Source organism: Lachnoanaerobaculum orale (genome assembly GCF_003862485.1).
Lineage (GTDB): Bacteria > Bacillota > Clostridia > Lachnospirales > Lachnospiraceae > Lachnoanaerobaculum > Lachnoanaerobaculum orale.
Genome location: NZ_RRCM01000001.1, coordinates 2,012,117 through 2,069,787 on the forward strand (window position 1 = coordinate 2,012,117; position 57,671 = coordinate 2,069,787).

Annotated in this window: 57 protein-coding genes, 2 tRNA genes and 1 pseudogene (1 of these 60 cut by a window edge); 2 read left to right on the forward strand and 58 right to left on the reverse strand. The window is 35.3% G+C overall.

The annotated features are described in order from the left end of the window. Positions 1 to 510 precede the first annotated feature (510 nt). The 48 genes from EHW90_RS09655 to EHW90_RS09885 all read right to left on the reverse strand — a co-directional run bounded on the left by EHW90_RS09655 (position 511) and on the right by EHW90_RS09885 (position 46,694). Positions 511 to 1,152: a D-sedoheptulose-7-phosphate isomerase gene (locus EHW90_RS09655; protein WP_124952533.1), complete on the reverse strand. Its 642-nt coding sequence runs from the start codon at positions 1,150 to 1,152 to the stop codon at positions 511 to 513. Between the two features lie 70 nt (positions 1,153 to 1,222). Beyond that, on the reverse strand, positions 1,223 to 1,831 hold the full coding sequence (locus tag EHW90_RS09660; RefSeq protein ID WP_124952534.1) for a PI-PLC domain-containing protein: 609 nt from the start codon (positions 1,829 to 1,831) through the stop codon (positions 1,223 to 1,225). Continuing rightward, positions 1,831 to 2,529 (reverse strand): glycosyltransferase family 2 protein, encoded by a 699-nt coding sequence (locus EHW90_RS09665; RefSeq protein WP_124952535.1) that lies wholly within the window; start codon positions 2,527 to 2,529, stop codon positions 1,831 to 1,833. Before EHW90_RS09665 ends, EHW90_RS09660 begins: the two co-directional genes overlap by 1 nt. A 12-nt stretch (positions 2,530 to 2,541) precedes the next feature. Further along, the gene (locus EHW90_RS09670; protein WP_124952536.1) at positions 2,542 to 2,919 is read right to left on the reverse strand and encodes a GtrA family protein; all 378 of its coding nucleotides are present in this window, start codon (positions 2,917 to 2,919) and stop codon (positions 2,542 to 2,544) included. Then, positions 2,916 to 3,611: an HAD family hydrolase gene (locus tag EHW90_RS09675; RefSeq protein ID WP_124952537.1), complete on the reverse strand. Its 696-nt coding sequence runs from the start codon at positions 3,609 to 3,611 to the stop codon at positions 2,916 to 2,918. The genes EHW90_RS09670 and EHW90_RS09675 overlap by 4 nt, the downstream gene beginning before the upstream one ends. A gap of 2 nt (positions 3,612 to 3,613) precedes the next feature. After that, entirely contained in the window at positions 3,614 to 5,719 is a 2,106-nt protein-coding gene (locus tag EHW90_RS09680; protein ID WP_124952538.1) for a uridine kinase, read from the reverse strand. Next, positions 5,700 to 6,515, reverse strand: a complete 816-nt coding sequence (locus tag EHW90_RS09685; protein ID WP_124952539.1) for a glycosyltransferase family protein — start codon at positions 6,513 to 6,515, stop codon at positions 5,700 to 5,702. The genes EHW90_RS09680 and EHW90_RS09685 overlap by 20 nt, the downstream gene beginning before the upstream one ends. Beyond that, positions 6,512 to 7,291: an NTP transferase domain-containing protein gene (locus EHW90_RS09690; protein ID WP_124952540.1), complete on the reverse strand. Its 780-nt coding sequence runs from the start codon at positions 7,289 to 7,291 to the stop codon at positions 6,512 to 6,514. Before EHW90_RS09690 ends, EHW90_RS09685 begins: the two co-directional genes overlap by 4 nt. An 8-nt stretch (positions 7,292 to 7,299) precedes the next feature. Beyond that, entirely contained in the window at positions 7,300 to 8,370 is a 1,071-nt protein-coding gene (locus EHW90_RS09695; protein ID WP_124952541.1) for a class II aldolase/adducin family protein, read from the reverse strand. After that, positions 8,367 to 11,405 (reverse strand): glycosyltransferase family protein, encoded by a 3,039-nt coding sequence (locus tag EHW90_RS09700; protein WP_124952542.1) that lies wholly within the window; start codon positions 11,403 to 11,405, stop codon positions 8,367 to 8,369. Before EHW90_RS09700 ends, EHW90_RS09695 begins: the two co-directional genes overlap by 4 nt. Positions 11,406 to 11,494: 89 nt before the next feature. Then, positions 11,495 to 12,508 carry a GHMP family kinase ATP-binding protein gene (locus EHW90_RS09705; RefSeq protein WP_124952543.1) on the reverse strand — a complete coding sequence of 338 codons (1,014 nt, stop codon included), beginning with the start codon at positions 12,506 to 12,508 and terminating at the stop codon, positions 11,495 to 11,497. 60 nt (positions 12,509 to 12,568) lie between these two features. Beyond that, a complete protein-coding gene (locus EHW90_RS09710) occupies positions 12,569 to 15,124 on the reverse strand; it encodes a glycosyltransferase (protein WP_124952544.1) in 2,556 nt (851 codons plus the stop codon). 9 nt (positions 15,125 to 15,133) lie between these two features. Continuing rightward, positions 15,134 to 16,114 carry a glycosyltransferase gene (locus tag EHW90_RS09715; RefSeq protein ID WP_124952545.1) on the reverse strand — a complete coding sequence of 327 codons (981 nt, stop codon included), beginning with the start codon at positions 16,112 to 16,114 and terminating at the stop codon, positions 15,134 to 15,136. Positions 16,115 to 16,127: 13 nt separating this feature from the next. Beyond that, positions 16,128 to 17,201, reverse strand: a complete 1,074-nt coding sequence (locus EHW90_RS09720) for a glycosyltransferase family 2 protein (RefSeq protein ID WP_124952546.1) — start codon at positions 17,199 to 17,201, stop codon at positions 16,128 to 16,130. Further along, positions 17,194 to 17,937, reverse strand: a complete 744-nt coding sequence (locus EHW90_RS09725; RefSeq protein ID WP_124952547.1) for an ABC transporter ATP-binding protein — start codon at positions 17,935 to 17,937, stop codon at positions 17,194 to 17,196. The genes EHW90_RS09720 and EHW90_RS09725 overlap by 8 nt, the downstream gene beginning before the upstream one ends. A 12-nt stretch (positions 17,938 to 17,949) precedes the next feature. After that, a complete protein-coding gene (locus EHW90_RS09730; protein WP_060930181.1) occupies positions 17,950 to 18,729 on the reverse strand; it encodes an ABC transporter permease in 780 nt (259 codons plus the stop codon). A 10-nt stretch (positions 18,730 to 18,739) separates the two neighbouring features. Continuing rightward, positions 18,740 to 20,413: an acyltransferase gene (locus tag EHW90_RS09735; protein WP_124952548.1), complete on the reverse strand. Its 1,674-nt coding sequence runs from the start codon at positions 20,411 to 20,413 to the stop codon at positions 18,740 to 18,742. A gap of 10 nt (positions 20,414 to 20,423) precedes the next feature. Next, positions 20,424 to 21,023, reverse strand: coding sequence for a D-sedoheptulose-7-phosphate isomerase (locus tag EHW90_RS09740; RefSeq protein WP_124952549.1), 600 nt, complete (start codon positions 21,021 to 21,023; stop codon positions 20,424 to 20,426). Positions 21,024 to 21,031: 8 nt separating this feature from the next. Continuing rightward, a complete protein-coding gene (locus EHW90_RS09745; RefSeq protein WP_124952550.1) occupies positions 21,032 to 21,976 on the reverse strand; it encodes an NAD-dependent epimerase/dehydratase family protein in 945 nt (314 codons plus the stop codon). Positions 21,977 to 21,986: 10 nt separating this feature from the next. Continuing rightward, positions 21,987 to 22,973 (reverse strand): GHMP family kinase ATP-binding protein, encoded by a 987-nt coding sequence (locus tag EHW90_RS09750; RefSeq protein WP_124952551.1) that lies wholly within the window; start codon positions 22,971 to 22,973, stop codon positions 21,987 to 21,989. A 120-nt stretch (positions 22,974 to 23,093) separates the two neighbouring features. Next, positions 23,094 to 23,939: a glycosyltransferase gene (locus EHW90_RS09755; protein WP_124952552.1), complete on the reverse strand. Its 846-nt coding sequence runs from the start codon at positions 23,937 to 23,939 to the stop codon at positions 23,094 to 23,096. Further along, complete coding sequence (locus tag EHW90_RS09760; RefSeq protein ID WP_124952553.1) at positions 23,926 to 25,107, reverse strand: MFS transporter; 1,182 nt, start codon at positions 25,105 to 25,107, stop codon at positions 23,926 to 23,928. The genes EHW90_RS09755 and EHW90_RS09760 overlap by 14 nt, the downstream gene beginning before the upstream one ends. After that, complete coding sequence (locus tag EHW90_RS09765) at positions 25,104 to 25,760, reverse strand: HAD family hydrolase (RefSeq protein ID WP_124952554.1); 657 nt, start codon at positions 25,758 to 25,760, stop codon at positions 25,104 to 25,106. The genes EHW90_RS09760 and EHW90_RS09765 overlap by 4 nt, the downstream gene beginning before the upstream one ends. Positions 25,761 to 25,856: 96 nt before the next feature. Continuing rightward, the gene (locus tag EHW90_RS09770) at positions 25,857 to 26,357 is read right to left on the reverse strand and encodes a DUF3368 domain-containing protein (protein ID WP_124952555.1); all 501 of its coding nucleotides are present in this window, start codon (positions 26,355 to 26,357) and stop codon (positions 25,857 to 25,859) included. A gap of 5 nt (positions 26,358 to 26,362) precedes the next feature. Then, positions 26,363 to 26,644 (reverse strand): hypothetical protein, encoded by a 282-nt coding sequence (locus EHW90_RS09775; protein WP_124952556.1) that lies wholly within the window; start codon positions 26,642 to 26,644, stop codon positions 26,363 to 26,365. Between the two features lie 66 nt (positions 26,645 to 26,710). Further along, positions 26,711 to 28,933, reverse strand: coding sequence for a DEAD/DEAH box helicase (locus EHW90_RS09780; RefSeq protein WP_124952557.1), 2,223 nt, complete (start codon positions 28,931 to 28,933; stop codon positions 26,711 to 26,713). After that, positions 28,930 to 30,258, reverse strand: coding sequence for an ATP-binding protein (locus tag EHW90_RS09785; RefSeq protein ID WP_124952558.1), 1,329 nt, complete (start codon positions 30,256 to 30,258; stop codon positions 28,930 to 28,932). Before EHW90_RS09785 ends, EHW90_RS09780 begins: the two co-directional genes overlap by 4 nt. Next, positions 30,255 to 31,805 (reverse strand): TerB N-terminal domain-containing protein, encoded by a 1,551-nt coding sequence (locus EHW90_RS09790; protein ID WP_124952559.1) that lies wholly within the window; start codon positions 31,803 to 31,805, stop codon positions 30,255 to 30,257. The genes EHW90_RS09785 and EHW90_RS09790 overlap by 4 nt, the downstream gene beginning before the upstream one ends. Positions 31,806 to 31,819: 14 nt before the next feature. After that, complete coding sequence (locus EHW90_RS09795; protein ID WP_124952560.1) at positions 31,820 to 32,482, reverse strand: 3'-5' exonuclease; 663 nt, start codon at positions 32,480 to 32,482, stop codon at positions 31,820 to 31,822. A gap of 184 nt (positions 32,483 to 32,666) precedes the next feature. After that, entirely contained in the window at positions 32,667 to 33,179 is a 513-nt protein-coding gene (locus tag EHW90_RS09800) for a hypothetical protein (protein WP_124952561.1), read from the reverse strand. A gap of 64 nt (positions 33,180 to 33,243) precedes the next feature. Further along, the gene (locus tag EHW90_RS09805; RefSeq protein WP_124952562.1) at positions 33,244 to 33,747 is read right to left on the reverse strand and encodes a hypothetical protein; all 504 of its coding nucleotides are present in this window, start codon (positions 33,745 to 33,747) and stop codon (positions 33,244 to 33,246) included. A gap of 195 nt (positions 33,748 to 33,942) precedes the next feature. Beyond that, positions 33,943 to 35,010 carry an FMN-binding protein gene (locus tag EHW90_RS09810; protein WP_124952563.1) on the reverse strand — a complete coding sequence of 356 codons (1,068 nt, stop codon included), beginning with the start codon at positions 35,008 to 35,010 and terminating at the stop codon, positions 33,943 to 33,945. Beyond that, on the reverse strand, positions 35,010 to 36,512 hold the full coding sequence (locus tag EHW90_RS09815; protein ID WP_124952564.1) for a hemoblobin-interacting domain-containing protein: 1,503 nt from the start codon (positions 36,510 to 36,512) through the stop codon (positions 35,010 to 35,012). Before EHW90_RS09815 ends, EHW90_RS09810 begins: the two co-directional genes overlap by 1 nt. A gap of 149 nt (positions 36,513 to 36,661) precedes the next feature. Further along, on the reverse strand, positions 36,662 to 37,231 hold the full coding sequence (locus tag EHW90_RS09820) for a Fic/DOC family protein (protein WP_124952565.1): 570 nt from the start codon (positions 37,229 to 37,231) through the stop codon (positions 36,662 to 36,664). 1 nt (position 37,232) lies between these two features. Next, positions 37,233 to 37,556, reverse strand: coding sequence for a type II toxin-antitoxin system RelB/DinJ family antitoxin (locus EHW90_RS09825; RefSeq protein WP_124952566.1), 324 nt, complete (start codon positions 37,554 to 37,556; stop codon positions 37,233 to 37,235). Positions 37,557 to 37,656: 100 nt separating this feature from the next. Beyond that, positions 37,657 to 38,103 carry an 8-oxo-dGTP diphosphatase gene (locus EHW90_RS09830; protein WP_124952567.1) on the reverse strand — a complete coding sequence of 149 codons (447 nt, stop codon included), beginning with the start codon at positions 38,101 to 38,103 and terminating at the stop codon, positions 37,657 to 37,659. Between the two features lie 38 nt (positions 38,104 to 38,141). Beyond that, positions 38,142 to 38,765, reverse strand: coding sequence for a radical SAM protein (locus tag EHW90_RS09835; RefSeq protein WP_124952568.1), 624 nt, complete (start codon positions 38,763 to 38,765; stop codon positions 38,142 to 38,144). Positions 38,766 to 38,773: 8 nt separating this feature from the next. Beyond that, positions 38,774 to 39,337, reverse strand: a complete 564-nt coding sequence (locus tag EHW90_RS13515) for a hypothetical protein (RefSeq protein WP_243113956.1) — start codon at positions 39,335 to 39,337, stop codon at positions 38,774 to 38,776. Further along, the gene (locus EHW90_RS13520; protein WP_243113957.1) at positions 39,301 to 39,714 is read right to left on the reverse strand and encodes a hypothetical protein; all 414 of its coding nucleotides are present in this window, start codon (positions 39,712 to 39,714) and stop codon (positions 39,301 to 39,303) included. The genes EHW90_RS13515 and EHW90_RS13520 overlap by 37 nt, the downstream gene beginning before the upstream one ends. Before the next feature lie 16 nt (positions 39,715 to 39,730). After that, the gene (locus EHW90_RS09845) at positions 39,731 to 40,516 is read right to left on the reverse strand and encodes an ATP-grasp domain-containing protein (protein ID WP_124952569.1); all 786 of its coding nucleotides are present in this window, start codon (positions 40,514 to 40,516) and stop codon (positions 39,731 to 39,733) included. An 8-nt stretch (positions 40,517 to 40,524) separates the two neighbouring features. Next, the gene (locus EHW90_RS09850) at positions 40,525 to 40,863 is read right to left on the reverse strand and encodes a hypothetical protein (RefSeq protein ID WP_243113958.1); all 339 of its coding nucleotides are present in this window, start codon (positions 40,861 to 40,863) and stop codon (positions 40,525 to 40,527) included. A gap of 114 nt (positions 40,864 to 40,977) precedes the next feature. Beyond that, the gene (locus tag EHW90_RS09855; protein WP_124952570.1) at positions 40,978 to 41,613 is read right to left on the reverse strand and encodes a metal-dependent hydrolase; all 636 of its coding nucleotides are present in this window, start codon (positions 41,611 to 41,613) and stop codon (positions 40,978 to 40,980) included. A 30-nt stretch (positions 41,614 to 41,643) separates the two neighbouring features. After that, a complete protein-coding gene (locus tag EHW90_RS09860; RefSeq protein WP_040457843.1) occupies positions 41,644 to 41,913 on the reverse strand; it encodes a TIGR04076 family protein in 270 nt (89 codons plus the stop codon). 13 nt (positions 41,914 to 41,926) lie between these two features. Further along, positions 41,927 to 42,772, reverse strand: coding sequence for a Cof-type HAD-IIB family hydrolase (locus EHW90_RS09865; protein ID WP_124952571.1), 846 nt, complete (start codon positions 42,770 to 42,772; stop codon positions 41,927 to 41,929). 8 nt (positions 42,773 to 42,780) lie between these two features. Next, positions 42,781 to 43,638, reverse strand: coding sequence for a YitT family protein (locus tag EHW90_RS09870; RefSeq protein WP_009444780.1), 858 nt, complete (start codon positions 43,636 to 43,638; stop codon positions 42,781 to 42,783). A 15-nt stretch (positions 43,639 to 43,653) separates the two neighbouring features. Next, positions 43,654 to 44,268 (reverse strand): sugar O-acetyltransferase, encoded by a 615-nt coding sequence (locus tag EHW90_RS09875; protein ID WP_124952572.1) that lies wholly within the window; start codon positions 44,266 to 44,268, stop codon positions 43,654 to 43,656. Between the two features lie 122 nt (positions 44,269 to 44,390). Then, positions 44,391 to 46,253, reverse strand: coding sequence for a heavy metal translocating P-type ATPase (locus EHW90_RS09880; protein WP_330507821.1), 1,863 nt, complete (start codon positions 46,251 to 46,253; stop codon positions 44,391 to 44,393). 165 nt (positions 46,254 to 46,418) lie between these two features. After that, positions 46,419 to 46,694, reverse strand: coding sequence for a metal-sensing transcriptional repressor (locus tag EHW90_RS09885; RefSeq protein WP_124952574.1), 276 nt, complete (start codon positions 46,692 to 46,694; stop codon positions 46,419 to 46,421). Positions 46,695 to 46,970: 276 nt separating this feature from the next. Here EHW90_RS09885 and EHW90_RS09890 point away from each other — a divergent pair, with 276 nt between their 5' ends. Continuing rightward, positions 46,971 to 47,540: a TraX family protein gene (locus EHW90_RS09890; RefSeq protein ID WP_243113959.1), complete on the forward strand. Its 570-nt coding sequence runs from the start codon at positions 46,971 to 46,973 to the stop codon at positions 47,538 to 47,540. 32 nt (positions 47,541 to 47,572) lie between these two features. On the opposite strand, the gene EHW90_RS09895 is transcribed toward EHW90_RS09890, so the two are convergent. From EHW90_RS09895 to EHW90_RS09910, 4 genes are all read right to left on the reverse strand, one after another. Continuing rightward, the gene (locus tag EHW90_RS09895) at positions 47,573 to 48,427 is read right to left on the reverse strand and encodes a hypothetical protein (RefSeq protein ID WP_124952575.1); all 855 of its coding nucleotides are present in this window, start codon (positions 48,425 to 48,427) and stop codon (positions 47,573 to 47,575) included. 12 nt (positions 48,428 to 48,439) lie between these two features. Beyond that, positions 48,440 to 48,655 (reverse strand): YdbC family protein, encoded by a 216-nt coding sequence (locus tag EHW90_RS09900; RefSeq protein ID WP_060930600.1) that lies wholly within the window; start codon positions 48,653 to 48,655, stop codon positions 48,440 to 48,442. A 111-nt stretch (positions 48,656 to 48,766) separates the two neighbouring features. Continuing rightward, positions 48,767 to 48,850 (reverse strand) — tRNA-Tyr (locus EHW90_RS09905). Positions 48,851 to 48,894: 44 nt separating this feature from the next. After that, a tRNA-Arg gene (locus EHW90_RS09910) sits at positions 48,895 to 48,966 on the reverse strand. A 222-nt stretch (positions 48,967 to 49,188) separates the two neighbouring features. Between EHW90_RS09910 and EHW90_RS09915 the strand changes: the two genes are divergently transcribed. Next, a complete protein-coding gene (locus tag EHW90_RS09915) occupies positions 49,189 to 49,947 on the forward strand; it encodes an AAA family ATPase (protein ID WP_330507827.1) in 759 nt (252 codons plus the stop codon). A 54-nt stretch (positions 49,948 to 50,001) separates the two neighbouring features. On the opposite strand, the gene EHW90_RS09920 is transcribed toward EHW90_RS09915, so the two are convergent. From EHW90_RS09920 to EHW90_RS09945, 6 genes and pseudogenes are all read right to left on the reverse strand, one after another. Continuing rightward, on the reverse strand, positions 50,002 to 51,000 hold the full coding sequence (locus EHW90_RS09920; RefSeq protein WP_124952577.1) for a helix-turn-helix transcriptional regulator: 999 nt from the start codon (positions 50,998 to 51,000) through the stop codon (positions 50,002 to 50,004). Between the two features lie 92 nt (positions 51,001 to 51,092). Beyond that, the gene (locus EHW90_RS09925) at positions 51,093 to 52,943 is read right to left on the reverse strand and encodes a GmrSD restriction endonuclease domain-containing protein (RefSeq protein WP_124952578.1); all 1,851 of its coding nucleotides are present in this window, start codon (positions 52,941 to 52,943) and stop codon (positions 51,093 to 51,095) included. Positions 52,944 to 53,021: 78 nt separating this feature from the next. Further along, positions 53,022 to 54,290, reverse strand: coding sequence for an AAA family ATPase (locus tag EHW90_RS09930; protein WP_124952579.1), 1,269 nt, complete (start codon positions 54,288 to 54,290; stop codon positions 53,022 to 53,024). Then, positions 54,283 to 54,909, reverse strand: coding sequence for an alpha/beta hydrolase (locus tag EHW90_RS09935; RefSeq protein ID WP_124952580.1), 627 nt, complete (start codon positions 54,907 to 54,909; stop codon positions 54,283 to 54,285). Before EHW90_RS09935 ends, EHW90_RS09930 begins: the two co-directional genes overlap by 8 nt. A gap of 195 nt (positions 54,910 to 55,104) precedes the next feature. Next, a pseudogene (gene recQ / locus EHW90_RS13820) lies at positions 55,105 to 56,955 on the reverse strand (DNA helicase RecQ). A 7-nt stretch (positions 56,956 to 56,962) separates the two neighbouring features. After that, positions 56,963 to 57,671, reverse strand: the end of a protein-coding gene (locus tag EHW90_RS09945; protein ID WP_124952581.1) for a PRTRC system protein E. It continues 2,663 nt past the right edge of the window; the window shows 709 of its 3,372 coding nt (coding positions 2,664–3,372); its start codon lies off the right edge, out of view — the gene reads right to left on this strand; it ends in the stop codon at positions 56,963 to 56,965.

A 57,671-nucleotide genomic window follows, 5' to 3' on the forward strand; every position in this document is an offset into this window, starting at 1 on the left:
TCCTCCTTATTATACCAAAGAAATTTAATTGACTCTATAAAAATATCCACACATGACCACACAGCCAAGTAGGGCAGGCTACTTGACTGCGTGGTCACGTTCATATCAGTCTATGCACCGACTCTACCATGGTTTTTAGAACCTTTAAGAATTTCAGATTAACAAGAGCGGAAAGTGCATTTTCCATAGATTACCTTAGATATCAAATCGAAAGTCACGAAAAAGATTTGATAGTTTTATTATACTATTTATACTGTTTTTGACAATAGGATGTGCTAATACTTAAGATTTTAAAACAACTTTCATCATATTATACAAAGATTAGTGCCATATAGTATATGTCTACGCGATATCCTTTGTGTAATGTGCAATAAAATATATTATCTTTTCTTTAATATAAACTTAAGTGCCTCCGTAAACCCGGCTTATTATTAAAATCAACCTACCCAAACGCTTATCTCTAAACAAAAAGCGGGTTGAATAACCAACCCGCAAAACTCAATATACAATCTAAAAAAATCTCTCCTCTAGCATCAAACATAATGCATGATATACCGGTAAATGTAACTCCTGAATCTTAAAAGTCTCAACCTCCGGAACAATGATAATCTCATCACAAAATTCCTTCATCTTGCCGCCGTCTCTTCCTGAAAGCCCTATCGTCTTCATTCCCCTTGCCTTAGCAGTTACCAAAGCATATAAAATATTCTCGGAATTTCCTGAAGTGGATATTCCAAGAAATACATCTCCTTCATTACCGAAGCCGTTCACCTGCTGCGCAAATGACAGTAGCGGATTACAGTCATTAAGATATGCGGTTGAAAGTCCGACATGACCTGTAACTGCTATTGCAGGTAAGGCTCCTTGCAAATTCCAGGCAAGTACATCGCCGAGATTCTTATCTACAGACTTTAACTTATCCTGCAGTGCAGTATCCAACTTTCTAGGCTTTATAAAAGCCTTCATAAGTTCACCGACAATATGCTCGGAATCAGCAGCACTTCCACCATTACCTGCCACCAATAACTTACCACCACCTGAATAAGACTCCTCTAAAATCTTATATACTCCAATGATATTCTCTCTTTGTCCTACCAGACTCGGATACCTCTCCAGTAGTTCGTCTAATATCTTTAAAATGCTTTCTTTCATAAAACCTCACTATATATCAAATATGAATTCTCCTTTGGGAAGTCTTATATCAATAATATACATGGCCTATTTATGATATATTAAGCTGTTTCTTCCAACCATCTATATTATATAGCTTTGTACAAATGGCATCAAAATTTATATTCCTCTTTTTTATATTATCCGCATATTCTTCTATTCTCTCAGGTTGACCTTGTAATTCCGGTGACACAAAACACAAATTGTACCCCATATCCTTCAACTTCAAATAGATACTCTCTTCCAGAGGAAAACTATTAAAACAGTCTACCCAAACCCATTTTGCTCTTCCACTCATTAACTTTATTGTATCTATACCTTCAAATTCTGAATATCTTAAAGCCACATTAGACTCACCTTGATCTGTCAATGCTTTTATCATCGGAAAAGATGAGTCTAAAAAGAAATATTTTTCTATATTATATTTTTTCAACAACTCTAACACTTTATACTCTATTCTTTCACTCTTAATATTAAGAATCATCGTTCCGTGATGATATTCTCTCAGATAATCTTCAAAATTTTCTCCAAGAACAAACGGGTCATGGTTTATATAAATACTTCCGTCAATATTATCCCTCAAATCAAGCTCTACACCAAATTCAATTGGTGTATTCTTTAAATCCTTTACAGTATTAACTCTATGACTTATAAACTCCACTATGAAATACCACCTTTCTTAAGTTTTATAGAAAAATCAATGGTCCTCCTTATAAATTTCCATTTTGCCTTTAATCCGGTGTTCCAACTTGACATTCCATGTATACGTTTTGGAAACAAAACATCAAACCTTATAACTTTTATCTTGTTTTTTCTTGCCATAAACACTGCATATAAATCCAGAGAAAAATCATATGGCGGATTTTTCCATCTAAGATAAAAAGATCTTGGAAAAATATTTGGTTGTGCGTTTATATCCCACATTCTTTGACCTAAATAAATCGTTTCAAAACAACCCATACCCCAAGTGAAAATCTGATCAAAGATAGATCTTCCCCTTCTATGACCTTTAATATATACATCTTCAGAGCAATTTTGAATAATATGGTATGCCTTAACTATATCACCCGGATCAGTCTGCATATCGGCATGTGTCCAGCCTATATAATCTCCATTTGCTTCCTTTAGGCCTTGTAATATTCCATATCCATAACCTTGATTTACCGGCACCAATACAGTTCTGGCAAATGAATATTTAGGCAACAGTTCCTCTAATACACTTGCCGTCTGATCGGTTGATCCGTTATTAACCAGTATAACTTCTATATTTTCATCTCTAATATGCTTAGAAAAACTACGCAAAATTAGAGGAATATTCTCTTCCTCGTTATAGCAAGGCACCACAATTGAAAGTTTCATCTAATATCCTCATCATCTCTCAAAAACAACATATTTCTGTCCCAAAAAATTTAATACTGTACTTACACCCGTTGCCACTAAAAATCCTATTATTTGGATATTTATAATATTCAATGTACACCTATTAACTATTGCATTTATAACTCCTGTAAATGTATAGAGTGCAACATACTTTAACACCTCTTTAATCACAAACTGCTTTCGCTCAAATGTCCAAAATTTATTGATGATAAAACCTACTCCGGCACCACATATAAATGAAATCATCTTTGCTATATCCATATTCCATGAAAAAAACAACAATAAACGATATATGCAAAAATCTACAACAACCGCTGTTCCTCCTCCCACTAAAAAGCGTAGTACCTCTTTAATTTTTATTCTACTCATATATACTTCCTTAAAATAGGCTCTAATTCATAAAAGTCACTTATTTGTATCACATTACATTGTGATTCAGTAGCAATATTAAACCACACAGGTATCATTCCCATATCTTTTGAACCACAGACATCTTTATTCCGGCTGTCTCCAATAAACATACATTCTGAGGTATCACAGCCAATTTTCGATAGTAAAGTTTCAAAAATAATAGGATTAGGTTTTTCGACTCCTGCTTCCTCACTTGTAACAAGATAATCCACCTGACTGTCAATTCCAAGTCTTTTCAACTTTCTATGCTGAATCATCGCTGTCAAATCTGAACATATACCGATACTAATATTATTATTATGACAAAAACTAAAAATGTCTTTTACTCCGTCTCTTAAAACTATATTATCCAATATCGTATTCCAATATATATCATATAGTTCAATGGCATCTGAAGCCGGCTTTTTGCCGATAAGTTCCATAAAAACTTGAAAATATAGCAAACGATTATGTTCGGCTCCGGTTCCATGCAAACGTGACTTCACAATTTCCTTTGCTTCATAATATTTTTTATTAAAATCCTGAGCATCTATATTATACTTATTCTTAACATGCTCTTGTATCTCTTTTTCTGCAACTTCATTTAATGACTTATAATCATATAAAGTATCATCCAAATCGAAAATAACAGCCTTTATTTTTTTATCCATAACTAAACCATTTTCATCTTATATCCAATAAGCAATATCGTAAATAATTTTATCATATTTCTATGATAATCATTGTCAAATATAATACTCTCTGTAATATCCTCAACATAAGGAATAGACTCAGCCACTATATTTCCAAAATCAGAAATACTTATTTTTGTGAGTTCTTCATCGTAAATACGAACTATTTGTTGTTTCAAATCATCTGTATAATCATACTCAACCGATATACCTCTGTCAGACAAACTTTGGAATAAATCTTCAGTATTAACCTCTGATGAAAATACAAACTCCAAGTTTAAACTCGGCACATAATCATCTACCATATAGTCGCACAAATCTTTATCAAAATACTTTACCAACAAGTCTGCATATTTTTTTTGAGGATAAATATATTTCTCTGCGTCAGGTACTCTATCTAAGATCTGTTTCATTACTTTCTCTTTTGAATACCCTCTACTCTTCGTATCCCTTTGTATCTTCCAATATCTACGCAAATTCTCATCAGTATCCAAATATACCTTCAAATCTGTATATCTTCTCATTTGTGGCAAGTATAATGCATGTAATCCACACGCTATAACAAATTTGTTAGGACTTACTCTCTTCTTCTCTGTGAATTTTCCTGTGCTATGATCATAGTCCACCCTTTCAACAGTATTACCGGCTTTAAGGAGTTTAATATCCTCTGCCTGACGGTAAAGATAATTAGCCTTAGGGTTTAACTGAGTAAACTCCTCCCAATGAGTATTATTTCTTTCCCAACGGTGGTCTCCATCACCTTCAATGAACATAATACGCTCTTTACCTAAGCAATCTTCCAGTACTCTTATATAACTACTCTTACCTGCCCCACTGTCACCAGCAATTCCTATAATAAACGGCGATTTTTTCCTCTTATAAAAAGCATCTCTCTTTAATCCGTTTTGAAACATTAATACAGCTACATTTAATACTGCTCCAATTAACAATGTAAATGTCACATTTTTCAATAAATCATTATTTATTTTCAAAATTGACAAGTCAATTCTACCGAAGTACAAATCCACAAATCCACGCTGATGGAACAAAATAAAATATATCAAAAATACTGCATTTAAAATGACATAATTCAAAAGGCTGTTTGCTTTCTCTCGATTTGACAATATAAAATAAATCGTAATAAACGGTACGATCCATGTATACCATCCCGGCATAGGTGGAATCATTGCCAAAAAGACAGAAAACGTAATACCACAAAAATATAACAACATCTCTCTGCTCATGGCATTTAAATTTATAGCAGTAATATATAAATATGCTAAGCAAAGAATCGGAACATATACCCTAACATACTTATAATCTAAAAATATCCTTGTAAGTAATGACTGTTCAGTATTCAAGAAAACTTCATGTATAAATCCGGCACTTAAAAACGGCAATACAATCACTCCAAAAGTAAGTACCATAATTGCTACATACTTTAAAAGAGTTTTCCATCCAAATCTATGATAAACAAGTATAACAACAAATGGAACTACTGCTAAAATATGCAACTTTGTTCCCAGAGCCATTCCCAATAAAATTGCCGATAAATATACCCTCTTATTCTTCATTCCCTCACATAAACACAATAATGCACCTGTTAAAATTGTGGTCGGTATAATGTCTAATTGTCCATGCATATACCCTGCATATAATATGATTGGAGATGAAAAATACAGTATTCCGATATATTTCTTCTTATTCGGATATAATCTAAACAACAATACCATACCTAAAATATCAAAGATTAGGATTGGTAGTTTTGCTAAAAAATTTATCAAAAAAATACTGTTAATATGTAATATACTAATCCAAATATATGTTATACCCACTATATAAAGCATTAATGGCGGATATGGAAACGAACTTAACAGCTTATTTTGATAATAGTACTCATACACATTAAAATTTGAGCCTGAGACAATTGCATCAAAAAATTTCTGTACAAACGGTAAAAACATTTTATTTTGATAATCAGATGAGAAGGCCACCATAAGTATAATTTTAACTATAATCATACCTATGGTGAATATCATAAACCTTGATTTCAAAATATCTCTAAGATTACTTTTCTTCTCTTTCATCTTCCTCTATCCAGAAATCCTTCCAATACTTTATAGTATTCTGATAGTTTTCAAAATCTGTCGGTGTTCCCCATCCAACGTATCTGTCTATTTCAAATACTTTAGCTGAATATCCCAAATCAAGTACATGCTTTATAGCCTGATCAACATAAAACTCATTATTTATTCTATCGTTTTCAGCTATCATTTTCTCCGATGCTTCTACAAATATGCTGCCCTTCTTAAACCAAAATGTTGAGACTATAGCGTGATCTTTCTTAGGCTCATTTGAAATTGCTTTCTTTATAGATAATCCTGTAATATTGTTATCATTATCTACTTTGACCCAACCATACTGATTCGGATTCTCACATACAGATTCATTATTTCTATAAGTAAAAACAATAACATCTGTTTCTTCTCTAAGATCATTAAACTTATCTAATGAGTAATCCATACCGTTATCACAACCTGCTATCAATAACTCTTCATCATTATTAATTCTATCTTTTGCCAAAAGACAAGTACAAGCTTGACCTTCTGTAACATGATCTACAGTTATAAATCCTGCCCTTGGATAAAACTCCTGAATCTTTCTTTCAACTACTGTTATATCGTTTTCTTCTGATTTTCTGTCTATGTAGATAATATTATCTCCATCATCGTCTGCCTGCCTTAAATCTCTGGTAGCACATACTACCATAGGATAAAGCTCACCTGTATAACGATCTATTGTCGGAATAGCAGGTTTTTGCTCTTTATATCCCTTATCTGAAAATCTCTTACCGGCTCCGGCCATAGGTATAACTATTTTCATTTATACCACCTCCTAATCTTATCACTCCAATAATTAAACTCTTGCATATCTTCCGGTGTCCCCCACTGACAAAACCTGTCAACATTTGTCGGTACCCAGACTCTTTTCCCGTCATCAACCAGGAAATTATATATTAAACTGGCATAATACTCACCGTTAAGTTCTTTACCGCTATCAACAAGTTCCTTTGAATACTTCTTTAGTGTCTTACCGTCTCTAAAGTAATAGACACCGGGCGAATGTTTTGCTTTTGTCTTATCATCCTCAAATGAGAATTTTTCCCTTATCTCCAACAGATTATCATCTCCGTCTGTCATACAAGATGCATATAAATTTATTTTAGGTATCAAATGAGGATGAAAACCTGTATAACATGGAATCGCTCCGTCACAGTCACGCTCTTTTACATCCGACTTAAACTTCTCATAGTCCCATTGCATATAAAAGTCACAATAATTTATTATACACTCATCATCATCTGCAATATTATCTGATGCACGCAATACATCATAAACAGGACCCTTTTTTATCCAATCCTCTATTTCGACAATCTTACACTCAGGAGCAAGCTTCATTAGTGTATCCCTCATATATGGCAGTGTATCCAAATGCTCTTTTCTACACACAAAGATAAAGTTTTTCTCATCCGGATACATACCTTCAATAATCCATTGGATGATAGGCTTTCCCTGTACCATTATAAATGGCTTCAACTCCTTATAACCTGCTGCCACAAAACGTGACCCATACCCCGTCATTGGTATAATAATCTGCATAACTCCTCCTACTTCATTGCCTTTCTATATTTCTCTGCATCCCAGTTGAGCAAAAAGTTTATATCATCCTCTTTTAAACTACAAATATCCTCGCTATTATTATTAATAAGTATTTCTGCTGTCCATGCCAATACAGATTCTATATCTTTCGCCTTTTTAATATTATCAGATAGTATATATGCCTGTCTATCTAAAATAATAACCCCCGGTATACCATACAACTCTCCAAACTTTGACAACTCACTTTCAAGATTGTCTTCACTTTTTACTGATAATATTTTCTTACCTATATACACTATACTGTCGGGACTCAAGCGATGATTCCATTCTTTCCCGTCCAACATCTTAGCATATTCTAAGACTTTGTGATGCTGTGCCAAATAGACTATACCTGAAAACTCCGGAAAAAGGTTTTTGACTGTATTATAAACTTCAGTAACTCTTACTTCCTTCTGATTACTAATTTTTAAATACTTTGCAACAGAATTTACAATATACTCATTTCTCTCAATGGCTTCTTCATATGTATCTCCACTAACCAAAAATCCATGATTTTTAAAAAATACAGTATCCAAACTCTTATTAACCTTCTTATACTCTTTGTAACAAGCCATAGCCAGTCTCAACCCGGGCGCATAATAATCTACAAAAACAGCCTCCGGAAATAACTCATTTAGAATTTTCATTCCATTCTTAGTAGACAATAAAATATTTACTAAAACAGCATGAGAATGTATCACATACTTTCCACTCATCGCATGTAAAAAAGTCTCTATAGAAGGACGCTTACCGTCTATAAGGCAGGCATTAAGCATATCATTTTCTATTTTTGAAAGCGTATCTTTATCATAATCAACACCATTACCCAAAAACTCTTCCATAAGACCGTTTAACTTCTTATAATCTACTTTTGAATATCCAAAATTATCTCTAACCTCTGAAAGCTGGCAGCCTGACGCCTTTACGTACATATATTCGCCGTCTTTAACCGATGTGTTCCCACCGCCGGCCTGTACCAAGTCCTCTCGCATACCTGCATACTTTGATATCTCAACCAAGCCTAAAATTTCTTCTCTCATTCCTCATACTCTCCTTCTATTCCTAAATACACCTCCGGTAACAACGGATATGGCGCATTATCTTTACTATAATAAAATTCCAAACTACCAATATTCTTTATTCCGTCCGGTAAAAAGTAACTTAATGCCTGACGATCCTTGCTATATGTCGCATCCACTTTTGCTATAGGCTTACCTTCTTTATCCTTAAGTAAAACGTATGACTCCGGTGACTGTAAAATAGCACTCTTCCTAGCATAAATCTCTAATATATTTCTATTTTTTATTTTATCTATATCTGAAAGATCTATACTATACAATATCTTATTAGGATCTATTTCCTTAATTGTTTTTGACGAATATATGTAATTGTATTCCCCTGTATATCTATTACTATTACCTCCAATATAACCAACATAAGAATTTTTAAGTACAAATAAATCACTTCCGGTAACTACAGGTATACTATAACTGCTACGATATAACTCTCTATACTGTTGAGTCCAATTTGATAATACATATGTACCTGTTGTTATACTAAATGGAACTAAAAATAGTAATGATGCAAATGAAACGACTATACCTACTACAATGTTTTTATTCTTAAAGATATATCTCAGTAACATCGTTATAAAAATCATAGCTTCAATTATAATAATGAAATTTGTTCTACCATAAACAAAATCATCTGTAAATAATGTGTCTACATTTATAACCATATCTTTATTGGTATAAACCAAAATACCGGCTGTCGCAATTGATATAAGTAGATAGAAGAGCATCATAAGCTCATACCACGCATTTTTAATGTTCTTATTTTCAGAATATTTCTTTATTCCATTAGCAGATATCCATACAACCAAAAGTACTGTTACCGCGCTGGCTAATATAACAAATACGTATGGGTTAATATTCTGTATATTAAACAAATACCTAATCGGTACATACAATGTCCTAAAGTAGTACAAAGGTACCTGCTTTATAACAGTTATAAGCCTCTCACCAAATCCTATGCTATCATTAAAATACTTCCATCTTGATAATAATATATATGTATATGTCACCGATAATAATGTCATACAAATATCTAATATAAGATATACAAAAAGCCTTTTATTTGCTTTTACTTCCTTTTTTATAATTAAAAAGCCAAGTATAATTAGATAAACAGGTAACATAACAACAAATACAATCTTTGATAAAATCATCAAAGATGATCCGAGTGCCAATACAAATTGATGCCTCTTTATTTTAGACCAATCTACTGTAAGCAATAATGTCAACAATATGAAATTCCAGTACGCGCTATTATGAAAATTAAGAAGTTCATCTGTTACAAAAAGTGGTGACAGGCCAAATATTAGTGACAGTATAAACCTTTCATACTTTCCTAAATTAATACGAAATACTTTAAGATTAATCAATCCACAATTTAATGCAGCAATTATTCCTCCTGAACAGTTCAGTAAAAGTATAGCCCACTTTCTCTGCCTGAATATTAAAACAATAATATCCGATATAAATCTTGTAAATAGTGGCCAATATACATAATCAGGAACAAAAAGACTACCTAAAAAGCCTCGTTCATACGTCTGCAAAAAGAAATTACTTCCTGTCTCATGAACCGGCTGTGCATCTAAAGAAAACATAGTACTTTTTATAGAATATACCAGAAAAGCCGCTATAGCAACTAATATAAATGTCAGCTTGTCATTCTGTTTACATCTATTGACATTTACTACTGCTAATAACAACACTATAGACATAAATATAAATGCTGTCATCTGCGGTATATAATATACATTTTCTTTAGACAAATCCAATGACATACATAAATTTTTGTCACTAATTATATTATTATTTTCTTCAAGCTTTCCAAATCTGGTGTCACTAGATGATAACACTTTAACACCTTTACCTGCACCAGTATAACTTGTATCAATATATAGAAAAAAATCACCCTGTGATAAATCTGTTAGATTCAGCTCTATGCTATCTTTATTATTACAATCTACACCTTGTAAATTCCATTCTATTTTTTTCTTATCCTGTACTGCACGTATTGTAAAGGTTCCTTCATTGTCATCTCTATTTTCAATATTAATATGTATTTTTTTTGCTTTACCAAGTATATTAATATTTTGCTTAAGAGGGTTTCCGGAAACTAAAGGTATACTTGTTATATTCTCGGTTGAATTTTTTACTTCCTCATTTATTATTTTACTGCTGTTTATGGTATTAAATATTGGAATTAGAATGCATACCAAAATCAACAATGAAAACATTAGTTTCTTATGTTTATCTAATATAACTCTATACCAATAATCAATATCAACAAACCGTGTTCCTACAACATATATCAAAATAAAAATAGATATGCTCATAGTCACAGTCTTTAAAAATTGTATACTCGTAGAATATTCTACTACATAAATCAAAGAAGCTATAACTCCTAAGCTAACAGAAACTATAATTCCCTCTTTTGACGGTTCTACTTTTTTCTGAAAGAAGTAGCTTAAAATATAACTAATCAAGAATAATAGCGTGAATAATACTACCGATTTTAAAATATATATCATTGTAGAACCATTATTTATGCCGTCAATATCAACATAAACTATTTCCGACCGGTTTGAATACAAATCAACTTCTTTAATTAATGTATTGTCAACATAGACTTTGGCTATACCTGAATAACTTTCTTTTGTTAGCCCAAGCCCCAATGTTCTAAACCTGGCTTTAGCAGATATCACATTACTTCTATTTTTAAATGGATTCCAGGTTAAGATTCCACCTTCCCCTATTTCCCAGCTCGTTATAGTAAAAAAATCTACCGGTAAAATCTCATTTTTTCCATCTACTAAGATTTTCTGTATCTGTACGCCATTACCCCCGGATTGTGCATTTTTTCTTCCGGTAGCCTCTATACGAATCTCTCTTTCTTCGTTTTTAAACCTAGGTACAAGTAAACCACTCACCAGCTGAAAGATACAAAGACTTAGTAATATACTTACTACTACCCTGTTTTTCAAAAATTTCTTTATAGTCTCTAACATATTAGTATATCCCCTACAGCTTTATTCTATCTCTTTTATTGTCAAATTCATTTTCACTTTTTTAAAGTGAAAATGAATTGAATATAAAACTACAGTATTTCTTTCATAGTATTTAAATCAAAATACTCAGGTCTAAAATACATTATTCTGGTACCTTCATTTTCAAACTCAAACGGAACATATATCAAATCTTCCAATGTACTTCTCACATTTTCTTGATACTCAGGTTCAACATAGAACAGTAAAAAGCCTCCTCCACCTGCTCCAAGTAATTTACCGCCTATAGCACCTGCATCAATTGCCTTTTTATACAGTGCATCTATATCATTATTACTGATATCCGAAGTAATACCTCTTTTTAATTTCCAAGTATAATCAAGTAATCTACCAAACTCGTTTAGATCACCGTCTGATACAAGAAGTTTTTGCACATCATCAACCAATGCTTTCATCTCTAATAATTCTGTTGTCTTATCCTTTGTTGCTTTTATCTGGCTCTTTGCAATATCACTCGAAAATCTTGAAAAACCTGTAAAAAATAACATCAATCTATCATTAAGATTCTTCTTTCTGTCAGCAGAAAATACTATAGGGGATACAGTATATCCATCAGATTTAAAATCAATACGATTAAAGCCTCCAAATGATGCAGCTATCTGATCCTGTATTCCTCCCGCCTCATTACATAAAACTCTTTCGATATATATTGCATCATCCGCAAGTTTCCTTTTATCAGCATATTTGCCCTTAAGTGCATAACAAGCATTCAAAAGTCCTACTGCAAATGAAGAACTGGTTCCAAGTCCCGATCTCGCGGGGAGGTCCGCTTCATACACTACTCTAAGCTCATGCATGTCCAGATACTTCATAATATTTCTTACAGCCGGATGTTGTATCTCATCCACCGACTTAGTTCTTTCCATCATTCCATAGACGATCTCATTTGAATAATCAAAAAATCTGGGTAAATGACGAATTGTTGTATAGCAGTATTTATCAAAAGTAGTAGATATAACCGCTCCTCCATGCTCTTTAAAAAATCCTTCATAATCTGTCCCTCCACCAAAGAAAGACATTCTAAATGGTGTCTGCGCAATAATCATAATTCTGTATGCATATATTATGCACTCCTTTTCAAATAAAACTTTGATTTATAATATAACCTATATACTGTAATTATTACAATAAATTATTATCTTTTTTTTAAATATAGCTATATTGTCCTTGTACCATTGTTCAATATCATAACTATCTTTGAAAATATTCCTTATATCATGCCATATATATCCCCTCTTTTCAAATTTTTCAATCCAATAATATAATGGTTGTTCATTGACATGTCCATCCCCACCTTGTCCCACATGAGCTGCTGAAAACAATACTATATCAGAATGTCTACATAATGTATCAATAAAAGTATCTGCATACTTTTCGTCTAAATGTTCAGCTACCTCTAGAGATATTGCCATATCGAATCTTCTGTGTAAATCTATCTCATTAGTCAAGTCAATTGGTAAAAATTCTTCTTTATTTACCATAAGCATACTTCTATCTACATAGTCACCATCTAATCCAAATACACTTAAACTTCTATTAATTTGCTTAGCTGCTGCCAACCACGTACCTGTTCCACATCCAAAATCAACTATACTTTGCGGATTATATACTGGCAACAAATATTTAAATACTTCTATTGCTGACATATAAGAACCATATTGGTTATCTTCATAAAAGTTTGATCCATATATGGATGTGACAGTATGTATATCTTCATTTTTTTGATTAGACTCTATACTGGCAAGCATTCTATTTAAAACCCAGATTTTAGACAATATTTCTCTTTTTAAATACAACTCTGATTTCCAAACTCTACTGTCCAATGTTTGATTCATATTCTTTTCTGATTCAAATATTCTACTGTCAAATGTTTGACTTAGATTCTTTTCCGCTTTCCAAATCCTACCATCAAATGACTGATTAATAATTTGTTCAGCCTTATAAATCCTACTATCAAATGTTTGACTTAGATTCTTTTCTAATTCATATACTCTACTGTCAATCATAGATTCAATAACTGTACTTTGAGAACCTATAATACCCTTCAAATATACAATCTGTTCTTCTAACCCTTTTAAAGAGCTTTCCATCTCGTCTATTAAAGCAACATTATTACTTTCTTGAATCTGATACAAATATTGTTTTAGTCTAACTTCCGAGTCTCTTATATGATTCAAGATATCATTTTTACTGTCATTTAAATGACCATCTAAATCCCAAATCTGTTTTCTGATTCTATATTTCATCCCATGTTTGAATGGAGAATAAAATAGTTTTAAAATTTTCTTAACACTTTCTTTAAAAGAAAATGTCCTTGCATTTTTAACTTCTTCTATTGGATATTCTTTAAATAATTCATCAACAGTTAAAATCTCTTCTAACTCATGACCATATGAGTATTTCCCCAAAACCCATCTCCATCTTCTATTGACAGCCATCAATAAACTCGAGTCCTTATACGCTTTATACTCTATGTTATTCTTTACCATCTCTCTTAAAATGGACTCTTCTACCTTTAGCGCTGACTTTCTTTCATCACTATCCACTTCTTCAAACCTATTTTCCCATCCGGTTAGAAATGGTATATGAATCTTAGGTACTTCCACATGTAGATACTTTAATAAATTATTTGATGCAATCTCTGCAGATTCAGCCGAAAGAGCATTAAACTTATTTTTTGTAATATTATCGGCTCCAATTCTGTACTCACCAAGTACTTCTTTTAAATTATGAAATTTGAATTTTTGTACAGCTCGTGTCCAAAGCTCATAGTCCTCAGCTTTTTTAGTATTATCATAAAAAAGATTATTATTTAAGAATAGGTCTCTTCTAATCATGATAGTAGAATGACAAACTTCACACCCATATATTAATGCAGCTTTAATATCTTCATGTTCTATTGCAACCTCATGTACAAAATCATTATCTACCCCGAAATGATGTTGTCTACTTCCACATAATCCGTACTCTCTGTGTTTTTCTAAAAAATCAGCTTGTAGCTCAAAGCGATCTTCTCTAGCCAAATCATCTGCATCAATTCTTGCAATATACTTTCCTCTTGCAATCCTTATACCTTCATTTAATGATTCTGCTAACCCCAACCTTGTTTCATTTCTAACCAATCTTATTCGATCATCTTCAAATAAACTGATTACTTCTGCAGTTTCAGGACTACTACCGGCTTCATCCATAATAAGCACTTCAAAGTCAGAACAAGTCTGATCAAATACAGACCATAATGTCTCAGCTATGTAGTTTTCACTGTTAAAAGTTGGCATCAATACTGTTATAAGAGGATTATCTGAAGCAAATTTGCTTTGTATGTAAAACTCTTCATGATGAAAAAGAGAATTCTTATATATTATATTTAATTTATTTCTTTCATAATCATTACTGCATGCCGGCAAAAGAAACTCATACTTTTTTTTCATCCTCTGATGACAATTTCTAAAAAATTCTCTTCCATCATATTTTGATTTTCTCATTATTGAAAAGAAAAAACGCTTCATAAGTAAATCCAAGTCTACTAATGTCTGTAGGATTTCTTTATCTGATTTTTCAACATAAGATGCCGAAAAAGACATAATCTCCCATTCTTCCGGTTTTACTTCCAGACCACTGTCTTTAATTTTTCTAATTATCTTATCATCACTATTGTACATATCTCACTCCTAATGCATTTTAAGTACCAATCTTCTTACACTTCTAATAATATTTAAAACATATGCCAATGGTGCTATGCCAAATTTTAAAAGTGTTTTTTTTAAAATCCCTATATGTTTCATTGATAAATACATTTTCTTGTTTTTAACAATATACTCTTTAGATTTGTTTTTATCTTCCGGATCAACATCATAAATCATAACAAATGATAAAATATATTGTAAACTTAATTTGTTTATCAAAATATCATTGTACAAGAAGTCTGCCTTTAATATTCTTCTTATACTAACACTTAGCATATCCATTAGGTCAACTACATGCTTTAATGTAACCTTATTAGCAAGAGAGCCCTCTCTTCCAATCCTATAGTAATAATACGGTTTACCATAGAATGCAAACTTCTTTGCAGTCAAAATTACTCCGGTAGCAAACTCAATGTCTTCACTGTAAACCCCTTCCAAAAACAACAACTTATTTTCAAGAAGAAAATTTCTCCTTAAGACATACTGCCACACATTCCAGTAGTTTCTCCTCTTTTTAAGGAATACCTCAAGATACCCGTTATCATATATAAGATCTTCACCTTCAATAGTATCAACCTGTGAGATATTATCGGAGTTTCCAACTATATAATAATCTGAGATAACCGCATCTACAAGCATCCTATTCTCCAAGCTTTTCATAAGATCGGAAAACGCTGCAGCATCTATATAGTCATCACTGTCAAAAAATACTACATACTCACCCTTAGCATATCTCAGTCCGACATTTCTCGCATTTGAAAGTCCGTCTCCGTCTTGAGTCACTACCCTTACCCTATCACTATACTCTTTTTGTATCTCATTTGCAATGTGCTCACTTTTATCGCTTGAAGTCTTTACTACAAGTATTATCTCATAAGAAAAGCCATGGCAATTAAGCATTGACTTGATGCAAGTTTTCAGATATTTCTCTACCTGATATACCGGCACAATAATACTTAACAGCATGGCTTTCTCCCTTCTAGAATAATTCTTTTATTTTCTTACAAATTTTTTTTATCTTTGCTTTTATACCCTTATTCTCTTTCCAAAAATAATAAAAGCGATTTATATATGGGTTAGGATATTTTATTCTAAAGATTGAATCTATCCCACCAACAACATCAACCATTCTATTGAACGGCTCTCCACCTCTTGCCCATGCCCATTTTGCACGAATTGACCTAAGCAGTGCAGTTTCATCAAAAAACTTTGCTTCTCTATTTCTCTTATAAATCTTTATAAGTACATTTTTCAATAACCTGTAGGCTTCTTTTTTCTTATTTTTATCTTTTATCTCAAAATAGTCATTCTTCCAGTTATCAAAGAGTACACTCTCATCTTCTGAAAGATCAAGACCTATAGTTCTTTTCAGCGTCTTTGCTACTATTCTTCCGCTTTCAAGATGAAGTTTTGACTTCTTTTCTAAAGTTATATTATCTTCACCTACACGATACTCTCCAAGTACTTCAGGAATATTTGCAATATCGCCAAAGTCAATCACTCTACTCCACAGTTCAAAATCTTCCGCTAAGTATGTATTGTCATAATACAAGTCATTTTCTATGAAAATACTCTTTCTTAACATCAAAGTGGAATGACACAGATCACAGAAAAAAACAGCATTACACTTACACTGCGCCGGTTCTGTCGCCGGTTTATGTATCCAGTCGATATCTACTCCGAAGTGATGCTGATATGAACCTACTACAGCCACATTTGGATGGCAATCAAGAAAATCCACCTCTTTTTGAAATCTGTCTTTTCGTGATATATCATCTGCATCCATTCTGGCTATATACTCGCCGGTTGCCTCTCTCATGCCGAGATTCAGTGACTCTGCAAGACCTAAACGCTTAGTATTTTGAATAACTCTTATTCTTGCATCTTTCTTTTCATATTCCTTTACTATCTCGGTACATTTCTCACTTGAACCATACTCATTCAATATAAGCATATCCCAATCTGTAAAGTTTTGTGCTATGATACTGTCTATACTTTCCTTAATATATTTTTCACTGTTATATACCGGCAAAAGTACCGTAACCTTAGGCATGCTCACCTCTCATATATGCTTCATATTTATCACACATCTCCTGTGTGTCGCCATAGCCTCTCATATGACCCTTTTCAAGCCAAAGGACTTTTGTACACATCTCTCTTATTTGCTCTATTGCATGTGAAACCAAAATAGTAGTAACACCGCTGTCGAAGAGTTCCTTCATTCTTTGTTCAGACTTTGCTTTAAAGGAGATATCACCTACAGACAATACCTCATCTAATATAAGTATATCCGGTTTTACAAATGATGCAAGTGAAAATGCTATCTTCGACTTCATACCTGAACTGAGCTTTCGGAATGCTACATCCTCAAAATCCCTTATCTCTGCAAAGTCTATTATCTCGTCATACTTATCCTCGATAAATTTCCTTGTATATCCAAGTAGAGCTCCTCGCAGATAAACATTTTCTTTTACAGTCATCTCATCATCAAATCCGGCAGTCAACTCCAGTAGCGGGGCTACCACACCGTTTACCTTAACAGTTCCTGCTGAAGCCGGCATAATATTTGACAATACCTTCAATATAGTAGACTTACCTGAACCGTTAGAACCTATAATTCCTAAAAGCTCTCCTTTTTCTACATGAAAAGTAATATCATCCAATGCTTTAAACTCTTTTGTAATCACCTCTCCATGCATCTTTCTGATAAAGAACTCTTTTAATGAAAGCTCTTTTATATCGCCAAGAATATATGTTACAGAGACATGATCCACTTCTATCATATTCATAAGTGTACCTTCCTAAATATAATACAAGAACATATAATTATACTTTTTATACATCCACATACCTATACGAAGTATAAATAATGCATAAAATATACAGTATAAATGATATGTAAATGACGGTATTGTATTATGCAGTACTATTTCTCTAAGATAATTTATATATACAAAAACCGGATTTAAATAAATAAGCTTTGCCACTATACTTCCTTCAAATATCTTCACATCGTAAAATATGGCTGTAAAGTACATCAATGCAAGTGTAAATATATCATAAAGATACTGTACATCTTTAAAGAATACAAACATTGCCGACAATATCAAGCCTGTGCCGACTATAAGTACAAACAGGCACACAATCGGAAATATAATAAATATAAACTTCCAGGTAATTGTAATCCTATATGCTATTACAAATATAAAAAATATCACCAGTGTAAGCAGGAAGTTGATTGATGCAGCCATTATCTTTGATATAAGAAACAAATACTTCGGTGCATTTACCTTTGTTATGATACCTGCATTCGATGTGATAGACTGCATACCGTTATCTGTAGCCTCTCTAAAGTAGTTAAACATAAGCTGTCCTGCAAACATATATATGGTATAGTGCTCCATAGTGTCTCCAAAGACTCTGTCGAACACAAAGCTCATAACAAGAAGCTGAAAGAGCGGTGCAATCATACTCCAAAGTATACCAAGGACGGATCTTTTATATCTTTTATTGAAATCTCGCTTTACCAGTTCACTGAACATAAACTGGTATTGTTTTATTTTATTTATAAATATATTCATCCTCTACCACCTATGATATCTTAACAAGCTTTTTTAAATACGGAATATTTGCAAGCGGTGCTATCATGATAATCGTAGTAACAAAAATTATAACTACAAAAAGCAGACACTCCGGAACCGAATTATCAATTTTAAATGTAATCCCACGGAACGATATCGTATCTCCTATCAGCCACATAACTAACGCATGAGAAAAATAGATTCCCATAGCAAGTTCAGATACTTTAATAATTATCTTCTTTATAAAAGTATTATCACCTTTCCAGCTTAACTTGCATCCTAAGAGCATTATACCAAAAGCATACATTACATTACCAATCTCCAACTCACTAAAGAATGTGTGTGTAGACACTCCCAATCGCCTGGAAATCCCTTCTGTTAAAAGTATTGTCAATACTAAACCTATAACAGAACTTATCCCACCTAAAATTACAGGAATCTTTTCCTTGTTTTCATAGATCATTCTGCCAATAAATAACACTGAGATATACCCAAGATTCATGTAAATAAAGAATGAATTCTGCAAAATCTGAACATCAAGTGAGAAATAATAAATAACACTATCAACGGCACTTGGAATTAATAGTCCTAGTATAATAAAATAAATTCTCATTTTATTTGATAGTGATTCGTACATTATGTTCAATATAGGTGAAAAAAGGTAAATCCAAATCAGCAAATATCCATACCACAAGTGTCCGGATACTCTTTTATTGAAAAAAATCATTAGAGTATCATGAATCACATTACCATCATTCCAAAGTATTTTTTTTGTCAATATAAATGCAAAACTCCAGACAAAAAGTGCTATTCCTGCTATAATCGCCTTTCTTATAGCCTTATCTAAACTTATCTTTCTCCCAAGTAAAAGTGCGCCTGATATCATCAAAAAGACAGGTACTGCAAATCTTGTAGCAGCATTTAATACCAATCCTTCTTTCCAAACAAGGCTTCCAAGCTCATGATTATTGAACACTCCACTGGACGCATGGATAACAGCTATCATAAAAGCCGAAACTATCTTCAAAAGATCCAATCCGATAAGTCTGTCTTTATTCTCTCTTTTTTGCTCAGGGAAGAACCTTTTAGAGATTAATGATATCGCAACTAAAAATACCCAAATGATAACGGCTAAAGGTACAAGATTTTTTCTTGTCAAAAATGTAGAGCTATCGGTATTTAACTTTACTTCAAAGTTCATCCAGCCTTCAGACTCACTATCGGTATATCCATCAAACCCTTGGTCTCCCTGTACAGATATAATTCTCGCCTTACCCTGCCATTTGTTCTGCTTAAGTACAAGTACTACATCTTCACCGTTTTGAAATTCAGCCTGTATGCTGTCTTTCATCCCGTCTATCCTGTCATAGCTTCTCCAGAGCAGTCCACCGTCTTTTTCAATCCAACCTTTTGAAAAAATATCACCCGGTTTTTTACTTTCTCCGTTGACAATGACTTCCTTTAAAAAAATCTCATTGCCTTCAGCTTTTTCATTTTGATCGTTGCTTGCAACTATCTGAATAGTGCTGCTTCCTTGTCCTTTTATAAGGAAAGCTATAGCAGATACTGCCAAAAACACTAAAAGTATCGGCAACGCCTTCTTTACTGTCTTAGAAACAGATTGTGGAATTGCCAATATGACAATTCCAACAATCAATAATACTGTTAAAAAAAGATTATCCATCTTCTATTTCCTATGCTTTTAAATGTTCTTTTCCTGCCAATGTCTTATAAAAAATACTCATAATAAGATGGTCGTATATCATATGTATATCTTCCGTTACCTGCATACTCATAACATCTGCACATAGTGAAACATCAGACATCTGCTTAAGCTTACCGCCGTCATAGCCTGTGATTCCTATTATCTTGTTACCGCAAGACTTGGCATATTCTACCGCATTCAACACATTTTTAGAGTTACCGCTTCCTGATATCGCCATAACTATATCACCTTCTTTGATGACTCCCTCAAGCTGGAAACGGAACACTTCCTCAAAACCTATATCATTCGAAATAGCCATCATTGTAGCTACATTGTCATTAAGACAAAGAAGCTTGAACTTCGGCTCTCCCTTCTTATAAAGATACTCACTTACACCTTTATTGAAGTCATTTTGATAATGTGATGCGGTTGCTGAACTTCCACCGTTACCGAATACAAAGATGGTTCCTCCCGCCTTTCTGGTATCATCCATCAAATTCATAGCCTTGTTAATATCTTCTACATTCAACTTCTTCAATGTCTCTATCTCAAGAGCAATATAGTCTTTAATACTGTTTGTATAATCCATTTTCACCTCTAATTCATTTTCAATACATTTTCTACTGTAAGTGCTACCGACTCATCAGACTCATGTTTTGCCTTCCAACCTGCTGCATGAATCTTTGACAGGTCATACTGGAACTTAGGTACATCACCTTTCCATCCGCCCTTTCCACCTGTATATTCATAAGGTATTCCGGTCAATCCCATCTTATCAACAACAATATCCGCAATAGTCTTTACGCTGCTTTGTGTACTTACTCCCAAGTTATAAAGTGTGATTCCTGTATCCTTCACATCCTTAAACTGCATTATTGCCTCTACCAGATCAAGTACATAAATATAAGGCTTACACTGTGTTCCGTCACCAAGTATTCTTAAGTGACTTGGATCAGCCTTAAGTCGTTTCACAAAGTCAAAGATAACACCATGTGTAAGTCTGGGTCCTATAACATTCGGGAATCTGAATATAAGGGCCTTAATATCATTCATATAGCTGTAAGCTGATATAAGTGCTTCAGAGCCGAGTTTAGCAGCCCCGTAATATGATATCGGACGAAGGTTCGGTTCATCCTCAGATACGTTTTTCCCTTCCTTTTCACCATATACAGCTGAAGTAGACGCAAAGAAGAACTTCTTAACATCGTACTTTCTCATGGCCTGAAGCAATTCAAATGTTGTTGAGTATGTATTCTCATACTCTATTGAAGGGTCATTTGCACTTGCCTGAATATCTGAGTTTGCTGCCAAATGGAATACGTACTCAAACTTTTCCTTTTCAAATACTTCTTCCAATTTTTCTCTATCACAAATATTCTGCTCATAGAATTTAAAATGCGGATTGTCCTTCAAATGTTCAATATTCTTCTTTGTACCTATAAAAAAGTTATCGATACATACTACATCATTACCCTCAGCAAGCAAACTGTCTATCAAATGGCTGCCGATAAATCCTGCGCCACCTGCAACTAATACCTTCATAATATCTCCTTTAATTCCAATATTTGTCGCCAATATATATCACACTGGTACCGTCTCTCTCAAATGAGAAATCAAGTTCTCTTAGGCCTATAGCTTTTTTCAGCTGATCTTGCTTTTCTTCCTCACAATAGAACAGAAGGAATCCGCCTCCACCGGCTCCCAGAAGCTTTCCTCCTAAAGCACCGTTTTTCATAGCAATCTCATAAGCCTCGTCTATTGCCGGGTTTGCAATACCTGATGCAAGTTCTTTCTTTAACTGCCATCCTTCATCAAGTATCTTTCCAAATGAAGAGATATCATTATTTTCCAGCGCAACCTTCATATCCTTTGCAAGCCCACACATCTTAAGAAGATTTCTTGCTTTATCATCTGAAGTTATGTTCTTTGTCTGCTCAGCCAATATAGTATTTGCAGAGCGAGTTGTCCCTGTATAGAACATAAGTAAGTTTTTCTGGAGTTTTTTGTATGTCTTGCCCTCCATAAGTATCGGCTCATGTGAAACCGATCCGTCCTGATTGAACTTGATGAAATTCAGTCCACCAAGTGCGGCACCATACTGATCCTGCTTTCCTATAGGATTTCCAAGTTTTTCTATCTCAACTTCACATGCAAGCTTAGCTAATTTGTCTTTTGACACGAACTTTCCCTTATAGCAATTTAAGGTATTTAAAAGACCTACAGTAAATGTACTTGAAGATCCCAGTCCTGTTCCTCCGGGAATATCTGCTGTTGATGAGATTTCCACACCGTGAATACCCATGTCCGTCAGCACTTGTCTGAAGATTCGATGCTTAATCTGATCCGGACTGTCTACCAACTCATTTTCAGAATATTTTAATAATGTCTGGTTTTCATTAAAATACGGATGAATGGAAATATAGCAATATTTATTGATAGATGTACTTAGTACACATCCACCATATTTCTCATAGAAATTTGCCATATCGCTTCCACCCCCACAAAAGCTCACACGAAAGGGGGTTTTTGTAATAATCATACTTCTCTCCTTATATCAATCTCTTTGATTTAATATATAATCGCTTGACATTATAGCATAGTTTCATTTTATGTAAAAGGATTTTTACTTAAAAGCCGCTATATACAGCACTTTCTAACCTTATCTTCCACTTTTCCTAAGAACTTTATATAGTCCTCCCCTAAGATTCTTCGGTGAAAGTGTAATTAAAGCTGTCAATATTGTAGCAACTACAAATTCTGCCAGGTTGGTATATTTAAGCCTTTTTTGTAAAATTCTAAGTTTTATATATGTTTTGAAATACTCGAAACCGCCTCTTCTGTTCTCAAAGTTTCCAAGTCTTGCATGTACCAGTACTTTATCGATATTTGCAATTTTATATCCGTTTGAAAGCATTCTGCACCACAGATAATAGTCCTCAAGTCCTTTCAAGGGTTTATAACCGCCTACATCCAACACTTCTTTTTTTCTGAAAAGTACTGTCATATGATTTAGCGGATTTCTGTATTTACCATATTTGTATAGGTCTTTATATGTAAGAGGCATCGTCTTGGTCCTGATTACTTCACCTTCTACGCTGAATTCATCTATATATCCTCCAAGTACCGATATATCTTTATGCTCATTCATATACTTCAACTGATATTCAAATCTGGTATCCGTAGCCATATCATCCGAGTCCATTCTGGCAACATAATCATACTTACACTTTTCAAGACCCTTTTGTAATGCAATACCGAGTCCCATATTTTTTTCAAGCTGTACACATACGAAATCTATGTTATTTTTATTGAATTTATTTTTTTCTGCAGATATTACCTCTTCAAGCTCTTTTGTGAGTATTCCGTCTTTTACCAAAACCACCTCATCAGGCTTTAGAGTCTGATTCAAAATACTCTCCAGTGCTTTCTCTAAAAATCCGGGTTTTTCCTTAAAGTATACTGATATCAAAACCGAAAACTTATCGCTAACTTCACACTCCCTCACACTTTTTCCTCTCCCTTATCAACTTTACCGAGCACACCGCTATAAAAAGTCCTGCTATCGTTATAAAAATATTTAATGTCAGCATTGCCCTCATTCCCATATGGTCAATGATTGCTCCACCGAAGAGTGAACCCAGCACTGTGCCTGCCGATACCATCCCCGACATAAAGGCTTGACCTGTGGTTTGGTCTTTGTGGTCTACCACCATTCCTGTAAAGTACACAGATGCCGCCGCCAATATGGCAAAGCTGCAAATTTGTGACAGCTGTGTAATGTAAATCATTGCTATATTTACAGATGAAAAGTACATAACCGCCTTTAATACATAGCCTAATGCGGCTATAATCATAAGGCTTCCGACCTTTATCTTCTTCATTATATATGAAAAGGTAAACAAAACAGGTATCTCCACAACAGCCTGTATAAACATTGCCTTTCCCAGATTGGAGCTGTTACCGCCAAGTGACTGCACGATTTGCAAAAGATATGTAGCCACAATATTGTGTGAGAAGAACATGAAAAGTACTGCCAAAACCATCAAAGAAAAATACGGATACTTCTCTATAAATTGTATGACATTTGTTCTCTCATTCTCTCTTTCAGTTATCACTTTTTTCGTTGTGGGCATCATGATTACAATAAGTAAAAATAAAACTATCATAATCAATCCTCCGACAGGGATTATATTTGTTCCGTGATTTAGTGCCAAATTTCCTATAACCAGGGCAAGAATTGCATATGTTGCGGAACCGCACCCCCTTGCCAATCCGAAGTTTATACTTACTCCCTCCTTTTCATATGCAAACAATGCACTGTTTATGAGCGGTAAGTATATACTTGTTATTATATACATAAGACCGAACAGTATCGCCACCGTCCAATGGTTCTTTATCAAAAGCATCATTATACATACTATTATATAAGGTATACTAAGAATTATTATAAGTCTCTTCCATGTCAATACTTCTATCCTGTCACATATATTCCCTGCAATTGGCTGTAATATAACCGCAATAAGACAAAATATTGCAGTTATTATGCCTATCAAACTGTTGTTAAAGCCGTTTCCCTGTAGGTAGAATGATATAAAACCCGCACCTACACAATAAAGCATCCAATATAGTCCCTGTAAAACTATATATTTGAGATTTGTCTCTCTTTCTCTCATTTGTTTTCCCTACTTATCCACTCTATTACCGCCTCCAAGTCAGGCTCTATTGCATCAACCTTTTCTCTTATCTCATCAGTAGGTTCTATAGTATCAGGTACCATTATCACTCTTGCCCCTGCCGACAGTCCGCCTTTTATTCCGTTTATCGAATCCTCCAATACAAGGCATTCTTTTATATCTGTGCCGAGCTTTTTTGCCGCCTTTAAAAATATATCCGGTGCCGGCTTGCCGTTTTCTATCTCATCTCCACAGGTAAAGTCGTCAAAGTACTTATATACATCCGCCATTTTCAGATATCTTAGTGCAACCTCTCTCTTTGTGGAGCTTGCAAGGCAGGTCTTTATATTGTTTTCTTTAAGGAAAATGAGCAACTCATCAATACCCTTTTTCTTGGTTATACCGTGCTTCTTTATATGATTTGTTATATATTCTTCTCTTGCCTCCCTACCTTTGTCGATATCAAAGCCTTCTCCGGCATCTTCTTTCAATATCTTATATACCAAAGTTTTATTGGCACCCTTTATCTTTAATATTGCCTCATCACTTATCGTAAGTCCTTGTAACTTGGCTGCATTTTGCCATGCATTTCCGTACAACCTCTCAGTATCAAACATAAGACCGTCCATATCAAACAGTACCGCTTTTATCATAAAGCCACCACCTTTCTACTTTTAATAACATAGCATTTTTTTATGACAAAATCCATATAAAAAGAGGAAGGCGATGTTCCTTCCTCTCAAACATTATTACAGCCGGCTGCCAATCATACTAAGCAACATATTATAATATCTGTATCCTATATGTCTACCCGATTTCTTCAGTTGTTCTATACATTCTTTGACATCTTCAGACGTCAGCAAATTTTCATCGTACGCGACCATAATTATACCTATAGTTCCCATTACATTGTGTCCCAGATCTTTTGATACATTCCTCCCCTTAGCTTCATCCATCAATAATACATCTGCACTTAACTCATCTGCTAAAACTATAGCTTCACTCTCACCTATATCAAGGCCTGTGACTCTTCTAAGAATATCTACCGCTTCTAAGCTACCTACCTCTTTAACTTCAATCTGAATATTATTTCTGATTATATCCTCTTCTTCAATAAAACGTTTATCTATCACCAACTCATCGAATACTGCTTGTGGAATAAGTATCTTACCAAATAATTTCTCCAATAAATATACCTTGTCTATTTTTAAGAGTGAAATCAGAGGCGTTGTGTCGGAAACCACAATCATAACTTCTACCTCATACTCTTTAACTTCTTAAAGGTATTTATATCTTCTTCCAAATCATCTTGTATCAAATCATAATACGAATACCCGAGTTTATCATAAATTGTAATCAAGTCAGACTTGCTTACTCCTAAAATTTCTGCCGCTCTTCCATGTGATATTGTTTGATTATATATATATGGATATAAAAGCAAAGCATTTCTCCTAAGTTCAGACTCGGGATCCGCTGCGACGAGATACCTTGACATACCTATAGGTACATTGATGGTGATTGTCTCTGTAGCTACCATATTACTCCTCCATATGTTCTTTATTTAATACAATTATATATTTTATATATATGCTATGCAACATCTTTACAAAAACTTCTCCCACTCTCTCACTCTCTTTTTCATCCCGTCAATATCAAGTACTCCGTATGCAAATCCTTTCTTTACAAGTTCATCCGGTACGAACTCGTCATACTTTTCAAATACCGGCACTTCCTTTTCATATACAAGTGAGAGCGGGTCTATGTCTTCACAGGCTTTCTTACATACAATTTTATAAAATTCCTTTTCGCTTACATTCATGCCAAACTGTATAAAATACGGTCTTACAGGGCTTAAACCCTTAAGTCCAAGTTCCTTTGCACAGTGTATTTTCAAAAATCTCTCCAAAGCTAAAAAGGCGTAGCTGCCAAGCCAAGGAAAAAGCGCCCACATATTTCCTCCAAGATGTATAAGTACTCTGTCTTTTAGCTTTGCCATATCAAAGCACGCTCTTGCCTGCAATAATCTTGCCTTTGCATTATTCATCAGATAAATATATGTAGCGTTTGTAGAGAGTACTTCCTTCATCTTCTCAAGTACATGAGTATGTATATCTCCGGGCACATCACCGAAGTATGCCGGAATATTCCCCTTTATAAGGCTGACATAGATTGCTCTTTTCTTGTGGTCCACTTCTTCGACTACCCAAACTCTGCCGGCAATGGCTACCTTACCGCCTATTGCAGGAGGTTTTACAATGGTTCCAAGTTCCTGTGATTCACTGCGAACCGAGTATTCCACATTTTCCATAAATACGGCATAGAATTTATAGCTGTTTACCACTCTCTCGCCGCTTATTCCTACTATAAGTCCTCCGCCTTCGGTCCTGTTTATATGGTCCGTATCAATCAAATGTAATAAAAGCTTCCTAAAGTCATCCTGACTTATTCTCCTGAAAGCCGAAAGTGTAAGTACCTTTGATGCCAGCTCTCCCGCACTCATCTCTCCGTTTGATGCCAGTGTGGACATCGTCTGATGATAGAGCAGGCTGAAAGGCAACCGCTCAAGTCTTGGAGGTTCCACAAATCTTTCTTCTATATACAACTGTACCAGTGCAATCCCCTGTATCAGATACCACGGTATCATCTCAGGCATAATTGCCCTTGGCTCAGGATGGTCTTCTCTCATCACAAACCACATCTGTGCCGGCTCGCCTCTTCTTCCCGTCCTGCCAAGTCTTTGAAGAAATCCCGATACGGTAAAAGGAGCATCTATTTGAAATGCTCTTTCAAGTCTGCCTATATCTATACCAAGTTCAAGTGTCGCGGTTGCACATATCGAAACAAGTGACTCGTCATCCCTCATTTCATCTTCCGCACTCTCACGATAAGACGCGGACAGATTGCCGTGGTGAATAAGAAATCTGTCAGGTTCACGGTTGAACTCACAGTATTGCAAAAGATTCTGACACACCGCCTCACATTCCTCACGTGAGTTTGTAAATATCAGACATTTTCTCCACTTTGTATGCTCAAAGATATAAGCAAGTCCCGGGTTTGCTCCTTTCGGCGCCTTATCACTCTCAGGTTCACTTATATACTCCTCTTTATCTTCTCCCGCCTGTGGAGCCGTATTAAAAAAATGCTCCATAGACAGTCTCCACTTTTCCTTGCCCCTGTCAAACTCCGGAATCAGCGTCTTTCTCTTGCTTCCACAAGCCAGAAAATCTCCTGCCGCTTTCGGATTTCCGATAGTTGCCGAAAGCCCTACTCTTCTCGGATCACAGCCTGCCGCCCTACATAATCTCTCTATCAGGCAAAAGGTCTGTAGTCCCCTGTCTCCGCGTAACAGTGAGTGAATCTCATCAATTACTATAAACCTGAGGTCATGAAATAAAGATACTATTTCCATATGCTTATTTATCATCAAAGATTCAAGCGACTCGGGTGTAATCTGCAAAATTCCCGACGGTTTTCTTAAAAGCTTTCTCTTCCCCGTCTGCGTGGTATCTCCATGCCATCTTGTCACATTGATGTCGGCTTCCTCACATATACGGCTCAACCTCTCAAACTGATCGTTGATAAGTGCCTTAAGAGGTGCAATATATAGTACCCCCACGCTCTTTGAAGGATTCTCCTCAAGCAATGTAAGTATAGGAAAAAATGCCGCCTCAGTTTTACCTGAAGCGGTCGAAGCCGTAAGCAGCAAGTTCTCATCAGTATTAAATATCACATCGCCTGCCGCATTTTGTACTCCCCTAAGCATCTGCCAGCCTGATTCATAGATATAATTCCTGATAAAAGGGGCATATCTCTCAAACACATTCATAGTGTAAACTCCACAAAATTCTCATCTACATTATCAGACACGTTATCAGGCTTTGCAAAATCAAAACCGTCCGAATTTAAAAGCTCGTTTATACTTAGATTAGGATTTTGATAAAGTAAATCAAGCAATTCTATAAAGTCTCTTATAACCTCTCTAGGAGTGATATTTTCACTTGCTCCAATCCTTGAATACTCAAGCTTTATAAAATCACCCAAGTCTTTGTCATCCAAAGTCTTTTTATAATCATAAAGTCCTGCATGAATATCCGCCAGCTTTCCGCAAAGCACCAGCATCTCCTCAGGTGTGAGCGGATCCAATCTGATAACCGGTGAAAGTAAATCCCTCATACCGGGTCTTGAAAACTTACCCTCCGCAAGCCTTGAACGTAGAGCTTCATAGCTGTATATTCCACGTCTCTTATCTTCAAGTGTCTGCGGTGTGGCTCCCATTATAATGCCCAAGTATTTCGCCTTCCCCTGCAATGTATCATTGTACATTGTAAGCATCTTCTCGTAGTTGTACTGTCTGGTAATCGCATTCGGTATCTTATAGATATTGACAAGCTCATCCACCATAATCATCATCCCTGAGTAACCTGCCAGTCTGAAAAACATGGCAAACAGCTTGATATACTCATACCAATCATCGTCAGTGATTATTATATTGACTCCAAGCGCCTCTTTGGCGTCCGTCTTTCTTGTATATTCACCTCGAAACCAACGCACTATCTTCATCTTCATATCGTCATCACCTTCTATATAGGCATGGTAATACTTTGACAAAATATTTCCGAACTCAAATCCGTGCACCAGTTCTGAAAGGCTTGATAATGTAAAATAAATCTTTTTATCCACCTCCAAAGAAAACTCTCCGCTTCCCGGAAGGAACTTACTCTCCTCCATGCATTCCGCTTGAATTTTGTTAATCCATTTATCAAGGAGTAGGGTAACGGCTCCGCCCTCAGGCTTTGTCTTTGTGGACAGATTGCTGATAAGTTCTCTGTAGGTTGCAAGTCCCTGTCCCTTTGTACCCTGCAACCTGCGCTCAGGTGAGAGGTCGGCATCCGCCACTATAAAGCCCTTATCCATCACATAGTTTCTTATAGTCTGCAATAAAAAGCTTTTTCCGCTTCCATACTTGCCTACAATAAACCTGAACGAAGCACCTCCCTCAGATACGATATCCACATCGTGAAGTAGTGCCTCAATCTCATTCTTTCTTCCTACTGTAATATATGGCAGTCCCGTTCTCGGCACCACTCCGCCCTTTAGCGAATTGATAAGTGTCTGCGCAATTCGCTTCGGTACCCTTTTCTCGTCACTCATAATCTCTCCATTATATCTAAAACATCTTCTTTATAATCTTCAATCAGATAAATATCCTCGCCGTCACATTCCAGTATATTGTCACCGATATCATCAAAGAACCTTTCATTGATTGTATCAGTAACAATTGAAGCAAATAGGTTGTTTTCCTTTATATAGCGCTTGTAGTCTTCCCCTGTCAGTATACATTCTAAAATCCTTATATTTATATCCATATCTGTCGGCATATCCGGTTTAACAATCTCTTCTTCCTGTGTATTTTCATTATCCGATATATCAAAGATTATATCTTCGTCTTCTTCCACAATAAGGCTCTCCCTTGTGATATCCGCATCGCTTCTGATTTTGTTTAGAGCAAAAAAATCAATATCTATCTGCTGCTTTTTGGTTTTATTTAACTCTAAAACGGCTTTATCAAACGCTTCTTTGACATAATCTCTTATCCATTTATCTTCCTCTCTTTCCTTCAGAAAATACCCCAACTTATACTCAACCCTCATATATCTGTCAATCTCACGAAATACCGAGGTAAGCTTTTTTCTGTCAAAACATTCTTTACTGTATGATTTTTCCTTCCATGCCTGCTTACTATAGTGATAAGACCTTACACTGTTCAGAACATAATCAGTTCCTTCAGTGCTTTCTTTAAGATATGGAGTGTTACCAAGCGGATACCACCTTTTACTCTGCAATCTGCCGAAACAATGTGTGAAAACACTTTGACCGTCAATACTGCCTGCTTTTAATATAGCTTTCCAAACATAGGCAAAAATATATATCATATTTTCTTTTTGTTTTTTCACACTCAGAGAGCCTGCAACCCTGCTTCCCAATAAAAACACCAACGCGTCAAATATCTCATTATCTGAGTGATTTTCGGGCTTTTTAAATATTTCTATCGCTTCATCCCATTTGAAAGCATCTCCCCCTATGTATTCTTTGATTTCATCTGCTCTAAAGCCATTTATAACGAAGTATTCAAAATACCATCTGTTTAAGTTTCTCTTTATCTGCACACTGTTTTCTATGCCTTCAAGGTTTAAAACATTCTCTTCCAACTCTTTTAACTTATTTATAGTGTCATACTTTGATACGGTGCCTATTTTGCAAAGCAACTCATAGATATAGAGGTATATAAATGATGTATATGTACTCCTATAATTACCCTTCCTTATATCTGTCCTCCATGTAAAGTATGACCTGAGCTGATTGGCATTAAGCTCATGATATGTGACAAAGTAACCGCAATAATCTCTCACCTTCTCATAGTAATTATCCTCATAGTCTTCCATAAACTTTCCCTGCTTATAGAAATTCTTACTCTTTTGATACCACGGATACTCATCATAGCTGTACATATTTATCATCTCATAGATTTTCTTCGGTGTTTCTTCTCTTTTCTTAAAGAAATCGCTCCCCTTGGCAAAAGGTATCGCAGTATCACTATACTTTGTACCCTCACTTGCTGAATCAAGCACAATCAAATCACTTTTTACATTTCTTTTATATCTTTCGTTTATACAATCAAGAAACTTTTTAGCATCCATCTTTTATCCTTAAACTATGCCACTGCAAAACCTGACAAATCGAACATACTTCCAAGTGATGTCCTGAAATCTGTAGGTTTCATTGCCTCCGCAATCTTTTTCAGTGTGCAATCAAACATCTCTCTGTCATTGAATATATTAAAAAGCTTGGCGGTATTCCTCGCATCATCAAGTGCACTGTGCTCTCTTCCAAGGAAGTCGACACCTGCCATATCAAGCGCCATCTTCAATGAAAGCTGCTTCTCAAATCCAAGTTCTTTGTCAAACTCCGCCTGAAAGTCATGCCATTCTGTCAAATAAACTCTTTCTTCATCCAAACTTAATTCATATTTCTTTAAGCTTATCTCTTTTGAGATTTGCTTATAATCATTTTCACTCCAAGCATATATCTTGATGTCGTCATTCACACCCAAGCACCAATTTGAAAACATCTTCATTGCTTCATCAAACTTAGGAGCATTTATCACCATATCATAGGTAATGCCTGTCAATCTGCTTATCAATGGTCTGATTCTGTTATTATACTCAGGCCTTACATAGGTTCTGAATGATGAAATCTCCTGATAGTTTTCATCCAACATTATGGCACCTATTTCAATAGTCTCCATAGTACAATCAAAGTCCTTATATTTATTGCTTATACTGTTCATTTCTAAATCTACAACTATATGCTTCATTTCCGCCTCCGGGTTATTTTTATTATACTCGTATTCTACAATATATGCTGTACGATAAAAATGCCTTCAAAACTTTATATTTATATTTTAATGGAGGTAGTTTTCTTTACTCTGTAACAGCTACTCGATAATCCGCCTTTCGGTATCAAAAAGAGCCGCTGCACTGTATGCAACAGCCCTAAATCTACTCCTGTCCGGCTCTCTCATCTTCTACAATATCTTTTAAACTGTTATTAACCCCGTCTATCCATTCTTTCTTTTTGTCCGGATTCTCTTCCCCATATGAGAATGAATAGTATTCGGAACCTATAATAAACTCCAAATTTCTGTTATTAGTTACATTCATATCATAACTTTTTGAAGGCAATACCGTATTGTAATAGAACGTAGGCTTTGTATCCTCCACCTTTTTCTCCCCCTCTACCATCCAAAGGAGGGCTAAAGCACCAATAATATATGCTATAAAACTTATCCAAAACGCTGTGGCCTCAGTCGGCATATATCTTTCTTTTTTGCTTTTATCAAGCTTTTCCTTTAAAAATGTCATTCCATTGTTACTAAATAACATACCGCCAATAATAAATAAAGCCCAACAGACCTTCTCTTTATTAAAATATGCAAATACACCGACCGCCAACAATATTATGGACACTATAAATAATTTCTTTTTGCTCTTTTTCTTCTTCTTGAACTCCATAATGCTCCCCCTAAGTAAAAACTGTAAAACTTAAAGCGATTTTATAATTATTTCTTTTTTATATCTATTGATTTTTTCTGTCTCCGACAATATCATCTAAGCATTTGTTAACACTGTCTATCCATTCTTTATTTTTACCCGGATGTTGCGTTAAATATAATTCTGAATAACATTTTTCCCCTAAAGCTTCTTCCAGATCTTCTCCTTCAATTATACTTATGCCATATGTCGGTACTGTCATATCATAATGTTGCTTGATATCTTCAATCTCTCTCTTCCCTTTTTCCTCATACATCCGATGAAAGGCGACAACACCGATAATATACATTACAAGACATATAACAACTGCCACAGCTTCGGTCAACATATATCCTTCTTTATCGATTTTATCCAACTTTTTCTTTACAAATTTAATACCCCATTCACTATATGCTATACAACCGATAATGAGTAATGCCCAGCAAAACTTTTCTCTGTCAAAGTATGCGAACAGACCGACCGCAGGCAATATTATTATGGACACTGTGAATAATTTCTTTTTGCTCTTTTTTTTCTCCTCAAACTCCATAATGCTCCCCCTAAGTAAAATAGAACAACTAAAAAACAAAAAGGTATATAAGTATTTTAACTCATATACCTTATGTTGGCTAGAGGGGGGGATATATTATTTCAATCCTTAAATCACTTACCTGATTATGTTTTTACTTTCATACTTTTATAAATTTTTACAACAAAAAAGCCCCGGTTTCCCGAGACTTTGATTTTATTCTTTTGCACTCTCAAGTGCTTTTGCTACTGCATTTATTATGCCTTTGGAGCTGTGTGTTGCTCCGCTTACGGCATCCACTTCTGTGGATTGTTTTTCTATAATCTGTGGGATGACATCCTTGGCATCTATCAGATACTCCTCATCATCTCCTGTATCCACTATATTTATTTCAGATATCTTACAGCATGAGACTGTAACCGAAACTGTCATCTGACCGCTGTATCCTGTGGCACTGCCCTCATAAGTTCCGTCCTTATAGGCTGCATCAGAACTTGCTTTTGTACTTACATTCTCTTCTGTAGTCACATTCTCTTTTTGAGTTTTTGAACCTTTGAATCCCATTACGGCAATCGGTATATAAAGCGCACAAATCAAAACCATGAAGAGGATACACAGCACTCTTTGTTTCTCATATTTCTTTGCTCTGCATACAAGATAGGCAATATATATAATCACATATACTGTAAGGTCAATTAAAGTGCTTAGATGTCCCTTTGCTATGGATATACTGAATATCATTGATATATGTATAAACAAAAGTCCGTAAAATAAGTACGAAAGTCTTTGTAATGACTTCCACTTCTTAGGGTTCATCTTCTTCCTGATAACCATAAATGATGTTACGGTAAGAGGAATCAAAAGTACAATCATAAAAAGTGACAATACTGCCGCAAATATTCTCGGTGCATCTAAATCCGAAATCTTTGTAAACAAAGCTACAAAGTAGTTCTTACCATATGATATATTATGGATAAGTGTAAGAAGCGCCGCTATAATTGCCATCTCACCTCTGGTACGTAGTAACAGTCCTCTAAGCTTTGCCGCAGGACATACCGAAGCCACCATAACCAGGATAAAGAGGGCACCCGCCAAGGTGCCTCTCGCCAATATATTTTTTACAAGATAATCAATTACAAACGGTAATCCCTTCTTCGGTGCCAATACAGACAGGACACTTATTATAATCGTCGCTATATAAAATAATGGTGCATGTTTTTTTATAGGTTTTTCTAAGAGGTAGAAAAAGACCAATACTGTTATCAGACATGCGATAAGCCTCATTACTTTGTTACCTCAAATGTCAAGTCAGGATATCCGTCGGCACTGAGCTCAATCTTATATGTTCCCGCATCCTTGAATACAGGCTCATCCTTACCGTCATTGCTGTATTTTGCATCCAAATTTATGCTTCCGTCTTCATTGAATGCCACTTTTCCGAACTTTCTTCCCTTGCCGCCCTTATACTCTGTATCATTTACCTTTGCAGATGTGGTAGCATTCAAGTATTCTTTTAATGTAAGTCCTGCTTCATTTTCATCAAGCTTAAGTGCGTTGTTCTCAAAGTGGAACTTATCTGCTGTAAGACCTGAGTTGATTGTAGCTGTAAAGCTCAAATCCGCATACTTGTCATTTGTAAAGATGAACTGATACTTACCCGGTACAACTTCCTTAGGCAGATTAAGTGTTCCGTTCTCATCCTTTACATTTGCTATATCAACATCTTTATTTCTTGATACAATTCTTCCTAAAGCATACTTACTGTCGTCCGATGTTACTGTATAGTGAATCTGTGTACCGTCTTTGCTGTAGTTTGCACTCTCATCGCCCTGTATACTGTAGTTTTCAGGTGCCAAAAGCTTACAGAAAAGATCTGTATCTATCTCTATATCGTCTGCGTCCTTTAACAGATATGTAATCTTTGAGATTGTCTGTCCCGGAATATCCTGATAACGAAGGTATGACTGAACATTTCCATGGTTCTCTGTAAACGGTACAGCTGCAAACGCAAGCTCTGACGGTGTAAGCCAAATATTCTGAAGGTGCTCAAGGCCGTACTTCTTACCTTCTTTGGTCTCCATTACAACACCCTGTACATTGCCTACTTCAAGTTCCAAGTCCTTTATATCTATCTCATAGTTTCCGTACTTTGATGTGGTGGTGATTTCAGCCTTTACATCATTCTTTACAGTGTTTCCGACTGTCTTTGAGAATGTTCCGTCTGAATTAAGTACTTTGTACTCTGCAGGTGTAGTATCTGTTGTCTCTGTCATCTCACCTACAAATGTAAGTAAAGGATTTGTAGACTCTTTCTTTTCCTCTATTGCCTTCTTAGCCGCCTCATAAAGAGATTTTGAAATAGCTACATTAACCTCTGTTACTCCGGTAATTTTTGAACCTTCGCCTTCAACTTCTGAGACTGCACTTGTATACTTTGCCACTTTCTTATTTGTAGCTGAACTTACAGCATCGTAATTGCCTTCATTTCTTATACTTGCAGCCGCATCCGGTGCATCAAGCTTCGGTGTAAGCTTTGCAGGATCTGCCTCAGGTGCTATATCGTTAATCTCACCGTAGTAATAGTCTGCATATGGAATATTTATCTTTGCATATACATAATCCTTGTTGCTGATGTCTGTCTTGCTCTCAGCGCTTGCCTCAGACTTACTCTCAGTCTGTGCCGAAGTACTTTCTGCTGATGAGGATGTATCTGCCGCTTTTCCACATCCTGTTATCATAAGTGCCAATGCTGCCGGTGCCAATATAGTTAGATATCTCTTTCTCATAAATCCTCCATAAAATAAATATATGTTAGCAATTCCTAACCTTGCCGATACAGTATTACATATAATAACTGTATTGTCAATTATTTTTTATAAGTATAACCTAACCGATAGCTATCATCACAGCAGCTCACCTTTGTACTTGCCGTCTTTTATTTTATACATTTTCGGATGATATTTTCCATGCTGTTGTATCTGCACAAAAAAGATTCTTTACTCGCTGATATCATCTCTTCTTCTGTTATCCTGCTGTAGTGTACTTTGTATCCGTTTTTGAGAGCAAGCATACGAATAAACTCTCTCTGACTCCTACCGTTTCCCTCTCTAAAAGGATGTAAAGCGTTAATTTCACTAAAATAATATGCTAATTTCCTTATAAAATCTTCACGGCATAAACCCTCTAAATATTTGTCCTTCCTCAAATTTGAAAAAATATTATTTGCTTGACTCTCAATAAATTTAACATTACAAAACATATTTTCCTTCGCAATATCAACAGTTCTTATCTTACCGCTCCAATCATAAATATCCTGAAAAATATAACCATGTATACTTTGTAAATGTCTTAAATCAAATTTACCATATATAGGTTTTTCAAACAGTTCCAACAATCTGAGCATTGTAAGCTTTCTCTCAATAACACTTAATTTGTCTTTATCTTTTATGCCGAGCTTGTTGACTAAAACATTTGAATTCGGATAGCAGTATACTGTATCAGACATACTATACCTCATTTAATATTTTTTCTCGTGCTTTTGTAAAACTCAAATTTCCTTTTTTTATATCTCTTAACATCTCTATATCTTTTTCGTTAAGTTCCATGCCTTCAATACGAAGCGTTGCCGCTACCTCATCTATTTTTTCACTATCTGTATATAGACTGTTTGATAATTTTACCCGAAAAGGAATACCTTCTTGGATTACCAGTTGATTTAATGCCATATTTATATATGTTGACATATTTAAACCAAGCTTCTCTAATATATGATTTGCATTCTCCTTCAAAGCTTCAGGAGTTCTCGCTTGTACTATTCCCATATTTTCCATAATTCACCTCTTTGTATGTATATTATAATATAATGTATATACATTATATTATAATGATAATAAAAATATCGGTCAAGTATAACCTAACCGATATGTATCATCACAGCAGCTTGCCTTTGTACTTGCCGTCTTTTATTTTAAAGAAGAATTCACTGTATAAATCCGTATCAAATATCTCCAACAATTCTTTCATATTCCAAATGAGATTGACTCTGTCAATGTCGGCTCTGTCTATCCAAAAGACACGGCCTTCATCGGAGGATTTCAACTCTCCTGTGAACTTATCTGTTTTATACAGCAGTACAATATACCTCGTGCCGTCTTCCTGTATCCAATCCTTAAAGCCGCAAATCTTTGGATTTTCTATAGTAAGTCCTGTCTCCTCCTTCATCTCTCTGACTACCGATTCAAGTAGAGACTCTCCTTCTTCCACGTGACCTCCCGGAAACACAAGTCCCTTTGTACCCACCTTTTCCTGTACAAGTACCTTATTACCGTCACATATAAGGCACATATTTGTCAGTTCTATTTCTGATTTTCTGCTCATTTTAATAATTTCCTTTCACAGCTCTATATCAGTATAAACTATATTTTCTTATACTCAAATACCTCAGGTTCTATTGACATATTTTCTCTTATCCACTCTACAGATTTTTCCACATCGTATGCAGAATTATAACCTGATATTTTCGGTACTCTTATATGTATTTTCTCTGCTGAAATCTTATTTCCAAGTCTAAGCAGATTCTTTAGCATATTTTGATTGCTTATACCTGTATACTTTCTATATATATCATCATTGATATCCTTTATGTCTATAATCCACTCGTCCATATCATAAAGTACAGGTTTTATATAATCCCAAGGCACATTGAGTGAAGTTTCTATTCTCCTTGCCCACCTGCCATCTGCCAAAGTACATATTTTATGTATAAATTTTGAATGCAGCAGCGGTTCACCTCCGCCAAAGACCATTCCGCCGCCGCTCATCAGATAATATATTTCATCTTTCTTCAGTATATCTATTACTTCATCAGGAGAAAACTTTGGATACTTTGCAACCTCAAGTTGTTGCTTTGTCCTGTGACAGCCTTCATTTATACAGTATTTACACTTTAACGGACAATCAAAAAATGCCACCAAGGTTGATACTCCCTTTCCGTCCGTTCCCATTCTCAGTCTCGAAATCGACATAATCTCATCAAGCATAATCCCTCCTATAACTCAAATCTCGGTATCTTTTGTTTTTCCTTGGGTATCTTTGAAAGCTCATCACTTAAATACTTCGCTTCCTCATCACATTTATCACAGGTGCCTGCACATAGTCCTACATGGCTGCATTCCTCACTGCTAAATTCTATATTGTTCATAGCGGCAAGTTGCTTTCTGTAATCACGTAATATATCGCATATTTCCTTTCCGTCTATCCTCGCCGCCAATCTGTCTATTTTATCATCAAAAAACAATCTGACAGGTGCTTCACCCTCCATTACATATTTATCTTTCGATTCTATACTATTATCTCTGATTTTCTGAAGAATATTCCGTACACCAACTCCCTTATTCAAAGGTATATATTTTTTTGAAGATAAATCAAAGTAAGATGCCTCTTCTATCTTCGGTATTTCCTCTATCAATATAGGTAACAACTCATCGTGGTATGCTCTTATTTGCGCAAGTGTATCTTCCATACTCTTAAATCCGTTATTTAAGTATTTTGTGGTATCTACATAGCAAACAGATTTTAGTTTTGATAAATCCGACAGTAACTCTTTATGCACCTGAACTCTTTTTTACCCTCAAAATACCATGCAGGACTTGCTAAAAGGTGCAAATTCACACGACAACTGTTATTTTTTATTACCAAATACGGATATAAACTTTCTATGCTGTTATCTGTCAAAAATAATACGTCTTCACAAACTCCAATCATCTGAAACAGCCTGTCAAGTTCCGACTCGAGGTTTTTATATACAATGCTGCCCACTCCCATACTCATACCAAGTCCAAAGTATTTTTGCGGACAGATAAAGCTGTTATACTCATCAGTACTCTTCGCCCCACTAAGCCATACCACCGTAACCAAGTCTTTATACTTTTTCAAAACAGGATTCCAAGGATTCCAAAATAATCCCGAATCGGTAATTATTATTTTCATTATTACTCTTCCTTATTTAAAAGTTATACTCATCTTTTACACACATTAACTGACTCCACCTTGCTGAAATCAGCTTTGCATAATATATACCCGCCAATCCGTAACAACCAAGCGCATACGCATCATTAAGTTCTACCAATAATGTCTTATTGTCTTTTGTAACACATATGTCTATACTGCAAGCCGCCGGTCTTTCCTCCCATTTGTTGAATGATTCCAACATAGCCTCCAATACTTTCGCATCATAATGATACATATAACTTTTTCTTTTAGGATCAAGCAGTACTCCATACGGTCTTACATCTACAATCCTATCGTATGTAATAAAGCATCTCCACTCTGCACATATATCAAGCGGCTCACTTACAAGCACCTCATAATTTTCGTAACAGTTACCACAGCCTACCAAATCGGATATACTGCTTATTATCTTTCCTACAAAGGCCTTTCCCCTTATAGGCTTAACAAAATATCCTGCCGACCACTTTTCTTCATTGGATGAGATACTGTCTATAGTATCTTTCCAAATATTTCTGCCAAAAAAGGGCTTCAGGATATCCGGATAGTCCGGAACATCAGGCACAATACCGAATTTTAAAAATATACTTTTACATTGGTCAATATAATCTAAAACAATATCTTCTCTTCTAACATTGTCATATATCTCATCTATCTTTTGGTACGGAATTATCTCCGCCCCAAGCTCCCTAAACCCGTACATAGCGTTTGCAATATTGTAGCTGTGTGGAATAAACATATTCATTCCGATGTCGTATCTTGTTTTCAGATAAACTTTTCCCATAATCCCTCCTACAACTCAAATCTCGGTATCTTTTGTTTTTCCTCAGGTATCTTTGAAAGCTCATCACTTAAATACTTCGCTTCCTCATCACATTTATCACAGGTACCTGCACATGGTCCCACATGGCTGCATTCCTCACTGATAAATTTTATATTGTTCATAGCGGCAAGCTGCTTTCTGTAATCACGAAGTTTTTTACAAACATCCTTTCCGTCTTCTCTTGCCACCGGTTTATCCACTTTTCTCTCTTTATCAAAATGATTCGGATTATATACTATACCTGACAGTATAATTTGATCCTTCGGTATCACTTCTTTTGTTTCATTGTATTTTTGCTCTTTCCACATACTCTACCTCACATTTTTTATATATTCTTATAACACATTATATAAAAGAAGCTGTACGTTAAAAATGCCTTCTGCTTTCAAAATAAAAAGACACCGCTTCGGATGTCTTTAATATCAATGTATTATACTAAATATATGCATTGCCGTAGTTTGCACCGGTCTTGATGTAAGTATAAGTAAAAATACTGCAATATTTGATATATGAAATAAGAGCTTATTTACAAGTCCGTCCGCCTTGCACATACGAAGCGCAAAACCTTTGCCTAAAGGCCAAAATATCTTTTCTCTCTTTCCGTTGAAAGCATCAATCACCATATGTGATATGAAACCTACAAAAAAGTACGGAGTAATATCAGGAAAGATAATATAAGTAAAAAAGCTCAGACAAAACAATGCCGCAAATGAATGCATAAATGACCTGTGCGGTTGCCTCATTCCGAATATACATATACCCAAAAATGCCAATACCCCCACGATAATACGAGCAATATTGCTGTCTGCCATCAATCTGTTATAAATACCTACATGAAATAAGGCGTCTGCCACCACTACCCCAAAGATACTAAGTCCTGCAAATCCGATAATGTGCTCCACCTTATTATGTGCATCCGACGTTCCGACATCTATATCACTGATAATTCCGCCAAATCCCGCTATTGCAGTACCTGCAACAAGCATTGACAGACTTTGCGGTCTGCAGGCAATAAGACCTGCCGCCATGCCGACTGAAAAATGTGTTTTACCTAACATAAGTACCTTTCCGACTCTGCTTTTTTACAGTTATTTTTCCATCTCAGCCTTAAAAACTAAAATCACATCCGCATCGGAGCAGCAAAACTCGGCACAGCCCTCAGGTTGTCCCGGGAGGCTTCCGCCATATCTCAAAATATCTATATACGGGAAGGCGCAGTGCATTGCCATAGGACAAATCTTTCCCCTATCCTCGTCATAATCAAACACTTCTCCTACATGGTGTCCTCTGTGACAACCCATCTTCCCCCTTCTGTCTGTAACGGTAATTTTTATCTTAGGTCTTTTTCCTCTGTTCATATATACCTTCCTCCTATTTCTCCCACTCAAAAAGCTTCTCTATCACATTAACGATGCCGTCTTCATCATTTGACTTTGTGATGTAGTCTGCGGCTTCTCTTACCTTGTCTTGTGCATTTGACATAGCCACTCCTATACCTGCAGCCTTTATCATTGACAGGTCGTTAAATCCGTCTCCGCAACAAATCAGATTGTCGACACTCTTTCCAAGCTTTTTTACCATACCGGTAAGCGTACTCGCCTTGTTTATGCCCACTTCGGTCACTTCAAGGAAGTAAGGCTCGGAGCGAACAATATTTAGCTTGCCTTCCCAGTATTTTTTCATTTCTTTTTCAACCTTTGCAAGATAATTACCGTCCGCAGTCATCAGACATTTTATTATCGGGAAGGTAATCTGCGGAGTCAAAGGGTTTGCCTTTACTCTGATAAAATGATTGATGGTAATCTCCAACATATAATACTGCTCGTCTATATCAAGTGCATATGCCTTGTCACCGTTATATGTCATAAGGTTTATACCGAACTCGTTTGCCTGTTTTTCAAGTATCGGCAGGTACTCATGTGTCAATTCCTTCATAAAAAGTTGCTCATTATTCTTACAATCCAAGAAACAACCGCCGTTATATGAAAGTATATAACCGCCCTTTTTATCAAGTTCCAATATCTTTGCTACAGGCATTACACCGAATGTAGGTCTACCCGAGGCAAGTACCACGGTTCCGCCCGCTTCTATAAATCCGGCTATAGCCGCTTTTGTATTTTCAGTTACCTGCTTTTTTGAATTCGTCAATGTTCCGTCAAGGTCAAGTGCCAATACTGCGTCCGCTACTTTTATCTTCTTTTCTTCAAATATATTCATATCTCACCTTATAAATGTCTAAATCCCTCTCCTGCAACCTCATTTGAATCAATTATTATAACAAATGATCTCGGGTCCAATTTCTTTGCCGCCTGACGCACGGTATGTACTTCCTTTACTCTGCAGGCGCACATAACTACATCTCTCTCCTCATCGGTATAACTTCCCACAGCCTTAAGATATGTGGAACCGCGGTCTATAAGACTTGCTATTTCCTTTGCCATATCCTTCGGCTTGTCACATATAATCATAATAAGCTTACCTGCCGTAAGTCCGTCCATCGCCTTATCAAGCACTGTAGCAACAAGATATGCAATAATAAGTCCGTATATAAGACTGTTTACATTCTTTGATACAAGTGCAACTCCAAGTACAATTATACAGGAGTCTATTACAAGCGCTATCTTTCCAAGTGAAAAATGTGGGAAGAAATGGTGGATAAGCACCATTATAAAGTCGGCTCCGCCTGTAGATGAATCCCTCATAAATATCAGTGCATAGCCTGTGGCTGAAATAACTCCCGTACATATGGCTGCAAGTATATACTCTCCCTGATATGCCGGCACAACTTTTGCAACAATATCAATCATTATTGATGTTATAACAATTGACTTGACTGACTTTAATAAAAATTTTCTTCCGATTTCCCTATATGAGATTATTGCAAAAGGTATATTAAGAACTATAGTTCCGATACCTACAGGTAATCCGAAAAGCTGATACAGTATCAGTGCAAGTCCTGTAAATCCCACCATCGGAAACTTAAATGCTGCTGCAAAGCAGTAAGTCCCTATTCCCATAAGTATACCTGCAATAATATCCACCACGATATCTATTGACCACTCTTTTAATATTTCTTTGTTCATCTTATTTCCTATCTGTCAAAATAATTCTTTTTTATATTTTATCGAGTCTTTTTCATTTATCTCTCTGATAACTTTGCAAGGATTTCCTGCCGCCAGACTGTTTGCAGGTATATCCTTGGTAACCACACTTCCTGCTCCTATCACACAGCCCTCTCCTATAGTCACTCCGCCTGTTATCACTACATTTGCCGCAATCCAGCAGTTATCACCTATATTTATAGGCTTTGCATACTCATCGTCATAGGCTGTTTTATCATCCTTAAACTTGATATTCCTCTCCTGCCACCTTAACGGATGCCGCGGTGTCATAAGACTGCAGTTCGGTCCGAAAAATACATTACTTCCTATATTCACAGGGCATACATCAAGTACTGTAAAGTTGAAGTTTGCATAGCAGTTTTTCCCGAAGCTTGTAAAGATACCGTAATCAAAATAAATAGGGCCTTGTAAATAAAGTCCCTCACCTTTACTTGGTATCAGCTCATCTATAATAGTATTCCTTAAATCATCATCTTCAAACAATGTGTTGTAATACTGTGAAAGTCTATGTGCCTTAGTCCTCAATATTGTCAGTTCTTCATCTGTAGGGTCATATATCTTTCCTTCAAGCATTTTTTCTTTTTCGCTCATTTTTCCTCTTTTTATAAATAGTATTTGATTATCGGTCTCATACAAACATTACAAATTGACCACGTATCATTATATACTAAATCATTAAAAAAAGGCAGTCCAAAAATGAACTGCCTGCTCTTTTATATATAACCTTTCCACCTAAGCAGAAGTGAAGAATTTATTATAACCGCTATCGAACCTGCATTGTGTACCAATGCTCCCACTATAGGATTTAAAATACCTGTAATTGCAAGCACTATTGCAATAAAGTTTAGTCCCATAGAAAATGACATATTTAACTTTATCGTGTTCATCATCCTCTTTGAGAGTGACAACAGATGTGGAAGTTCCTTAACTTCATCATCCACAAGCGCTATATCGGCAGCCTCTATAGCTATATCGCTTCCGATACCACCCATAGCAATACCTACAGTAGCCCTCTTAAGTGCAGGAGCATCATTGACTCCGTCACCGATCATACAAACCGAACCTTTTAATTTCTCTCTGTTATCAATAAAGTTTAACTTATCCTCAGGCATACACTCCGCAAGTTGCTCGGCTATATTAAGTGCATTTGCTATGGATGTGGCCGCATTTACATTATCCCCTGTAAGTAAAACAGGACTTACCCCTATTTCATTCAAGCTGTCAATCATATTTTTGCTTTCACTTCTCAATGTGTCCGAAAGCACCACATAACCTGCAAACTTCCCGTCTATTCCGATATAGATTACAGTACAGCCTTGATTGTCATACTTTTTTGTATCCGCACAATCTACAGATATCTGATTTTCATTCATAAGCTTCTTGTTTCCGGCAATCACTCTCTTGCCGTTTATTACAGAAGAAACACCTCTGCCGACCGTCATATTAAAATATTCGCATTTGTATATACTATTTGAAAATTTTTCCTTATATGAGTTTACAATCGCCTTTCCTATAGGATGCTCTGAAAAGGCTTCAGATGCGCAAGCATATAAGAAAATATCTTCATCCGAAAACTCATTATCTACGCTCTTATACTCGGTTACGCTAAGCTTTCCCCTTGTAAGCGTTCCGGTCTTGTCAAAAGCGACAGTATCCACCTTTGACAATCTCTCAAGTGCGTCACCCTCTCTTACCAAAAATCCGTGCTTAGTCGCATTACCTATGGCCGCCATAATGGCTGTCGGTGTAGCCAGTACCAATGCACATGGGCAAAATACTACAAGTATTGTAACCGCTCTTATTATCTGTCCTGTAAAAAGCCATGTAAGTGCCGCTGCCGACAATGCCACCACTACAATCCATGTCGCCCATTTGTCTGCAGTACCTACAATCTTTGCCTTGCCTGCATCTGCAGACTGTACAAGCTTTATCATTCTCTGTATAGAGCTGTCTTCTCCTACCTTAGTTGCTCTCATTTCAAATACGCCGAACTGATTTATTGTACCGCTTGCCACCTCATCACCGACACTCTTATCCACCGGTACAGACTCACCTGTCCTTACAGACTGATCTATTGATGTCGTACCTGATACTATAACACCGTCAACAGGTATACTCTCACCGGGCAACACTCTTATAATCTCACCTTTTTTCACTTCGTCCGCATCTGTTATTCTTTCAGTACCGTTTTCAATAACTCTGGCAGTTTTAGGTGTAAGCTTCACAAGCTTTTCTATACCCGCTCTTGCCTTGGCAACCGTTATGTCTTCAAGTAATGCTCCCAGTTGCATGATAAAGGCTACCTCTCCCGCTGCAAAATCCTCTCTTATACAGATAGCTGCAATAAGTGCTATAGATACCAATACATCCGCTTTTATATCAAACTCCGTTGTAAGTCCGATTATCGCTTCAAGTATTATAGGAACTCCGCAAAGTATAACGGCAACCCACGCCAAATTAAAAGGTGCTTTTATCCATCCTGTAATACTGAAAAAAAGTGCAGCTCCTGATATACAAAGGAATATAATATCTTTCTTTACTCCTCCAAAATCCATAAGATCTTCTATTTTGCTCATAAACTCTTTCATATAAGCCTTCTTTCAAACAATCTTTTTGTTTATACCTATATGGGTATATGTTTGTCAAGAGTTTAAAATAAAAGCCGATATCTAATCTTAACAACTAAATATCGGCTTTATGTGCTTATTATTAAGTTTTATTGCTTAGTACAAAGCTGTTTTTTATCCCATATTTGCAAAGCGTTCTACAGCTTTTGTAAAATTATCTATGGTCTTGTCTGCATCTCCATGTTCTATACCGTCACGTACACAATGTTTGATGTGTCCTTCAAGTATAACCTTACCGCATCCGTGCAGAGCTGATTTTGCCGCATTTATCTGCGAGAGTATATCCTCACAAGGCACATCTTCATCTACCATCTTATCTATTGCCTGTACCTGACCTATTATCTTTTTCAGTCTGCGATGTAGACTGCCTGAATCCATACATTGTCTCATACTACCACCATCCTGTCAAAACTATATCGGTTTATATTTCTATATTATACCTGTATCAACTTAAGCCAAAACTTAACACTTTAGCGTATCAGGTTTTCCTGTTTCCAAGTATCACCATATTATAATCCTACCGCTTTCCCGTGTCAACGTATCGGGCAATAATTGACTTTACCATATTGACATGTTTTGATGTTTTTGTTTGCTTCTTCAGAGAGCTTTCACTACACACATAGTAAAAAAAGATATTTAATCAGACTTTTGATTGCAAGCTGGTTTATGTCAACTTTTACTTTTATACTGCAGGGTATTCTTCCAAACGATAATGTAGTACTTATAAATAATGCATTCAGTACATTCTTTGTCACAGGATTATATATGTTATTCTGGGATATATTTGTAGACGGCATCCACAAAAAGTCTGTACCAAAGATAATAGGTGCGATACTTCTATGCTTTGTACCTGTTTTGCTTACATTGCCTATGCTCATTGGAGGAGTACTTTCCGCAAGTGAAAGCGTTTCGCCTAATGTTGTACGTTATATCGCGATATTCTCTTTGTATCTTCCAAATATCCTGACTGTTGAGGGCGGCTGCCTCTTTGTACTTTTGGGACTTTTATTCTATATATTCAGAAAAAGCAGAGTACTTCAGATACTTGTATTGGTTGCAATGTCCGCATATATTTTTATTGCAGGTGATAAGATTCAAAGCATCATGATATTTGCAGCCGTTCCGATAGCGCTGTACAACGGTGAGAGAGGAAAGGGTATAAAGAATTTCTTCTATATTTATTATCCTCTGCATATCGGAATATTATATGTGATTTCAACACTTGTTTTTAAGTAAAATAAGCGCATCCTCTGTCAGAGGATGCCTTTTTATTTGCGGATCAAGCTACCGTTATCAATAATTGACGCTTTACGAATACATACTAAGCTGTCGCTTTCAAGCAGATAAGGACATAAAACAGGCTCTAGAAAAAAACTCATAGGCCGAACTTGAGTGGCAGCCGCAACCACCCAAAGTCTTGATGTTGCAAGTTCTTCCACTATCTTCATTGCCTCATCATATTTTTCAAAGAGTCTGTAAAGCTTAATCGCCTCAATGTAGTCAAGTTCGCTCATTTCATCTTTACATTTCATTCTTTCTTCAAATATTTCAAGAGCATCTTTCGGATATCCCTGAAGGCGACAAAATGTAAAAAGCTTTGTCCTCCACGCTACACTGCCTTCTTCAATCTTTTTATTTTTTAACTTGACCTCTTTTATAAGCTCTTCCTTTGATTTGGGGTCATTTGCCTCTTTAAACTTTGCATCACCACGTATACGATTACAAGGCATAACTCCAGTCTTTAAACATTCTATCATCGCATCAATAAAGAAAATTTTAGGACCATTATCGCTTTCACTCTGTAATCTTATCTTCTCTTTTTCAAATATATCAATAAGCTCACTTTGCCTGTTAAGCACTATAGCGGCTGTAGCCATAGCTGCCATATGCTCATCTTTTACATTTGAATAATGCCACTCATCAAACCAAGGCAGTACCGTAATATCTCTGTCCAAAGCATTGGAAAAATCCCCGTCAAAATAAGCCGCTTCAGCCAAAACTGCGGCAACTTGATGCGGAAACTTTTCTGAGAATTTTTCAATTGCTTCTAATGAACCTTCCTTGTCATCCATCACATCATAACAAGCCGTCCTGAAGTTTTTTGGCAATTTCACAACATTCATACTCTTATCTCCTTAAAAGCTTATCAACTTTTTCAGTGCCTCAAGTTCTTCTTTTGTAAGTGTCACTCCTTTTCCCATCTTCTCATGTTCAGGCGCCCATTCTCTTATATCATACTTCGGTGTGGCACCGTTCCATGAAATAAGGTTCAGTTCCTTCCTCCAACCCTTTGCATTCTCTGATAAAACTCCAATCTCCTCTACTATGTCGTATCTGAAATCTCCTGCCATAATATCTCCTTTCGCTGTTTAAATCTCAATACTTTAAAATTATTTCTCACATACTTATTATATCACTATTTTCTTACAAACTTATATCTTTTAACACAGAATAAAAAATAATGGGCAGAGCAGGATTTGAACCTGCGGTGTTTCTTTTGTAACGGATTTACAGTCCGCCCCCTTCGCCACTCGGGACACCTGCCCTATATAAGTTGATATCTTACAATCAAATTGATATAAAATATCTATTCTCCTATCCGGATTCGAACCGGAATCAACCGGTTCGTAGCCGGTCATTCTATCCATTGAACTATAGGAGACATACTTTGCTTTGATGAGCTAAGTATATTATATAGTATCCAACCTGTCATTAAACCTGTAGTATATGGGTCAGGTTGGATTTATTTTAATAAAAAAGAGCGTTAATTTGTGTTAAAATTAAGGTGGCAAAGCTCAAAAAATCGCACTAATGAGCCCTTTATGAGTATTGCAGGCTATTTTGAAGGTGCTTCTTCAGATGAACGTAGATTATGCTGTAGTTTATGGTGGATAGAAAGAGGAATTATTTTATGATATATATAAAATCTATAATTGATATAGAATGTGATAAATTGCCGAAGGAAAGTTATCTGAGAAAAATTCCCTGGGTAAAAAATTTTCAAGGGATAGATTTTGGAAAAGCTGTCACTTTCTTTGTAGGTGATAATGGAACGGGAAAATCAACTTTATTAGAAGCAATAGCTGTTACATTAGGCTTTAATCCTGAAGGAGGTTCCGGAAACTTTTGTTTTTCTACAAGAGATACTCACTCTGAGCTTAGTGATGTAATGCGAGTTTCAAGAGGGGTAAAAAAAGCAAAAGACGGTTTTTTTCTTCGGGCAGAATCATTTTATAATGTAGCAACAGAAATTGAGAATCTTGCAGATGGAGATTATAGTTTCTATAATGGTTACGGTGGAAAGTCTATGCATTCCCAATCACATGGAGAAAGTTTTCGTTCTTTAATGATGAATCGTTTCAGAGGAAACGGTATATATTTGTTAGATGAGCCGGAAGCTGCATTATCTCCCACAACACAGATGTCGATGTTGTGTATTTTAAAAGAATTAGAAAAATTAGATTCTCAATTTATTATTGTTACACATTCACCAATTCTTTTGGCATATCCAAATTCGGATATATACGAATTTGATGAAGAGGGAATTGAAAAAAAGGGGTATAAGGAAACGGAATCTTACTTAGTAACAAAATCTTTTTTAGATAATCCCGAACAAATGATAAACTTGTTATTTGAAAAATAGAAAGAGAGCGGTTCACTCTCTTTTCTATCTTATGCCTTACGTAAACTACCCTTATCAATCCGAGTATTTCTTTAACATATCGGCAATACTTTCCTTAATTTGATTCCTTAGACTTTCAGGTTCCAGCACCTCTACATAAGGACCGTATTGAAGTGCCCAATACTTCATTGCCCTTTCATTGCAGTTTACTCTTACTATAATCCGATCTTCATCTTTTTTAATAATACTAAAGTCCGTCCCAAACCAATCTACCAAATCAGACATCATATCTTTTGTTGTCAGGAGCTTAACAGCAGTGCTTTTTCCACTAAACATATAAATATGTTCTGCCATATGCTTTGGAAGATTTATCCCGGATTTAAGCTCAGGCACATCTTTCATCGGCTTAACTCTGTCTTCCAGTTCATGCACCTCAGTCATTCTGTCTATACGAAAATGTACTACATTATCATACTTGTCATAATTTCCTATCAGATAAAATTTCCCATTATTTGCAACTATCCTGTACGGATTTACAATATAATGCTCTTCTCTCCTTGGATGAAGCTTAAAATCGGTTCCTATATCATTATATATAAAACTAATCTTATGTCCCTCTGAGATAGCATCATTTATCTTATCTATAGAGTAGATGTTTTGTCTGTTTATATTCTTGTTAAGTTCAGGTATATTACATATATTTGATACTTTTGCATTAAAGTATTTACTTGAAAGCCCTCTGATCTTTTTAATAAGTTCCTTGGCCTGATTTGAAGAAAAAGCTTTTGAAAATAAAACACTGTCTATAAGTATTCTAAGTTCAGTATCATCAAACTCTCTGGAAATCAGCCTATATCCGTCTTCCATTGATATTTCAAATCCATGGCTCTCACCGAATTCTTTTAATAACAAGACATTATTCTTTACAGAGCGTCTGTCACATACCGTTCCATAATCCTTTTCCAAAAGCTTTATAATCTCTTGTTGTGTCAAAGAATGATTTTCATCGGTATAATTGCGAAGTATCTCCATTATGAACATATTCAACATCTTTTTATTTCCTATACCATACATCTATGCACCCCCGTTCCAATGTCAAATATACTACTGTAACAGATACCGGTATTTTATTATTATATTCTAATATTTCAATATATTTGCCTGTATCATAATACAGGTATTGTTCTTAATGGTTCATTCATAAAAATCTTTATCTTTTCAATTTCTTTGTCCGCCCTTTTTCTTACAGCTTCTATATCCCAATCTCTACAACTTTCATATTCTTTCATAAATTCTATTCTAACTGCTGCATATTGTGAATTTTTGTATTCAGTAATTTTTTCACTTACAGTATTATCCTGAATACTCTTATTTATATGACTGTCAAGTACAATCAGATTTCCTATTCCGTTAAACTCATCAATATAGTCTTTATCATCCTTGAAATTTTCTTTTGCCTTAATATGCTCTATATCATAAGGGTTTTTATTCTTTTCGTAGATTGCATAGTGGAAAAACTTTTCATAAATTTCTTGCTCACTTATTACTATTTCATTTCCTTGGCAAATAAATGATTCCCCCAAATTAGCTACTTCATCAAGTAATCCAGACAGTGTGCAAACAAGCCTGACTCTACTTGCATTGTAAAATAATCCTGATTTAATAGTTGTATAAAAATCTTCTTTAGGTTCATGGTCCTTACTGCGCACCGGTGACCACAGCATATCTTTAATGTTTTCTATAATCTTATTAGTGCTATCTTTCTTAAACCACTTAAAGCATTCCTCACAAACCTTATTTTGAACAGAATTTATCACTCTGTCATTTACAACGGTATAGATTAAAAAGAATCTAAACATATACATATTTACTCTCAGTGAATCTATATAGTAATCGCTCCAGCCCTTTCCTTTAGCTTTAAAGTATGCAACCACAAATGGTATAGTCCAATACCTTTTATATCTTGTTTTTTCAACCATATAAATCGAAAAGATTTCTTTTGCAATTTCAGGATATTCGCCATTATACCTTACATCTTCGATCCAACGCCAATATTTTATAAATTCTTCCACTATATGCTTGAAGGAAGAAAATTCCAATACTCTTAGGTCACTTTGCTCTATAAGTTTATCCCCTTTAAAAAGTTCATCAAAGAACTTTTCATTGCTTTTGGATACCTCAGAAAATCCCCAGCCAAATTCTGCACAAATTATATGTTTATAGATATCTAAAACCCACGACATATTAAATTCTGTCTGGTCTTTTCTTCCGCCTACGCCCAGTGCATTATTGCTATCATCTATCAATTTATAACAATTGGCAATTTCTTTCATCCAGTTGTCTGTATCATCGATTTTTCTAAGATAATTATAATATCTTAATTTAAAAATATCTGTTGCATTCAAATCAAGACCTGTAGTATTTATAGTATTAAAGACTGACACCACTTCCGGTAGATCCATTTCTTCGGTAGTCAGTATTACAAAGTATATATTATCCAATACAAAATCTTTAAGTTCTGAATAAAAATTCGTTTTATCTTTAAACTCTTGTTCGTAATACTCAGAAGTAGCCTTCCTTAACTGTTCCTTATTTTTAGAATATTTAGAGGAAACTTTTTTTATTTGAGTCTCACTCAGTACTTTTTTGAGTTCTTCAGAATCTATAGTATTGCTATAATCATTGTTCTTTTCTCCCGGATCGTTTTTGATTATCTCTTTTTGAAGTACATCCAACAAAAGTAAAAATGTTGTAAGTCTTTGTTGACCATCAACAATATCAAGTATATTGGCATCTTTAGTTTCTTTGTTAAACTGTATTGTCCCAAAAAACACGGACTTTTCATATTTTCCGGCATTCACTTCACTTTTCATACTGAATGCTTCAAAAATAGTATTCAAAAAATCATTTATATTTTTTTCTGCCCATTCATATGGACGCTGATAAATAGGTATTCTATACCTTTCCTTTATTATATCTCTAAGTCCAAGCACTTTAGAATCAATCGGAAATCCCATAAATCCTCCCCATAATAACTTGTTCCATTAAGTTTATAATGTATAATTATTTTTATTCTACATCATTACAACCTTTTTTCAATCTCTAATAACTACACTTTCTCGAATACTTCTAATTTGCTTTTTAGTAAGTGTTTTCTCTTTCAAAAGTTCTTGAACCATGGCATCAAAAAATCCTCTGTTTTCAGCAATAATCTGCTTTGACTTTCTATAATATCTATCCATCTCTTTGTCAACTTTTCTGTCCTTACTTTCCAATAAATATTGGGATGACTTACCTCTTTCAAAAGCATCAAATCCATATGCACAGTAATTGTCAACAAATGTTGTAGCCAAGCCAAATGCTTTATGCAAATCTTCCTCACAGCCAAGATCAAATGTTCCATAAATTATTTCAGTCGCAGCCTTACCTCCTAGGCTTCTGATGACTTCATTCTCTTGTGCAACTACATTAAAATTATAATCCTCAGGTTTTCTTACAGAGGTTATCCCACCTGAATTATTTGAGTAACCGCAGATCGAAATAAGATTTACAGATCCCGGCTCCAATATTTCAGAAATAACAGCATGTCCTGACTCATGTATGGCAACCTTTTTTAAAATATTACTGTCAATATATTCTACCGACTCAGGTGCATCAAATATCAAACGCATACACGCTTTTATAATATCTCTTTGCTCAATCTTTGTTCTTTTGTCAAATACCGCATAAATTCCGGCTTCATTTATTACCATTTCCAATTCTGCACATGAGTGTCCTTCCATAAAGCTTGATATATCATCTATATCTATATCTCCAAATACTCGTTTTTTACTTAAAAAATGCTTTATTATCTTCTTGGCATCATCTCCACCGGGACATGTCATCCTTATAACCTTATCAAAACGTCCCGCTCTCATAAGTGAATTTGGTAAACAATATATATTGTTTGCTGTAGCCAAAACAAAGACATTTGAATCCTTGCAATCATCTATACAGGACTGTACAACTACATATTCCTCAGCATCTTTGTGATACTCATCCTCATTTGCAAACTTATCAATATCATCAAGAAATACTATGGCAAATTCTTCTTCTTTTGCTTTATCAAATATATCTCTGATATTATTAATAAACTCTCTACTGTGTTTATCCTTCCTTATTGTAAATGATTTTATTTTGCTTTCTTTTATAAAGCTCTTAGCTAACATAGTCTTTCCTATACCCGGCTCACCATGCAAAAGCATTCCCCTCGGTATTTCTACACCAAGCCTCTTATAATCTTTAAAGTTTTTTAGTACATCACAAAAACGTATCAGTTCCGCCTTAATATCGGCATATCCTATAATTTTATCAAATTCACTCATTTTCTTCTCCCTCTAATATAACCTGATTTTTTCTATTACCTTTATTTTCCGCCTTCAACCCGTCAAAAAAATAATTTAATTCGGATATCAAAGATTCTGTTGAAAAATCATGTCCTTCACCTTTAATTATTTTATATTTACAGACAGTATTTTTTATGCTGTCTAAGATTTCAATATAGCGACATGACGGATCGTCTTCACCATACAAAAAGTACATATTATTTCCTCTAAACTTTTGTGCACCTTCTTTTATTTTATGAAAATTGATCATCAATGGAGCATTTATTAAAACAGCATTCTTTATTTTTTCAATTTTTCTGCACTGAGCTGCACCTATCGAAGCTCCGTTTGAAATTCCGACAAAATATATTTCTTTATAATCCCCTATATACTTACTAATACATTTTATTTCTTCCTCCAAATCACATACCGAATCTTTAGGATTGGCGGAAACCACAAATGTATAACCATATTTTTTAAATAAAAAATCGCATATATTCAAATATTTATTTTTAAAACCTTCTATAGTTCCTCCTCTACCGGTTTTAATAAAAATAATATTTTTCTCACCATTTATAATTCCAAACTGTTTTCCGATTACTATGTCATATTTCTTCAACAATTATCCTCCCTCTTTATTTATGACTGAAATCCCTTCATCCAATTTATTTTGCATATTTAAAATAGCATAAATAATGTACAATATTTTGCACATTGAAATTATGTTGCAATGCGATATTCTTTGTTAATACCTACACACAAAAAAAGGCTCCCTCCGATCAATCGGAAGAAACCTTTATCCTTTTATTTATATTTACTTCACATATTCCTTTATTACAGCAATAAATCTCTCACCGTATTTGCCGTATTTATTTTCTCCAACACCGGAAACATTTAGCATATCGGATTTTGTAGTAGGCATCTTTGCACACATATCTATCAATGTCTTATCATTAAAAACGATATATGGAGGTATCTTTTCAGCTCTTGCAATTTCAAGTCTAAGCTCTTTTAACTTATCAAAGAGCTTGAAGCCTGCAGACGTTAGTGAATCCATGCCTTTTTTATTCTTCTTAGGTTTTTCCTTTCTCTTGGACATCTTATCTTCATCCGTAATCTTGACCAACACTTTAGTCTCAGTATTTTTAAGTCTACTTATATCTCCAAGTTTTAAAACCTGATATTCACCCGTAGCAATATATCCTTCCAGTAAAAGTTCTTCTATAAGTCGTCTTAGCAGATTTTTATTTGATGATTCCAAAACTCCATAGGATTTATATTCAGTTGCTCCTATTTCCGTAAGCCTTGCAGTCTTTGCTCCAAGAACCGTATCCATTATTATATTCTTACCATATCTTCCACAAGACTCATATATGCAATTTATTATCTTTTTAGCCTCATCTGTCATGTCAAGAGTTTCAAATTGGCGTAGACAATTACCGCAATCATCACATGGCTTTTTAGGATCTTCACCAAAGTATTTTAAAATATAATTACGCAGACATTCCGTAGTATAGCAATATCCCTCCATTATCTAAAGTCTTTTAATATCCCTCTCTCTGATTGTCATTGCATCTATCGGATCAATATCACTAAAATCCTTATGTTCCAGTAAAAATCTGTTAATTATAATATCCTGAGGTGAAAAAAGTAATATACATTCAGAATTCAAACCGTCTCTACCGGCTCTTCCCGCTTCCTGATAATAGTTTTCCATACTTGAGGGCATATTGTAGTGAATGACAAATCTGACATTTGATTTATCAATTCCCATTCCGAAAGCGTTTGTTGCTATTACGATACTTGTATAGTCAAATACAAAATCATTCTGCATTTGCTTTCTCTCTTCATTACTCATTCCTGCATGATATTTGCCAACCGAAATATGTTGCTTTCTTAAAAGAGTATACAGGCTGTCAACATTTTTTCTTGTGGCACAGTATATAATACCGCTTTCACCTCTATGTCTTTCTATAAAATCAAGTATAAACCGTTCCTTATTCTGTGGCTTATCTACCTGAAAGAATAAATTTTCTCTGTCAAAGCCTGTTACAAGAAAATATGGATTATTAAGTCCCAATGAGCAGATAATGTCCTCTCTAACATTCTGAGTGGCAGTTGCTGTAAAAGCACTTATAATTGGGCGTTTGTCCAATATATTTATAAACTCTGCTATATCCATATAACTTGGCCTGAAATCTTGCCCCCACTGTGAGATACAATGCGCCTCATCTACAGTTACCATTGAAATTTCAACACTTTTGGCAAAACTAATAAAGCCTTCACTCATAAGTCTCTCAGGTGCCACATATATAATTTTATAATGACCTTTGTACGCATTTTTGAAGGTATCGTTCAACTCCTTTTCAGATAACGAGCTGTTTATAAATGCGGCATCCACACCGGCTTCATTTAAGGCCTTTACCTGATCCTGCATAAGAGAAATAAGCGGTGATATAACCAATGTGATACCTGAAAGCAGCATAGCCGGAACCTGGTAGCAAAGTGACTTTCCCGCACCTGTAGGCATTACCGCAAGAATATCCCTGCCCTCTAAAATAGCATTTATAACTGCTTCCTGACCCGGCCTAAATGAATCATAGCCAAATACTGCCTTCAACGCTTCTTTTGGAGTTTTATATATTCCACTATCAGATATTATCATTTCTTACTCATCCTAACTCCAGTATTTTTGCCAAACTCTTTGCCTTATTAACTGCAGCAGACTTTGCATTGCTGTTTGCAATTTCTAAAAGTCCCTGCCATTTGGCATCTTCTCCTGAAATATATCCTCTATTTACCGCTTCTCTTAAATAATCTGCATAGTAAATACAAATGTCCAAAACTCTGTTTGCCCATACCGGTGGCTTTTTATTCTCTGCAGCCATCTTTCCCGCATACTTTATACATTCTATGAGCATCACATAGCATATACTTAAAAGCTTATTTTCTTTCTCAACTATTCTTACCAGTTTTGCAGGGCTTATATCCTCATGTAATAAAAGTTCTCTGATGATTTCTCTTAAATTCTCTAAGGATAAATCTCCTGAGTCCACCAGTTGTCTGAAAAGACTTTTTGCGCCATAAATACTCTCCCCATCCTGTGCCAGAGTACTCACTGCAATAGTCAAAAATATCTTTGAGTAAGGTGTTGAGTCACCCTCAAGAGGTCCTTCTTTTTCACCTCTCCAGTTTCTATATTTACTTACTACAACCTTTTTCTTTTCAGGGTCGTAATGAAGCCATACGCTCTTTTCTTTCTCATCTATGATTTTTCCGTTGTTGTCGGCCACAGCTCCCGACATCTGAGCCTCTTTTTGAATTCCGTAAAACCATCCATAAATATATACCTGAAACAGCCTATCAGGTATATCCGGTAAT

Bases quoted from the DNA above. Each gene is read 5' to 3' on its own strand.
- EHW90_RS09655 (WP_124952533.1), bottom strand. From the start codon at position 1,152: ATGAAAGAAAGCATTTTAAAGATATTAGACGAACTACTGGAGAGGTAT.
- EHW90_RS09665 (WP_124952535.1), bottom strand. From the start codon at position 2,529: ATGAAACTTTCAATTGTGGTGCCTTGCTATAACGAGGAAGAGAATATT.
- EHW90_RS09670 (WP_124952536.1), bottom strand. From the start codon at position 2,919: ATGAGTAGAATAAAAATTAAAGAGGTACTACGCTTTTTAGTGGGAGGA.
- EHW90_RS09675 (WP_124952537.1), bottom strand. From the start codon at position 3,611: ATGGATAAAAAAATAAAGGCTGTTATTTTCGATTTGGATGATACTTTA.
- EHW90_RS09680 (WP_124952538.1), bottom strand. From the start codon at position 5,719: ATGAAAGAGAAGAAAAGTAATCTTAGAGATATTTTGAAATCAAGGTTT.
- EHW90_RS09685 (WP_124952539.1), bottom strand. From the start codon at position 6,515: ATGAAAATAGTTATACCTATGGCCGGAGCCGGTAAGAGATTTTCAGAT.
- EHW90_RS09690 (WP_124952540.1), bottom strand. From the start codon at position 7,291: ATGCAGATTATTATACCAATGACGGGGTATGGGTCACGTTTTGTGGCA.
- EHW90_RS09695 (WP_124952541.1), bottom strand. From the start codon at position 8,370: ATGAGAGAAGAAATTTTAGGCTTGGTTGAGATATCAAAGTATGCAGGT.
- EHW90_RS09700 (WP_124952542.1), bottom strand. From the start codon at position 11,405: ATGTTAGAGACTATAAAGAAATTTTTGAAAAACAGGGTAGTAGTAAGT.
- EHW90_RS09705 (WP_124952543.1), bottom strand. From the start codon at position 12,508: ATGATTATTGCGCAGACACCATTTAGAATGTCTTTCTTTGGTGGAGGG.
- EHW90_RS09710 (WP_124952544.1), bottom strand. From the start codon at position 15,124: ATGTACAATAGTGATGATAAGATAATTAGAAAAATTAAAGACAGTGGT.
- EHW90_RS09715 (WP_124952545.1), bottom strand. From the start codon at position 16,114: ATGCTGTTAAGTATTATTGTGCCGGTATATCAGGTAGAGAAATATCTG.
- EHW90_RS09720 (WP_124952546.1), bottom strand. From the start codon at position 17,201: ATGCCTAAGGTTACGGTACTTTTGCCGGTATATAACAGTGAAAAATAT.
- EHW90_RS09725 (WP_124952547.1), bottom strand. From the start codon at position 17,937: ATGAATATGATAGAAGTGGATCATGTCTCTGTAACATATATTCTTGGC.
- EHW90_RS09730 (WP_060930181.1), bottom strand. From the start codon at position 18,729: ATGAATATATTTATAAATAAAATAAAACAATACCAGTTTATGTTCAGT.
- EHW90_RS09735 (WP_124952548.1), bottom strand. From the start codon at position 20,413: ATGGATAATCTTTTTTTAACAGTATTATTGATTGTTGGAATTGTCATA.
- EHW90_RS09740 (WP_124952549.1), bottom strand. From the start codon at position 21,023: ATGGATTATACAAACAGTATTAAAGACTATATTGCTCTTGAGATAGAG.
- EHW90_RS09745 (WP_124952550.1), bottom strand. From the start codon at position 21,976: ATGAAGGTATTAGTTGCAGGTGGCGCAGGATTTATCGGCAGCCATTTG.
- EHW90_RS09750 (WP_124952551.1), bottom strand. From the start codon at position 22,973: ATGATTATTACAAAAACCCCCTTTCGTGTGAGCTTTTGTGGGGGTGGA.
- EHW90_RS09760 (WP_124952553.1), bottom strand. From the start codon at position 25,107: ATGAGAGAAAGAGAGACAAATCTCAAATATATAGTTTTACAGGGACTA.
- EHW90_RS09765 (WP_124952554.1), bottom strand. From the start codon at position 25,760: ATGATAAAAGCGGTACTGTTTGATATGGACGGTCTTATGTTTGATACT.
- EHW90_RS09770 (WP_124952555.1), bottom strand. From the start codon at position 26,357: ATGATTGTGGTTTCCGACACAACGCCTCTGATTTCACTCTTAAAAATA.
- EHW90_RS09775 (WP_124952556.1), bottom strand. From the start codon at position 26,644: ATGGTAGCTACAGAGACAATCACCATCAATGTACCTATAGGTATGTCA.
- EHW90_RS09780 (WP_124952557.1), bottom strand. From the start codon at position 28,933: ATGAATGTGTTTGAGAGATATGCCCCTTTTATCAGGAATTATATCTAT.
- EHW90_RS09785 (WP_124952558.1), bottom strand. From the start codon at position 30,258: ATGAGTGACGAGAAAAGGGTACCGAAGCGAATTGCGCAGACACTTATC.
- EHW90_RS09790 (WP_124952559.1), bottom strand. From the start codon at position 31,805: ATGGATGCTAAAAAGTTTCTTGATTGTATAAACGAAAGATATAAAAGA.
- EHW90_RS09795 (WP_124952560.1), bottom strand. From the start codon at position 32,482: ATGAAGCATATAGTTGTAGATTTAGAAATGAACAGTATAAGCAATAAA.
- EHW90_RS09800 (WP_124952561.1), bottom strand. From the start codon at position 33,179: ATGGAGTTCAAGAAGAAGAAAAAGAGCAAAAAGAAATTATTTATAGTG.
- EHW90_RS09805 (WP_124952562.1), bottom strand. From the start codon at position 33,747: ATGGAGTTTGAGGAGAAAAAAAAGAGCAAAAAGAAATTATTCACAGTG.
- EHW90_RS09810 (WP_124952563.1), bottom strand. From the start codon at position 35,010: ATGAGGCTTATCGCATGTCTGATAACAGTATTGGTCTTTTTCTACCTC.
- EHW90_RS09815 (WP_124952564.1), bottom strand. From the start codon at position 36,512: ATGAGAAAGAGATATCTAACTATATTGGCACCGGCAGCATTGGCACTT.
- EHW90_RS09820 (WP_124952565.1), bottom strand. From the start codon at position 37,231: ATGTCTGATACAGTATACTGCTATCCGAATTCAAATGTTTTAGTCAAC.
- EHW90_RS09825 (WP_124952566.1), bottom strand. From the start codon at position 37,556: ATGGAAAATATGGGAATAGTACAAGCGAGAACTCCTGAAGCTTTGAAG.
- EHW90_RS09830 (WP_124952567.1), bottom strand. From the start codon at position 38,103: ATGAGCAGAAAATCAGAAATAGAACTGACAAATATGTGCCTTATATGT.
- EHW90_RS09835 (WP_124952568.1), bottom strand. From the start codon at position 38,765: ATGCTTGATGAGATTATGTCGATTTCGAGACTGAGAATGGGAACGGAC.
- EHW90_RS13520 (WP_243113957.1), bottom strand. From the start codon at position 39,714: ATGAAAATAATAATTACCGATTCGGGATTATTTTGGAATCCTTGGAAT.
- EHW90_RS09845 (WP_124952569.1), bottom strand. From the start codon at position 40,516: ATGGGAAAAGTTTATCTGAAAACAAGATACGACATCGGAATGAATATG.
- EHW90_RS09850 (WP_243113958.1), bottom strand. From the start codon at position 40,863: ATGTGGAAAGAGCAAAAATACAATGAAACAAAAGAAGTGATACCGAAG.
- EHW90_RS09855 (WP_124952570.1), bottom strand. From the start codon at position 41,613: ATGTTAGGTAAAACACATTTTTCAGTCGGCATGGCGGCAGGTCTTATT.
- EHW90_RS09860 (WP_040457843.1), bottom strand. From the start codon at position 41,913: ATGAACAGAGGAAAAAGACCTAAGATAAAAATTACCGTTACAGACAGA.
- EHW90_RS09865 (WP_124952571.1), bottom strand. From the start codon at position 42,772: ATGAATATATTTGAAGAAAAGAAGATAAAAGTAGCGGACGCAGTATTG.
- EHW90_RS09870 (WP_009444780.1), bottom strand. From the start codon at position 43,638: ATGAACAAAGAAATATTAAAAGAGTGGTCAATAGATATCGTGGTGGAT.
- EHW90_RS09875 (WP_124952572.1), bottom strand. From the start codon at position 44,268: ATGAGCGAAAAAGAAAAAATGCTTGAAGGAAAGATATATGACCCTACA.
- EHW90_RS09880 (WP_330507821.1), bottom strand. From the start codon at position 46,253: ATGAGCAAAATAGAAGATCTTATGGATTTTGGAGGAGTAAAGAAAGAT.
- EHW90_RS09885 (WP_124952574.1), bottom strand. From the start codon at position 46,694: ATGAGACAATGTATGGATTCAGGCAGTCTACATCGCAGACTGAAAAAG.
- EHW90_RS09890 (WP_243113959.1), top strand. From the start codon at position 46,971: ATGTCAACTTTTACTTTTATACTGCAGGGTATTCTTCCAAACGATAAT.
- EHW90_RS09895 (WP_124952575.1), bottom strand. From the start codon at position 48,427: ATGAATGTTGTGAAATTGCCAAAAAACTTCAGGACGGCTTGTTATGAT.
- EHW90_RS09900 (WP_060930600.1), bottom strand. From the start codon at position 48,655: ATGGCAGGAGATTTCAGATACGACATAGTAGAGGAGATTGGAGTTTTA.
- EHW90_RS09915 (WP_330507827.1), top strand. From the start codon at position 49,189: ATGGTGGATAGAAAGAGGAATTATTTTATGATATATATAAAATCTATA.
- EHW90_RS09920 (WP_124952577.1), bottom strand. From the start codon at position 51,000: ATGTATGGTATAGGAAATAAAAAGATGTTGAATATGTTCATAATGGAG.
- EHW90_RS09925 (WP_124952578.1), bottom strand. From the start codon at position 52,943: ATGGGATTTCCGATTGATTCTAAAGTGCTTGGACTTAGAGATATAATA.
- EHW90_RS09930 (WP_124952579.1), bottom strand. From the start codon at position 54,290: ATGAGTGAATTTGATAAAATTATAGGATATGCCGATATTAAGGCGGAA.